Source organism: Tardiphaga sp. (assembly GCF_028290785.1).
In the GTDB taxonomy this organism is placed as follows: domain Bacteria; phylum Pseudomonadota; class Alphaproteobacteria; order Rhizobiales; family Xanthobacteraceae; genus Tardiphaga.
In genome coordinates, this window is record NZ_JAQGJD010000227.1 from 1 (window position 1) to 57,671 (window position 57,671).

Annotated in this window: 52 protein-coding genes (1 of these 52 running past the window's edge); 33 read left to right on the plus strand and 19 right to left on the minus strand. The window is 63.4% G+C overall.

What is annotated here, in order from left to right; all coding sequences use genetic code 11:
- The 3 genes from JWR89_RS13770 to JWR89_RS13780 all read right to left on the minus strand — a co-directional run.
- The coding region (locus JWR89_RS13770) for a nitrilase-related carbon-nitrogen hydrolase (RefSeq protein ID WP_299717176.1) at nt 1-752 on the minus strand (752 nt) is incomplete at its 3' end.
- A 43-nt stretch (nt 753-795) separates the two neighbouring features.
- Nucleotides 796-1,149 (minus strand): diacylglycerol kinase, encoded by a 354-nt coding sequence (locus JWR89_RS13775; RefSeq protein WP_299717047.1) that lies wholly within the window; start codon nt 1,147-1,149, stop codon nt 796-798.
- 1 nt (nt 1,150) lies between these two features.
- Complete coding sequence (locus tag JWR89_RS13780) at nt 1,151-2,539, minus strand: class II 3-deoxy-7-phosphoheptulonate synthase (protein WP_299717049.1); 1,389 nt, start codon at nt 2,537-2,539, stop codon at nt 1,151-1,153.
- A 146-nt stretch (nt 2,540-2,685) separates the two neighbouring features.
- Here JWR89_RS13780 and JWR89_RS13785 point away from each other — a divergent pair, with 146 nt between their 5' ends.
- Nucleotides 2,686-3,615: an alpha/beta fold hydrolase gene (locus JWR89_RS13785; protein ID WP_299717178.1), complete on the plus strand. Its 930-nt coding sequence runs from the start codon at nt 2,686-2,688 to the stop codon at nt 3,613-3,615.
- Here JWR89_RS13785 and gor read toward each other — a convergent pair whose 3' ends face one another.
- The 3 genes from gor to rpiA are packed head-to-tail and all read right to left on the minus strand — an operon-like array spanning nt 3,616 to nt 6,299.
- Nucleotides 3,616-5,001: a glutathione-disulfide reductase gene (gor, locus tag JWR89_RS13790; RefSeq protein ID WP_299717051.1), complete on the minus strand. Its 1,386-nt coding sequence runs from the start codon at nt 4,999-5,001 to the stop codon at nt 3,616-3,618. It lies immediately after the preceding gene.
- A gap of 40 nt (nt 5,002-5,041) precedes the next feature.
- Nucleotides 5,042-5,578 carry a DUF2059 domain-containing protein gene (locus tag JWR89_RS13795; RefSeq protein ID WP_299717053.1) on the minus strand — a complete coding sequence of 179 codons (537 nt, stop codon included), beginning with the start codon at nt 5,576-5,578 and terminating at the stop codon, nt 5,042-5,044.
- 22 nt (nt 5,579-5,600) lie between these two features.
- Nucleotides 5,601-6,299 carry a ribose-5-phosphate isomerase RpiA gene (gene rpiA, locus JWR89_RS13800; RefSeq protein ID WP_299717055.1) on the minus strand — a complete coding sequence of 233 codons (699 nt, stop codon included), beginning with the start codon at nt 6,297-6,299 and terminating at the stop codon, nt 5,601-5,603.
- Between the two features lie 175 nt (nt 6,300-6,474).
- Between rpiA and gph the strand changes: the two genes are divergently transcribed.
- The 5 genes from gph to JWR89_RS13825 all read left to right on the plus strand — a co-directional run bounded on the left by gph (nt 6,475) and on the right by JWR89_RS13825 (nt 11,093).
- The gene (gph, locus tag JWR89_RS13805; protein ID WP_299717057.1) at nt 6,475-7,158 is read left to right on the plus strand and encodes a phosphoglycolate phosphatase; all 684 of its coding nucleotides are present in this window, start codon (nt 6,475-6,477) and stop codon (nt 7,156-7,158) included.
- Nucleotides 7,159-7,308: 150 nt separating this feature from the next.
- The gene (locus JWR89_RS13810; RefSeq protein ID WP_299717059.1) at nt 7,309-7,752 is read left to right on the plus strand and encodes a hypothetical protein; all 444 of its coding nucleotides are present in this window, start codon (nt 7,309-7,311) and stop codon (nt 7,750-7,752) included.
- Between the two features lie 120 nt (nt 7,753-7,872).
- Entirely contained in the window at nt 7,873-8,904 is a 1,032-nt protein-coding gene (gene moaA / locus JWR89_RS13815; RefSeq protein ID WP_299717061.1) for a GTP 3',8-cyclase MoaA, read from the plus strand.
- Between the two features lie 184 nt (nt 8,905-9,088).
- Nucleotides 9,089-9,625: a TRAP transporter small permease subunit gene (locus JWR89_RS13820; RefSeq protein ID WP_299717063.1), complete on the plus strand. Its 537-nt coding sequence runs from the start codon at nt 9,089-9,091 to the stop codon at nt 9,623-9,625.
- A gap of 61 nt (nt 9,626-9,686) precedes the next feature.
- Nucleotides 9,687-11,093, plus strand: a complete 1,407-nt coding sequence (locus tag JWR89_RS13825; RefSeq protein WP_299717065.1) for a TRAP transporter large permease subunit — start codon at nt 9,687-9,689, stop codon at nt 11,091-11,093.
- Between the two features lie 14 nt (nt 11,094-11,107).
- Here JWR89_RS13825 and JWR89_RS13830 read toward each other — a convergent pair whose 3' ends face one another.
- The 3 genes from JWR89_RS13830 to JWR89_RS13840 all read right to left on the minus strand — a co-directional run bounded on the left by JWR89_RS13830 (nt 11,108) and on the right by JWR89_RS13840 (nt 14,425).
- Complete coding sequence (locus tag JWR89_RS13830; protein ID WP_299717067.1) at nt 11,108-11,857, minus strand: fumarylacetoacetate hydrolase family protein; 750 nt, start codon at nt 11,855-11,857, stop codon at nt 11,108-11,110.
- Between the two features lie 133 nt (nt 11,858-11,990).
- Entirely contained in the window at nt 11,991-13,079 is a 1,089-nt protein-coding gene (locus JWR89_RS13835; protein ID WP_299717069.1) for a TRAP transporter substrate-binding protein, read from the minus strand.
- A 206-nt stretch (nt 13,080-13,285) separates the two neighbouring features.
- Nucleotides 13,286-14,425, minus strand: a complete 1,140-nt coding sequence (locus tag JWR89_RS13840) for an Mrp/NBP35 family ATP-binding protein (protein WP_299717070.1) — start codon at nt 14,423-14,425, stop codon at nt 13,286-13,288.
- Between the two features lie 274 nt (nt 14,426-14,699).
- On the opposite strand from JWR89_RS13840, the gene JWR89_RS13845 reads away from it, so the two are divergent.
- The 4 genes from JWR89_RS13845 (at nt 14,700) to JWR89_RS13860 (ending at nt 18,142) form a co-directional block, all read left to right on the plus strand.
- Nucleotides 14,700-15,569: an NAD(P)-dependent oxidoreductase gene (locus JWR89_RS13845; protein ID WP_299717072.1), complete on the plus strand. Its 870-nt coding sequence runs from the start codon at nt 14,700-14,702 to the stop codon at nt 15,567-15,569.
- 184 nt (nt 15,570-15,753) lie between these two features.
- A complete protein-coding gene (locus tag JWR89_RS13850) occupies nt 15,754-17,355 on the plus strand; it encodes an ATP-binding protein (protein WP_299717074.1) in 1,602 nt (533 codons plus the stop codon).
- Between the two features lie 45 nt (nt 17,356-17,400).
- Nucleotides 17,401-17,619, plus strand: coding sequence for a DUF1289 domain-containing protein (locus JWR89_RS13855; RefSeq protein ID WP_299717076.1), 219 nt, complete (start codon nt 17,401-17,403; stop codon nt 17,617-17,619).
- A gap of 10 nt (nt 17,620-17,629) precedes the next feature.
- Nucleotides 17,630-18,142, plus strand: a complete 513-nt coding sequence (locus JWR89_RS13860; RefSeq protein WP_299717078.1) for a TIGR02281 family clan AA aspartic protease — start codon at nt 17,630-17,632, stop codon at nt 18,140-18,142.
- Nucleotides 18,143-18,237: 95 nt separating this feature from the next.
- Here JWR89_RS13860 and dusA read toward each other — a convergent pair whose 3' ends face one another.
- Together dusA and JWR89_RS13870 are read right to left on the minus strand one after the other, a co-directional pair.
- Nucleotides 18,238-19,236 carry a tRNA dihydrouridine(20/20a) synthase DusA gene (gene dusA, locus JWR89_RS13865; protein ID WP_299717080.1) on the minus strand — a complete coding sequence of 333 codons (999 nt, stop codon included), beginning with the start codon at nt 19,234-19,236 and terminating at the stop codon, nt 18,238-18,240.
- Between the two features lie 375 nt (nt 19,237-19,611).
- Nucleotides 19,612-20,865 carry a D-amino acid dehydrogenase gene (locus tag JWR89_RS13870; RefSeq protein WP_299717082.1) on the minus strand — a complete coding sequence of 418 codons (1,254 nt, stop codon included), beginning with the start codon at nt 20,863-20,865 and terminating at the stop codon, nt 19,612-19,614.
- Between JWR89_RS13870 and JWR89_RS13875 the strand changes: the two genes are divergently transcribed.
- Nucleotides 20,864-21,118, plus strand: a complete 255-nt coding sequence (locus tag JWR89_RS13875; RefSeq protein WP_299717084.1) for a hypothetical protein — start codon at nt 20,864-20,866, stop codon at nt 21,116-21,118. The two genes, JWR89_RS13870 and JWR89_RS13875, sit on opposite strands and share 2 nt — an antisense overlap.
- Complete coding sequence (locus JWR89_RS13880) at nt 21,115-21,591, plus strand: Lrp/AsnC family transcriptional regulator (protein ID WP_299717086.1); 477 nt, start codon at nt 21,115-21,117, stop codon at nt 21,589-21,591. The genes JWR89_RS13875 and JWR89_RS13880 overlap by 4 nt, the downstream gene beginning before the upstream one ends.
- 132 nt (nt 21,592-21,723) lie before the next feature.
- Here the strand turns inward: JWR89_RS13880 and JWR89_RS13885 are convergent, their stop codons facing one another.
- Genes JWR89_RS13885 through JWR89_RS13895 form a run of 3 tightly spaced genes read right to left on the minus strand, consistent with a single transcriptional unit; the run spans nt 21,724 to nt 27,154 of the window.
- Nucleotides 21,724-24,876: an efflux RND transporter permease subunit gene (locus JWR89_RS13885; RefSeq protein WP_299717180.1), complete on the minus strand. Its 3,153-nt coding sequence runs from the start codon at nt 24,874-24,876 to the stop codon at nt 21,724-21,726.
- Nucleotides 24,873-25,946 (minus strand): efflux RND transporter periplasmic adaptor subunit, encoded by a 1,074-nt coding sequence (locus tag JWR89_RS13890; RefSeq protein WP_299717088.1) that lies wholly within the window; start codon nt 25,944-25,946, stop codon nt 24,873-24,875. The genes JWR89_RS13885 and JWR89_RS13890 overlap by 4 nt, the downstream gene beginning before the upstream one ends.
- Entirely contained in the window at nt 25,943-27,154 is a 1,212-nt protein-coding gene (locus JWR89_RS13895; RefSeq protein WP_366142989.1) for an efflux RND transporter periplasmic adaptor subunit, read from the minus strand. The genes JWR89_RS13890 and JWR89_RS13895 overlap by 4 nt, the downstream gene beginning before the upstream one ends.
- Before the next feature lie 219 nt (nt 27,155-27,373).
- Between JWR89_RS13895 and JWR89_RS13900 the strand changes: the two genes are divergently transcribed.
- Nucleotides 27,374-28,036, plus strand: coding sequence for a TetR/AcrR family transcriptional regulator (locus JWR89_RS13900; protein WP_299717111.1), 663 nt, complete (start codon nt 27,374-27,376; stop codon nt 28,034-28,036).
- Between the two features lie 20 nt (nt 28,037-28,056).
- Here the strand turns inward: JWR89_RS13900 and JWR89_RS13905 are convergent, their stop codons facing one another.
- From JWR89_RS13905 to JWR89_RS13915, 3 genes are read right to left on the minus strand one after another with little or no spacing between them, the layout of a single operon-like run.
- Complete coding sequence (locus tag JWR89_RS13905; RefSeq protein ID WP_299717113.1) at nt 28,057-28,710, minus strand: TetR/AcrR family transcriptional regulator; 654 nt, start codon at nt 28,708-28,710, stop codon at nt 28,057-28,059.
- Nucleotides 28,711-28,720: 10 nt separating this feature from the next.
- Nucleotides 28,721-29,158 (minus strand): hypothetical protein, encoded by a 438-nt coding sequence (locus JWR89_RS13910; RefSeq protein ID WP_299717115.1) that lies wholly within the window; start codon nt 29,156-29,158, stop codon nt 28,721-28,723.
- A 4-nt stretch (nt 29,159-29,162) separates the two neighbouring features.
- Nucleotides 29,163-29,453, minus strand: a complete 291-nt coding sequence (locus JWR89_RS13915) for a hypothetical protein (RefSeq protein ID WP_299717117.1) — start codon at nt 29,451-29,453, stop codon at nt 29,163-29,165.
- 176 nt (nt 29,454-29,629) lie between these two features.
- On the opposite strand from JWR89_RS13915, the gene JWR89_RS13920 reads away from it, so the two are divergent.
- The 3 genes from JWR89_RS13920 (at nt 29,630) to JWR89_RS13930 (ending at nt 30,707) form a co-directional block, all read left to right on the plus strand.
- Nucleotides 29,630-29,836: a hypothetical protein gene (locus JWR89_RS13920; RefSeq protein ID WP_299717119.1), complete on the plus strand. Its 207-nt coding sequence runs from the start codon at nt 29,630-29,632 to the stop codon at nt 29,834-29,836.
- Entirely contained in the window at nt 29,833-29,991 is a 159-nt protein-coding gene (locus JWR89_RS13925) for a hypothetical protein (RefSeq protein ID WP_299717121.1), read from the plus strand. Before JWR89_RS13920 ends, JWR89_RS13925 begins: the two co-directional genes overlap by 4 nt.
- 122 nt (nt 29,992-30,113) lie before the next feature.
- Complete coding sequence (locus JWR89_RS13930; RefSeq protein WP_299717123.1) at nt 30,114-30,707, plus strand: PepSY domain-containing protein; 594 nt, start codon at nt 30,114-30,116, stop codon at nt 30,705-30,707.
- Between the two features lie 85 nt (nt 30,708-30,792).
- Here the strand turns inward: JWR89_RS13930 and JWR89_RS13935 are convergent, their stop codons facing one another.
- A complete protein-coding gene (locus tag JWR89_RS13935; RefSeq protein WP_299717125.1) occupies nt 30,793-31,668 on the minus strand; it encodes a fatty acid desaturase in 876 nt (291 codons plus the stop codon).
- Between the two features lie 212 nt (nt 31,669-31,880).
- Between JWR89_RS13935 and JWR89_RS13940 the strand changes: the two genes are divergently transcribed.
- The 9 genes from JWR89_RS13940 (at nt 31,881) to JWR89_RS13980 (ending at nt 48,566) form a co-directional block, all read left to right on the plus strand.
- Entirely contained in the window at nt 31,881-39,575 is a 7,695-nt protein-coding gene (locus tag JWR89_RS13940) for a type I polyketide synthase (RefSeq protein WP_299717127.1), read from the plus strand.
- A 24-nt stretch (nt 39,576-39,599) separates the two neighbouring features.
- Entirely contained in the window at nt 39,600-40,625 is a 1,026-nt protein-coding gene (locus JWR89_RS13945) for an SDR family oxidoreductase (protein ID WP_299717129.1), read from the plus strand.
- A 12-nt stretch (nt 40,626-40,637) separates the two neighbouring features.
- On the plus strand, nt 40,638-41,945 hold the full coding sequence (locus JWR89_RS13950) for an aminotransferase class III-fold pyridoxal phosphate-dependent enzyme (RefSeq protein ID WP_299717131.1): 1,308 nt from the start codon (nt 40,638-40,640) through the stop codon (nt 41,943-41,945).
- Nucleotides 41,946-41,960: 15 nt separating this feature from the next.
- Nucleotides 41,961-42,422, plus strand: coding sequence for an SRPBCC family protein (locus tag JWR89_RS13955; RefSeq protein ID WP_299717133.1), 462 nt, complete (start codon nt 41,961-41,963; stop codon nt 42,420-42,422).
- Between the two features lie 12 nt (nt 42,423-42,434).
- On the plus strand, nt 42,435-43,568 hold the full coding sequence (locus tag JWR89_RS13960) for an acyl-CoA dehydrogenase family protein (protein ID WP_299717135.1): 1,134 nt from the start codon (nt 42,435-42,437) through the stop codon (nt 43,566-43,568).
- 43 nt (nt 43,569-43,611) lie between these two features.
- On the plus strand, nt 43,612-44,436 hold the full coding sequence (locus JWR89_RS13965; protein WP_299717137.1) for an SDR family oxidoreductase: 825 nt from the start codon (nt 43,612-43,614) through the stop codon (nt 44,434-44,436).
- A gap of 130 nt (nt 44,437-44,566) precedes the next feature.
- Nucleotides 44,567-45,214: a hypothetical protein gene (locus JWR89_RS13970; RefSeq protein ID WP_299717139.1), complete on the plus strand. Its 648-nt coding sequence runs from the start codon at nt 44,567-44,569 to the stop codon at nt 45,212-45,214.
- A gap of 131 nt (nt 45,215-45,345) precedes the next feature.
- Nucleotides 45,346-46,977: an AarF/UbiB family protein gene (locus JWR89_RS13975; RefSeq protein WP_299717141.1), complete on the plus strand. Its 1,632-nt coding sequence runs from the start codon at nt 45,346-45,348 to the stop codon at nt 46,975-46,977.
- Between the two features lie 92 nt (nt 46,978-47,069).
- Nucleotides 47,070-48,566 carry an AarF/ABC1/UbiB kinase family protein gene (locus tag JWR89_RS13980; RefSeq protein ID WP_299717143.1) on the plus strand — a complete coding sequence of 499 codons (1,497 nt, stop codon included), beginning with the start codon at nt 47,070-47,072 and terminating at the stop codon, nt 48,564-48,566.
- A gap of 13 nt (nt 48,567-48,579) precedes the next feature.
- Here the strand turns inward: JWR89_RS13980 and JWR89_RS13985 are convergent, their stop codons facing one another.
- Nucleotides 48,580-49,557 carry a hypothetical protein gene (locus tag JWR89_RS13985; RefSeq protein WP_299717145.1) on the minus strand — a complete coding sequence of 326 codons (978 nt, stop codon included), beginning with the start codon at nt 49,555-49,557 and terminating at the stop codon, nt 48,580-48,582.
- A gap of 243 nt (nt 49,558-49,800) precedes the next feature.
- Between JWR89_RS13985 and JWR89_RS13990 the strand changes: the two genes are divergently transcribed.
- The 8 genes from JWR89_RS13990 to JWR89_RS14020 all read left to right on the plus strand — a co-directional run.
- The gene (locus tag JWR89_RS13990) at nt 49,801-50,742 is read left to right on the plus strand and encodes a UbiA family prenyltransferase (RefSeq protein WP_299717147.1); all 942 of its coding nucleotides are present in this window, start codon (nt 49,801-49,803) and stop codon (nt 50,740-50,742) included.
- A gap of 110 nt (nt 50,743-50,852) precedes the next feature.
- A complete protein-coding gene (locus tag JWR89_RS13995; protein ID WP_299717149.1) occupies nt 50,853-52,859 on the plus strand; it encodes a hypothetical protein in 2,007 nt (668 codons plus the stop codon).
- Between the two features lie 11 nt (nt 52,860-52,870).
- On the plus strand, nt 52,871-53,140 hold the full coding sequence (locus tag JWR89_RS14000) for a hypothetical protein (protein ID WP_299717151.1): 270 nt from the start codon (nt 52,871-52,873) through the stop codon (nt 53,138-53,140).
- 87 nt (nt 53,141-53,227) lie between these two features.
- Nucleotides 53,228-54,019, plus strand: a complete 792-nt coding sequence (locus tag JWR89_RS14005) for a DUF3050 domain-containing protein (protein ID WP_299717153.1) — start codon at nt 53,228-53,230, stop codon at nt 54,017-54,019.
- 113 nt (nt 54,020-54,132) lie between these two features.
- The gene (locus JWR89_RS26305) at nt 54,133-54,678 is read left to right on the plus strand and encodes an FAD-dependent oxidoreductase (protein ID WP_366142988.1); all 546 of its coding nucleotides are present in this window, start codon (nt 54,133-54,135) and stop codon (nt 54,676-54,678) included.
- Nucleotides 54,563-55,390, plus strand: a complete 828-nt coding sequence (locus JWR89_RS14010) for an FAD-dependent oxidoreductase (RefSeq protein WP_366142990.1) — start codon at nt 54,563-54,565, stop codon at nt 55,388-55,390. Before JWR89_RS26305 ends, JWR89_RS14010 begins: the two co-directional genes overlap by 116 nt.
- A 243-nt stretch (nt 55,391-55,633) precedes the next feature.
- Nucleotides 55,634-56,491: an FAD binding domain-containing protein gene (locus tag JWR89_RS14015; RefSeq protein WP_299717155.1), complete on the plus strand. Its 858-nt coding sequence runs from the start codon at nt 55,634-55,636 to the stop codon at nt 56,489-56,491.
- Nucleotides 56,488-57,671: the 5' portion of a xanthine dehydrogenase family protein molybdopterin-binding subunit gene (locus JWR89_RS14020; protein ID WP_299717157.1), read on the plus strand. Its footprint extends 1,171 nt past the window's final position; 1,184 of the gene's 2,355 nt are visible here — the first part of the coding sequence; its start codon is at nt 56,488-56,490; its stop codon lies beyond the right edge, outside the window. Before JWR89_RS14015 ends, JWR89_RS14020 begins: the two co-directional genes overlap by 4 nt.

The window sequence follows — 57,671 nt, forward strand, 5'->3', positions numbered from 1 at the left end:
GTCAGCGTGGTCACGCTCTCGGCGAAGCCGGGCAGTTGCGCCCCGAGCGTACGATCGGCATTGAGCACGAAGGATGCGCCGTCGAACACCAACTCGTCCTGGCCGCCTACCTGGTTGAGATAGACCAGCGGCAGGTTGCTCTCCATCACGCGGGCGACCTGCACCGACAGGCGAAGGTCGTTCTTGTCGCGAGCATAGGGCGAGCCGTTCGGCACGATCAGGATTTCCGCGCCGGTCTCAGCGAGGCATTCGACCACGTTCTCGTAGTCCTCGGATTCTTCCATCCAGGTGTCTTCGCAAATCGGCACGCCGATCCGCAGCCCGCGGATGGTCATCGGCCCGGATACCGGACCGCGGGCGAACACCCGCTTTTCGTCGAATACGCCGTAATTCGGCAGGTTGACCTTGAAGCGGATCGCCGCGATGCGGCCTTCGTCGAGCAGCGCGCAGGCATTGTAGAGCTTGCCGCCATCGACCCAGGGCGAGCCGATCAACATGGCCGGACCGCCGTCGGACGTCTCCCGCGCCAGTTCTTCGATAGCGGCGCGGCAGGCGGCCTGAAACGACGGTTTCAACACCAGGTCTTCCGGCGGATAGCCGGCGATGAACAGTTCGGGCAGCACCACGAGCGATGCACCATCGGCTTTCGCCTGCGCGCGCGCGGCACGCGCCATGGTGGCGTTGCCGGCGATGTCGCCGACGGTTGGGTTGAGCTGGGCAAGCGTAAGGATGAAGCGCGCGGAATCTGTCATGGCCATAGTTAAGCCCGCGGGCTCGCCTTTCGCAATTGCAGGATCAGATCAGACCTATGCGTTCGCCGAGCGCAAACAGCCAGGTCAGCCCCGCGATCAGCAGCGCGACGCCGACGGCGGCCGACCCCATGTCCTTGACGGCGCCGATCTGCGGATCGTGATCGGTGGTGAGCCGGTCGGCGAGCTTCTCGATGGCAGTGTTGAGCAGTTCCACCGCAAGCAGCAACAGCACCACCGCCACCAGTTCGAGGCGGCGGGCGGCCGTCGTACCGATCAGGAAGCTGAGCGGCAGCGCGAGGAGCAGCGCGAACAGCTCCTCTCGAATGGCCTGTTCGGAACGGGTGGCGAAAGTCAGCCCGTTCCAGGTGTTGATCAGGGCCCGCCAGAGGCGCGTCAACTCAAAGGCCCGACGCGACCGGCATCGGCTCGGCTTTACCCGCACGCGACGTCTTCAGCAGCTCGGCGACCAGGAACGCCATGTCGATCGACTGCTCGGCGTTCAGGCGGGGATCGCAGACCGTGTGGTAACGGTCGTTGAGATCCTCGTCTGATATCGCACGTGCGCCGCCGGTGCATTCGGTGACGTTCTGTCCGGTCATCTCCAGATGCACGCCGCCGGCATGGGTGCCTTCGGCCTGATGGATGGTGAAGAACGACTTCACCTCGGACAGGATGCGATCGAACGGCCGGGTCTTGTAGCCGGAGTTCGAGGTGATGGTGTTGCCGTGCATTGGATCGCACGACCAAACCACCGAACGACCTTCCCGCTGTACGGCGCGGATCAGGCCCGGCAGATGATCGCCGACCTTGTCGGCACCGAAGCGGTTGATCAGCGTCAGGCGGCCAGGCTCGTTATCGGGATTGAGCACGTCGATCAGCTTGATCAACTCGTCCGGCTTCAGCGACGGGCCGCACTTCAGGCCGATCGGGTTCTTGATCCCGCGGAAGTATTCGATATGGGCATGATCGAGCTGGCGGGTGCGGTCGCCGATCCAGATCATGTGGCCGGAGGTCGCGTACCAGTCGCCGGTCATCGAATCGACGCGGGTGAAGGCCTGCTCGTAGCCGAGCAGCAGCGCTTCGTGGCTGGTGTAGAAATCGGTCGAACGCAGCTCCGGATGGCTTTCCAGGTTGAGGCCGCAGGCGCGCATGAAGTTCAGCGCATCCGAAATGCGGTCGGCCAGTTCCTTGTAACGGCGCGACTGCTGCGAATCCTTCAGGAATCCGAGCATCCACTGGTGCACGCTGCCGAGATTGGCGAAGCCGCCGGTCGCGAACGCGCGCAGCAGATTCAGTGTCGCTGCGGACTGCCGGTAGGCGTCGAGCTGACGCTGCGGATCGGGCGTGCGCGATTCCGCCGTGAAGGCGATGTCGTTGACGATGTCGCCGCGGTAGCTCGGCAGTTCGATGCCATTGAGCTTCTCCATCGGCGAGGAGCGCGGCTTGGCGAACTGGCCGGCGATGCGGCCGACCTTCACCACCGGCACGGCGCCGGCATAGGTCAGCACCACCGACATCTGCAGGAAGGCGCGGAAGAAATCGCGGATGTTGTTGGCGCCGTGCTCGGCGAAGCTTTCGGCGCAATCACCGCCCTGCAGCAGGAAGGCCTCGCCGGCAGCGACGCGCGCCAGCGACTTCTTCAGGTTGCGGGCTTCGCCGGCGAACACCAGCGGCGGAAACGTCGCAAGCTGCGCCTCGACATCGCCGAGGGCCTTCAGGTCCGGATAGGCCGGCATCTGCTGCACAGGCTTGTTGCGCCAGCTATCGGGCGTCCACCGCTCGGACATCACAAAATCTCCTGAAAAACCGCGCCTCAAGGCAGGCTGCGGAGGCCGCGTTATACACAGGGTTGTGGCAGATCGCCAGTTGGAAATCTGCCTTTCGACACAAGCCCTTGCAGCCAAAGCCGAATTCGCATTTGCTGCATGTCATTATGACGCAGAAGAATTTCAAGGTGGCGGAGGCTACGCTGGACGACGTATTCGCCGACGACATCAGTTTCCCGGCCGCCGACGGCTTTGCGCTGGGCGCAACGCTGTATCTGCCGCGTGGGACCAGGACCCATGCGGTGCTGGTCAATTCTGCCACCGCGGCGCCGCGCAAGATCTACAGGGGCTTTGCCAGCTACCTCGCCGGCCGCGGCTGCGCGGTACTGACCTACGACTATCGCGGCACCGGCGACTCGCGGCCCAGATCGTCGATTAGCACCGGCCAGCGGAATTCCCTGATCGGCTTTAAAGCGTCGATGTCGGACTGGGCGGCGCTCGACGTCACCGCGGCGGTGGTCTGGATGCGCGAACGCTACACGGCGATGCCGCTGGCCTTTGTCGGCCACTCCTTCGGCGGCCAGGCGCTGGGGCTGATCCCGAACAATTCCGAAGTGGCGCGGGCGCTGCTGATCGCTGCCCAGGCCGGTACCTGGCGGCTAATGACCTCGCCGGAGCGCTATCGCATCTATGCACTGCTGAAATTCATCGGCGTGCCGCTGACCCGGGCCGCGGGCTACACCCCCGGCAGGATCGGGCTCGGTCTCGATCTGCCCAAGGGCGTATTCCTCGAATGGGCGCAATGGGTGCTCAGGGATCGCTACTTTTTCGACGACGCCAGTCTGAGGTCGCTGTCGAACTTTCCGCGCTATCGCGGCGCGCTGCGGGCGCTAAGTTTTTCCGACGATCCGTGGGCGACGCTTGCTGCAGTCGAGATGCTGTGCGCGGGATTCACCTCGATCCGGCCGGATATCCACGCCATCACGCCGGCTGAGGCCGGCGCGAGAAAGATCGGACACTTCGGCTTCTTCCGCCCCGAACATCGCGACACGCTGTGGCGCGGCGCCGCGGAATGGCTGCAGCGGGCGCCGGATTAGCTACTCCGCGGCCTCGCGGACGTAACGCGCGGTCGGCGTGCGCATCGTCACAAGTTCCTCGGCCGCACTTGGATGCACGGCGATGGTGGCGTCGAAATCGGACTTGGTGGCCTTCATCTTCACGCAAATGCCAAGCACCTGGATCAGTTCGGCCGCCTCATGTCCAACCACATGACAGCCCACCACGATGTCCGTGCTAGCATCGACGATCAGTTTCATCAGCACCCGGCTGTCGCTGCCGGACAATGTCGCCTTGATCGGCTTGAAATCGGTCTTGTAGACATCGACATGGCTGAACGCCGCGCGAGCTTCCGCTTCCGTCATGCCGACGGTGCCGACTTCGGGCTGCGTAAAGACGGCGGTCGGGATGTTGCTGTGATCGACCTTGACCGGCCGCTTGCCGAATACGGTATCGGCGAAGGCGTGCCCCTCGCGGATCGCCACCGGTGTCAGGTTGATGTGGTTGGTCACGTCGCCGACCGCATAGATATGCGGCACATTGGTCTGCGAGAATTCATTGACCGCGATGCCGCCATGGGCGTGCTTGACGTTGACCCCGGCCTTGTCGAGGCCGAGGTTGACGACGTTGGGATGGCGACCGATCGCGAACATCACCTGGTCCGCGGCGATGCTCGAGCCGTTCGACAGATGCGCCGTGAAATCATGACCGTGCTTGTCGATCTTGTTGACCGTGCAGCCGGTGAGGATAGTGATCCCCTGCTTCTCCATCTCTTTGCGCACATGCGCCCGCACGTCCTCGTCGAAGCCGCGCAGGATGTTGTCACCGCGATAAACCACGGTCACGTCGGAGCCGAAGCCGGCAAAGATGCAGGCGAATTCCAGCGCGATGTAGCCGCCGCCCTGGATCACGATCCGCTTCGGCAACTGCGGCAGATGGAACACCTCATTGGACGAAATGACGTGCTCGATACCCGGAAAAGCGGGCCCGTGGTTGGGCGCGCCGCCGGTAGCGATCAGCACATATTTGGCGGTCACCGTCTCGCCGGTCGATAGCCGCAGCGTATGCGGATCCTCGAATACGGCGCGGGCTTTTACAATGTTGGCGCCAGACTTCTCGACATTGGCGGTATAAATGCCCTCAAGCCGGGCGATTTCCCTGTCCTTGTTGGCAATGAAGGTCGGCCAGTCGAAGGTCGCAGATGGAATCGTCCAGCCGAAGCCGGCGGCATCCTCGATGTCGCGATGGATGTGCGAGGCATAGACCATCAGCTTCTTCGGCACGCAGCCGCGGATTACGCAGGTGCCACCGAAGCGATACTCCTCGGCGATCATCACCCTGGCGCCGTAGCCCGCGGCGATCCGCGCGGCGCGCACGCCGCCCGAACCACCTCCAATCACGAACAGATCGACGTCGAAGTCAGCCATGTCTCGCCCCGAGCACCGGAGTGCTTTCTGGAGATAACTACTAGATCTCTTTGCCGCGCTTGCGCATCTCGGCGCGGAACTGGCCGTTGACTTCTTCCGAGAACGACTGCGCCCACTGCTGCATATAGTTCATGCTCGCGGAAATCGACTGGGGCTCCTGCGCCAACAGCTTCTGGCCGAGCGGCGACTTGTAGAACGTCGCGAGGTCCTTCAATTCCGGCTCGGTGAAGTCACTGGCGTAGATCCGCGCCATCTGCTCGCCGATTTCCTTGTCGCGGCCGGCCATCGCCTGCGCCACGATCAGGGCGACCTCGTTGAGGTCCTTCTGGTAGTTCAGGTTGCTCTGCAGCAGCGAATCCTTGACGCGCCCGACCATGTTGGGAATGGCATTGGCATACATCGCGCTGGCGTTCTTCATCGCCAGGATTTCCTTGGCGTAACCGATCGCCGCCGGCGACGCGGGCTTGATCGGACGGCTCTGTGCCTGCGGGTTTTGCTGGGCCGTGGCCGGCAGCGCGGAGATGGCCACCCCGAACGCAAGTCCGGCGGCCAGCAGCAGGTTGGAACGAATGGTCATCTGATTCTCCGTGGTTGCGGCATTAGGGCCGCTCAAAAACGCGAATACCTTCAGAGCCTGCTAGCATCGCCATGCTCGCAAGACCAATGAATAGCCCGTGCTCGACCACGCCCGGGATCGGGTTGAGCAACCCGGCGAGCCGCGGCACGTCGGTGATCTGCCCTAGATGGGCGTCGAGGATCCAGTGACCGCCATCGGTGACAAAAGCATGGCCGTCGCGGTCGCTGCGTACCTTCAACTCACCCGACAGACCACATTGTTCGAAGGCCCCGACGATGGCCCGCCGCGTCGCCGAGAGGCCGAACGGGATCACTTCCACTGGCAGCGGGAAACGACCCAGGGTCGGCACCCATTTGCTATCGTCGGCGATCACGATCATGCGGTCAGAAGCGGCCGCGACAATCTTTTCGCGCAGCAGCGCGCCGCCGCCGCCCTTGATCAGGTTCAGCGCGGCGTCGATCTCGTCGGCCCCGTCAACGGTCAGATCGAGCCGATCGATCTCGTCCAGAGTGGTCAGCGGGACGCCACAGCGCACCGCGTCGGCTCGCGTCGCCTCCGACGTCGGCACCCCGATCACCTTGAGGCCGGCCTTGACCCGCTCGCCCAGCAGTTCGACGAAATGTTTGGCCGTCGATCCGGTGCCGAGTCCCAGCCTCATACCGTCTTGGACGTGCTCGAGCGCCTGCGCGGCGGCCTGCCGTTTCAGTTCGTCCATGGTCATGACGGGCGGAGTCCTTGAATTCAAGTCGGGTCCCGCGGGCGGGCTCTGTCGGCTTATCTAGCGACGTTTGGCCGGAAGGAACAGGGTCAACCGCGAGCTTTCCCCGCCAGAGCCAGCCGGTGCCAGTTCGTCCTGCCCCTTGCACCTTCGGCGCGAGGCCGGTAGCGATCGAGGCATGACCGATTTTCCCCTTGTTGTATTTGATCTCGACGGCACGCTTGTCGATACCGCGCCCGACCTGATCAGCGCGCTGAACTGGGTACTGGCCCGCGAGGGCCTGCCGCCGGTGCCGCTGGCATCCGCCCGCAAAATGATCGGCCAGGGCGCCCGGCGCCTGATCGAGCGCGGGCTGGAGCTGGAAGGCCGCGAGATGAGCATGGCGGACGTCACCCGCCTGACCACGGATTTCATCGATCACTATGCCGCCCATATCGCCGACGCGTCGGAGCCGTTCGACGGCCTAATCGCGGCACTCGATAACCTCGAAGCCAGCGGCTACCGCTTCGCGGTGTGCACCAACAAGCTGGAATGGCTGTCGCAACTGCTGCTCGACCGGCTCGGCCTGACGCCGCGCTTTCAGGCGATCTGCGGCGCCGACACCTTTGGGGTGTCCAAGCCGGATCCCGTGATTCTGCAGCAGACCGTGGCCCGCGCGGGCGGACGGATGTCGGCCGTGGTCATGGTTGGCGATGCCGGCCCGGATATCGGCGTGGCGCGGCGTGCCGGGATACCGGTGATAGGCGTCGAATTCGGCTACACCGAAGTCCCGATCGCCGACCTCAAGCCCGACCTGCTGATCGGACATTTCCGCGATCTGCCGGACGCTATCGCCCGCCTGCTGCCCAGTGCACCTCAGTAAGTGCCTGATCGAAAAGGTGATTTCAAAGCTGCTCGCGACCGAGTTAACCATCAATTAACTATGCAGGGCCCGGTGGTTGCGCGGAATTGACGACACTTCTATGGTTGTCGGTGGGGACTGCGGCCAGCCGCGAAAAGTGACGGATATACTATGCGTAGAGTAATTGTGTTGATGGCCGCCGGCCTGAGCTTGGCAGGCTGTGCCTCGTTCTCGATGGATTCCTTCAAATCGGCGCCCACGCCGGTCACTGTGCAGTTCGATTCGATTCCGCCAGGCGCGGACGTCGTGACCTCGACCGGCCCAGGCTGCAAGACGCCCTGCTCTATCCCCCTCGCAACCGAAACCGGCTTCAGCGCCACCTTCAGCCTGGCCAAGTTCCAGCCGATGACGGTTCCGGTGACCGTGACCAGGACCGGCGGCGAACTGCTCAGTGCCGCGACCATCACGGTCGAGCCCAGCCCTGTCGTGGCGGAACTGCAGCCGCTGGTGCCGTCGCGGCGCGGCGCGCGCAAGACGGCCCGAAAGCGTGCGTCCGCCGCCGCTCCGGCTGCAGAGGCTCCGGCAACCACGCCGTTCCCGGCGCCCGCTCGCTAACTCAGCGCCATCGCGACACCCCGGCACGATTGTGCCGACGGCGTTGCGTGACTACATTGGGTGCGCGGCAGGAGTGCCGCGCGAGACCACGGTGTTGTCCGTAACGACAAGGCGTCCTGAATGACCGTCTCCGAATTGAGTCCTGCCCTGATCTCGCCTGCCATGATCGATCCGTTCGGCCGGACGATCAACTATTTGCGGGTCTCGGTCACCGATCGCTGCGACCTGCGTTGCTTCTATTGCATGTCCGAGGACATGACCTTCCTGCCCAAAGCCGACCTGCTGACGCTGGAAGAACTCGACCGGCTGTGCTCGACCTTCATCGCCAAGGGCGTGACGAAACTACGCCTTACCGGCGGCGAGCCGCTGGTGCGCCGCAATGTGATGTCGCTGGTGCGCTCGCTGTCGCGCCACCTCAAGACCGGCGCGCTGCATGAGCTGACATTGACCACCAACGGTTCGTTGCTGGCGAAGTATGCCCAGGAGCTGGCCGATTGCGGCGTGCGCCGCATCAACGTCTCGATGGACACGCTGGACGCCACAAAATTCCGCGCCATCACCCGCTGGGGCGACCTCAACAAGGTGCTGGAGGGAATAGAGGCGGCACGCGCCGCAGGCCTCGCGGTGAAGATCAACGCGGTGGCGCTGAAAGGCCTGAACGAGGACGAGATCCCCGAACTGATGCAGTGGGCGCACGGCAAGGATATGGCGCTGACGCTGATCGAGGTGATGCCGATGGGCGATATCGGCGAAGGCCGCATCGACCAGTACGTCCCGCTGTCGCTGCTGCGCGCCCGCCTTGCAACCAGATACACGCTGACCGACCTGCCCGACGATACCGGCGGTCCGGCGCGCTATGTCCGGGTCGGCGAGACCGGCGGCAAGCTCGGCTTCATCACGCCGATGACCCATAATTTTTGCGAGTCCTGCAACCGCGTTCGCATCACCTGCACCGGCACGATCCACACCTGCCTCGGTCATGAGGATGCCTCCGACCTGCGCAGGCCGCTGCGCGCCTCCCCCGACAACGACCTGCTCAATGCCACCATCGATCGCGCCATCGGCCTGAAGCCGAAGGGCCACGACTTCATCATCGACCGCCGGCACAACCGACCGAGCGTCAGCCGCCACATGAGCGTCACCGGCGGATAATGCCGCGCCGGCGGTCTTCAACGGCTAGTCGTTCCCCACCCTATCCCTGCGTCAAACTGTCAAATTACCAATTGACGCCGGCTTGGCACGCTGAAATGGTGCCGCCGCATCACGTGGCGCAGCGTAAAAAGCTGCCCTTTCTCAGTGAGAAAGCGGGTGCAGGGACGGGTTCAAGGGGACAGCGGTGGACGTACTCAAAATCACGCGCGTGATCGACAGCTTGAGCGATGCCTTCGGCTTCATCGCCAAATGGCTGGTGCTGCTCGCCTGTCTCATCAGTGCCGGCAACGCCACCGTCCGTTATCTGTTCAACTACAGTTCGAACGGCTGGCTCGAGATCCAGTGGTACATGTTCGCGGGGATCGTGTTTCTCGGCGCCGCGCAAACGCTGCGGCTGAACGAGCATGTGCGCGTCGACCTGGTCTATTCAGCGGTGTCGGATCGCGCCCGGCTGTGGATCGACATCGTCGGCATCATCCTTTTCCTGACCCCCGCGATGGCTTTCCTGCTGTATTTGACCACCCCATTCTTCCTCAATTCGTGGCGGCTGCAGGAGACATCGAGCAATGCCGGCGGTCTGATTTTGTGGCCGGTCAAGATGATCTTGCCGCTCGGCTTCATGCTGCTGCTGCTGCAGGGTCTCGCCGAACTCGCCAAGCGCATCGCAGCCCTCGCCGGCGTGGTCAAACTCGACACTCATTACGAAGCGCCGCTGCAATAGCGGCGTTTTCTTTTCAGCCAGACAATTTCGACCCGGATAATTCTACAGTCAGGACCGCACGATGTTTTCCTATGGCGTGATGCCCCCGCTGATGTTCGGCACCATGATCTGTTTCATGCTGATCGGATTTCCGGTTGCGTTCTCTCTCGCCGCGGTCGGGCTGTTTTTCGGCGTCGTCGGCATCCTCACCGGGCATTTCGATCCGTCGTTCCTGCAGGCGTTGCCGTTCCGGTTCTACGGCACCATCTCCAACGACCTGCTGCTGTCGATTCCGTTCTTCACGTTCATGGGCGCTATTCTCGAGCGCTGCGGTCTTGCTGAAGACCTGCTCGAAGGCACCGGCCAGCTATTTGGCAAGGTACCGGGCGGCCTCGCTTACGCCGTCATCATCGTCGGCGCCATCCTCGGCGCCATTACCGGCACGGTTGCGGCCTCCGTGATCGCCATGGGCGTGATCTCGCTGCCGATCATGATTCGCTATGGCTACGACATGCGGCTGGCGACCGGCGTGATCGCCGCATCGGGCACCATCACGCAGTTGATCCCGCCGTCGCTGGTGCTGATCGTGCTGGCCGACCAGCTCGGCCGCTCGGTCGGCGACATGTATCTTGGCGCCATCGGCCCCTCGATCCTGCAGGTCGCGATCTTCATTCTCTACATCGTGTTCCTGTCGATCATGCGGCCCAACGCGATGCCGCCATTGCCGGCGGATGTCCGCGAGCCGTTAAACTGGAAGCTGGTCAGCCGCGTGCTGTGGGGCATGATCCCGTCCATCGTGCTGATCTTCCTGGTGCTCGGCACGATCGGCATGGGCCTCGCCACGCCAACGGAAGCAGGCGCCATGGGCGCCGTCGGTGCCATGGTGCTGGCCGCGCTTCACAAGCGCCTGACCTGGCCGCTGGTGGAACAGGCCATGACATCGACCATGCGCCTGACCTCGATGGTGGTGTTCATCCTGATCGGCTCGACCTGCTTCAGCCTGGTATTTCAGGGCATGGACGGTGCGCGCTGGATCGAGCACCTGCTGACCGGCTTGCCCGGCGGCGCGCTCGGCTTCCTGATCTTCGTCAATATCTTCGTGTTCTTCCTGGCGTTCTTCCTCGACTTCTTCGAGATCGCCTTCATCATTATCCCCCTGCTCGCCCCCGTGGCCAGCAAGCTCGGCATCGACCTGGTGTGGTTCGGTGTGCTGCTGTGCGTCAACATGCAGACCTCGTTCATGCACCCGCCATTCGGCTTCGCGCTGTTCTACCTGCGCGGCATCGCGCCGCCGGAAGTGAAGAGCTCGGACATCTACTGGGGCGCCATGCCCTGGGTGTTCATGCAGATCATCCTGGTGGTGATCGTGATCTGGTGGCCCGGTCTCGTCACCTACTGGATCGACAACAGCGTCCTCGATACCACCAACGTCAAGATCGACATCCCGCAGATCGAGATGCCGAAACTGGACTTCGGGCCGTCGAAGTAAAACGAGGCGCAAGCTCAACCGTCGAAGGTGACTTCGGCTTCGCCCAGCGTGTCGAAGCGGACCACGCATCGATCGCCGGGCTTGAGAAAGTCCATCCCGGTCCAGCTACCGGTGGTGACGATCTGGCCCGCCTTTAGCCCGCCCGCCTCGCGCAGCATGTTGGCCAGCACCACCGCGCCGCCGAGCGGATCGCCGCTGGGATGACCGCCTTGGCGCTGCAGCACGGTCTTGCCGTTGACGATAAGCGTCACGCGCAGGTTCGGCAGATCGAGATGCGACCAGTCCGACATCTCTGGTCCGGTGACCAGCCCGCCATTGATTCCGCAATCCGCGAGCTGGTCCATACGGGGCCGGCTCAGCGGCTCGCGAAACCGACTCGACACCACCTCGATCACCGGCAGCAGGGTGACCACCTCGGCGATCTCCTCGCGCGTATAGGGCTCGTCCCTCGCCGGCAGATCGCGCGTGAAGCGAAACGCGGTTTCACCCTCCACCCCGAGATGCGGAACGTCGGCTGGCGACATTCGTGCAGGGCTGGTGCGAATCGTCGTCGCCTCGATCCATCCACGCGTCGGCTCGCCGTCCGACGGCGCGCTGACTTTGAAGGCTCCGATAGGCTGCTGCAGCAAGGCGGCGACGCGGTCCTGGATTTGATGGGCTTCCGCCACGGACGACGGCGTGACGGGAAGCGCCTCGATCAGCACTCCGCTGCGGCGCGCGCTGGCGAGAAGCTCGGCAGCCGTTTCAATTTCAGCTTCGGTCATGGCCATGTGGCTCCTTCCAGGAACGTAACGCTTACCGGATTCGTGGTCTGTGCGTGGACGAAGGGAGACCCCCCTCAACAAAAAGCCCGGCCTTCTCGCGAAGGCCGGGCTTCTTTTTCGAAACAGGCTTCGATCAGCCGCGGGTGCGCGAGCGGATCATGAAGCTGTCATAGGTGTATTCGGCGACCTGCCACCACAGATATTGGTCGGAGCGATAGGCCTGCATGGCGTCGATCGACTTCTTGAAGTCGGCGTTCTTCGCGGAGATTTCGCCCCACAGCTCGTTGGTCGCCTTGAGGCAGGCATCGAGCACTTCGTTGGTGAACGGACGAAGCTGCGTACCGCCGGCCACCAGACGCTTTAGCGCACCCGGATTCTGCAGGTCGTAGCGTGCGGCCATCCAGGTATTGGCGTTGGTGCAGGCATTGGCCAGGATGGCCTGGTAGTTCTTCGGCAGCGAGTTGAACTTATCGAGATTGGTGAAGGCGTGGACTGTCGGGCCGCCTTCCCAGAAGCCGGGATAGTAGTAGTATTTGGCGACTTTCTGGAAGCCGAGCTTCTCGTCGTCATAGGGGCCGACCCACTCGGCGGCGTCGATGGTGCCTTTTTCCAGCGACGGGTAGATGTCGCCGCCGGCGAGCTGCTGCGGCACGACGCCAACCTTCTGCAGCACCTGGCCGGCAATGCCGCCGATGCGCATCTTGAGGCCGGACAGATCGGCGACGGTCTTGATCTCCTTGCGGAACCAGCCGCCCATCTGGGTGCCGGTGTTGCCGCAGGGCATACCGACCACACCGAACTTCTTGTAGAACTCGTTGGCGAGCTCCATGCCGCCGCCCTGGTACCACCAGGAGTTCTGCTGACGGGCGTTCAGGCCGAACGGCACCGAGGCATAGATCGCGAAGGTCGGATCCTTGCCGACATAGTAATACGACACGGTGTGGCACATCTCGACAGTGCCGTTGGACACCGCGTCCAGCGCCTGGAGGCCGGGCACCAATTCGCCGGCTGCAAACACCTGAATCTGGAATTTGTTGTCGGTCATCTCGGCGACCTGCTTCGCCATCATCTCGGCGCCGCCATAGATGGTGTCGAGCGACTTCGGGAAGCTGGAGGCCAGACGCCATTTTACTTCCGGCATCGACTGCGCGATCGCGGGGGAAGCAACAGCAGCCACGGCGGCCCCTGCTGTTGATACTTTCAAAAATTCACGACGCTTCATTCAGGCTCTCCTTAGTTGCGGGCGTTTCCCTAGAATCCGGGAGCATGTTCAACGGGTGAGCCGCAGCCCGAGTCAACCGAAGACGCTCTGGTGTAAGGCTCTCTAACACGGATATTCGGCCGCGGAAAACACGGCGAGCGCGATCACCCGGTCCATTAGCCGAAAGTTCTATGCGGCAAGAACGCCTTGCGTTTTCGCGCCGGTGCTCAGGCTGCTGCGACGACGCCCTTGAGTTGGTCTCGGATCCTGGCGCCGATTGCCCGGTAGATTTCGGCATGCGCGCCGTTCGGTTCGCTTTCCACCACCGGGGTGCCTGCATCCGACATGGCCCGAATCGACATGTGCAGCGGCACCTCGCCGAGGAACGGCACACCGAGCCGTTCGGCCTCGTGCCGCGCGCCGCCATGGCCGAAGATATCCGAGCGGGTGCCGCATTCCGGACACTGGAAATAGCTCATGTTCTCGACAATGCCGAGCACGGGCACGTTGACCTTGCTGAACATGGCCAGACCGCGTCGCGCATCTATCAGTGCCAGATCCTGTGGCGTGGAGACGATTACCGCGCCCTTCAGCGGCACGTTCTGCGCCAGCGTCAGTTGCGCATCGCCGGTGCCCGGCGGCATATCGACGACCAGGACGTCGAGCGTGCCCCAGGCGACGTCGCGCAGCATCTGGGTGATCGCCGACATCACCATCGGCCCGCGCCAGATCATCGCGGTCTCTTCCTCGACCAGGAAGCCGATCGACATGATCGACAACCCGAACTTCATGATCGGGATCATCTTCTTATTGTCGTCGAGAGTCGGCTTGTCGCGAATGCCCGTCAGCCGCGGGACCGAGGGCCCATAGATATCGGCATCCAGCAGACCGACACGCAGACCGAGATCGCGCAGGCCGAGCGCAATATTGAGTGCGGTGGTCGATTTGCCGACACCGCCCTTGCCGGAAGCCACGGCGATGACAGCGGCAACGCCCGGAATCTCGGCCTGCTTCGACATCGGCGATCCCGCCGGATTTTGTGGCGGACGGTGCGCGGAGACCGGCTGGACACCCTGCTTGTGCGAATGGCTGTGCGGCGCGGGGGGCGGTGCAGCGCCCGCCTTGCGCTCGGCGGTCAGCGCCACCATCGCGCCGCTAACACCGGGAACAGCGCGCACGGCCGCCTCCGCCTGCGCGCGGACGCCTTCCCAGGCGCGTGCCTCGGCGGCATCGACATTGATCGAGAACAGCACCTTGCCGTCGGTGACCGAAATCTCCGACAGCACATTGGCATGCGCCAAGGGCACGCCGCGCGGCGACATGACCTTGGCCAGGCCATCGAGAACTTGCTGTTTGGTCACGCTCACTGGATGTCTCCCGGCCGGCTGGTGTCAGACCGGAGACATAGAGCTATTTCGGCCCAAGTACATGGCGAAAGTACATGGCGGATTCCCTGCGGTTGCCGCGACGAGTGTGCAGTGCAGCATGAGCATCGGGATAGCGGGGCTTTGCTGCACCGCCATCCGCGTTTATGGTCGCTACTCAATCCTGCCAACCGCCTTCTGGGCACGCGCGGGCCCGTCACCTCACCTCACGCACCACGTTCGGCAGTCAAGCCGACAACATCCTAAGGGTATGGACATGGCTAAAGTTGCTTTCATCGGTCTCGGCGTCATGGGTTTCCCGATGGCCGGTCATTTGGTCGCCAAGGGCGGCCACGAGGTCACCGTCTACAACCGCAACGCCGCCAAATCCAAGGCCTGGGCCGAGAAGTTCGGCGGCCGTTCCGCACCGACGCCGCAGTCAGCAGCCGAAGGCCAGGAATTCGTGATGGCCTGCGTCGGCAATGACGATGACCTGCGCGCCGTGACCATCGGCAAGGACGGCGCGTTCGCGGGGATGGCGAAAGGCGCGATCTTCGTCGATCACACCACCGCTTCGGCCGAAGTGGCGCGCGAACTCGATGCTGCGGCGACCAAGGCCGGCTTCCAGTTCATCGATGCGCCGGTTTCGGGCGGTCAGGCCGGCGCCGAGAACGGCGCCCTCACCGTGATGTGCGGCGGCGCCACCGCGCCCTACGCCAAGGCCGAGCCGGTGATCGCCGCCTATGCCAAGATGTGCAAGCTGCTGGGACCGGCCGGTTCGGGGCAGCTTACCAAAATGGTCAACCAGATCTGCATCGCAGGCCTAGTCGAGGCGCTGTCCGAAGGCATCCATTTTGCCAAGAAGGCCGGCCTCGACGTCAATGCGGTGGTCGAAGTGATCTCCAAGGGCGCGGCGCAGTCCTGGCAGATGGAGAACCGCCACAAGACCATGAACGACGGCAAGTTCGATTTCGGCTTCGCCGTGGAATGGATGCGCAAGGATCTCTCGATCTGCCTCGCCGAAGCCCGCCGCAACGGCGCCAGCCTGCCGGTCACCGCGGTCGTCGATGCGTTCTATTCGGAGGTCGAGACCATGGGCGGCAAGCGCTGGGACACGTCGAGCCTGCTGGCCCGCTTGCAGCGCTGAACCGACTGTTCCGGAGCACATTTCGACGGCGCGCGGCCATCTTCCCGGCTGCGCCCGTCAAGCCGATTTTCATACGAAATTAACCCGATTATCGCGTTCTTTAAGGCACCTCTTAATGATTGTGCGGCACTGATAGACGCAGTGGAAATTCGTGCGTCTGGCGTGCAGGATTCGTGTAAGCGTGATGAGTAAGCCCGCAGATAGGCCCGAAGTCGTTCAGCTCCCGGCCGAAAAACCGATCGTTGCGCCGGCGCGAAATCGCCGGGCAGCGGCGCAGCGGGTCCGCGAGGCGCGCGACCGGTTAACCTCAACTTCCGGAACCCGCCCGGCATTCGACCGCGAATTGCTCCGGCAATACGCCCAGACACGGCTGTCCGCCTCGCTGGTGGTGACACTGCTGGTGATCGGCACCGGTCTGCTGTTCGGGTTCTGGATGCAGCCGCTGCCGGCCGCCATCTGGGCCTGCGCGATGCTGTGCATCCACGCCGCGATCGTCCGCACTTGCACGCGTTACCTGGCCGAGCCGCCCGCCCAAAACCGCACCCGCAAATGGCGGATGCGGTTCATCCTGCTCGACCTGCTCTATGGCATGTGCTGGACCGTGGTTCTGGTACATCCGACCGGCATCGATGTCGTCGCCAATTCGCTGATGATGTTCCTGATGCTGCTGGTGGTCGCGGTCTCCAGCATGCTGGCGGCGAGCCTGCCGATCGCGGCGTTTGCGGCCACCGCGCCGGTGACACTTGGCGTCGCACTGAACTTCGTCCTGCGCGGCACCTTCGACAATTACGTGCTGGCGATTCTGGCGGTAGCCGCCGAAGGCTATTTTGCCCTGCTGGCGCACCGCCTGCACTCCACCACGCTGGCGACGCTGGAAGCGCGCGCCGAAAAGGATGCGCTGATCGGCGAGTTGGAACAGGCCAAAGCGATCTCCGACGAAGCCCGCCATCGCGCGGAGGCCGCCAATGTCGCAAAATCTCGTTTTCTCGCCCAGATGAGCCACGAGCTGCGCACGCCGCTGAATGCCATTCTGGGCTTCTCCGAAGTGATGAAGAGCGAGATTTTCGGCGGTCACGCGGTGCCCGTGTACAAGGACTATTCCGCCGACATCCATAATTCCGGCGTGCACCTGCTTAACCTGATCAACGAAATCCTCGATTTGTCGCGGATCGAGGCCGGCCGCTACGAACTCAACGAGGAAGCCGTCTCGCTGGTCCACGTCGTGGCGGACTGCCATCACCTGCTCAAGCTGCGCGCATCGAGCCGCGGCATCACCATCCATGAAGTGTTCGAGAACGGCATGCCGCGAATCTGGGGCGACGAGCGCGCCTGCCGCCAGATCGTCCTCAACCTCCTGTCGAACTCGATCAAGTTCACCCCGCAAGGCGGCGAGATCTGGCTCAAGGTCGGCTGGACCGCGTCCGGTGGACAATATCTCAGTTGCCGGGACACCGGCTCCGGCATCGCCGAGGACGAGATCCCAATCGTACTGGCGTCGTTCGGCCAGGGCTCGAACTCGATCAAGTCGGCCGAACAAGGCGCCGGCCTCGGCTTGCCAATTGCCAAGAGCCTGATCGATATGCATGGCGGCACTTTTACGCTGAAATCAAAACTGCGGGTCGGCACCGAGGTGATCGTCACCTTCCCGCCGGAGCGGGTGATGTCGGCGCTGGCGCCGATGGCCGAGGAAGCCCCCTCGCTGCAGCCGGAATACGAGATCAACGTCGCCGACGAGCGCCGCCGCCCCCGCAACAAGCCGATCATGAATGCGGGGACCGGGCTGTAATCGAGAAGCTTGCGCAAGCGATCCGAACCGCTTCACTATATGGACATGAGCAAAGAAACGCCGTGCATCGCCATCTGCATCATCGATCCCAAGACCAAGCTGTGTCTCGGCTGCGGACGGACGCTGCCGGAAATTGGCGGCTGGCACAGCATGGACAGCGCAAAGCGGCTGGACATCATGGCGCTGCTGGCGGCGCGTATGGCGGAAGCCGGTCTGGCGCCGACCTCGACCTATGCGCCAAAAAAGAAGACTGCCATTTCCTGACAGGTGCACTGTGAGCCGCGTGGCGCTGCTGGTCATTCTGGTGGTCGCCACCGCCGGAGCGGCGCTGGCCTATGGCGACCCCACCCAGATTTCCAAAGCCGGCGCCGTGGTCTCGGACATGCTGCGCAGCCAGACGCCGCCGCCCTTGCGCGCCGTGGAAGTGGCGCGCGGCCAGACCGGCGAGTTCGGGCTGCAGGCCAAGATCAATGGCGTCAACGCACCCATGGTAATCGATACCGGCGCGACTTCCGTGGTGCTGACCTGGGAGACGGCAAAAGCCGCCGGGCTGCCGCTGGAACTACTCAACTACAATGTCGAAGTGGAGACGGCCGCGGGCCACACCAAGGCGGCGCGGCTGACGCTGGATCGTCTCGCCGTGGGCAAGCTGGTAGAGCGCTCGGTCCCCGCATTGGTAGTGCCACGCGGGCAGATGAAGACCAACCTGCTCGGCATGAGCTTTCTCGACCGGCTGGAAAGCTGGGAAGTCCGCGCCGACAAATTGATGCTGCGCGGCTATCCCTGAGCGCCGCGACCGTAGGATGTGTTGAGCCTTTGCAAACCCATCGACGGCTGCCGAAAGGTGATGGGTTTCGCAAAGAGCTCAACCCATCCTACACATTACGCCGCTTCTGACACGACTTCTTCCGTATCGACCAATGCGATCGCGTCGCGCAGCACTTCCACGCCTGCGCCATGCCGGGTGGCGTTCTCCGAAAGATAGCGGCGGAACGCACGGGCGCCGCGCACGCCGTGAAACGCACCGACGAAATGCCGCGTGATCGAATGCAGACGCGTGCCCTGCCGGAGCTGATCTTCGATGTATGGGATCATCGCCTCGAACGCGTCCTTCACGGTCGCATGCGGCGCAGCCTCGCCAAACAGTTCGGGATCGACGGACAGCAGCCGCCACGGCTCCTGATAAGCGGCGCGGCCGAGCATCGCACCATCGACACGGTCGAGATGCGCGGCCGCTTCGGAGATGCTGGCGATGCCGCCGTTGATGACGACGGGCACATCCGGCAGTGACGCCTTCAGCCGATAGACGCGGTCGTAATCCAGCGGCGGAATGTTGCGATTTTCCTTCGGCGACAGGCCGTTCAGCCACGCCTTGCGCGCGTGCACGACGAGGCCGTCGGCGCCGGCGGCGATCACCGCGCGCGCTAGCGTATCGAGCGCCACTTCGGGATCCTGGTCATCGATGCCGATCCGGCATTTGACGGTAACGGGCACGTTCACGGCGCGCTTCATGGCCGCGACGCCCTGGGCCACCAGATCCGGCTCCGCCATCAGGCAGGCGCCGAAGCGGCCGTCCTTCACCCGGTCGGAGGGGCAGCCGACATTGATGTTGATTTCGTCATAGCCGAAATCCGCGCCGATTTTCGCGGCTTCCGCGAGATGCTGAGGATCCGAACCGCCCAGCTGCAGCGCCACCGGGTGTTCGCTGGCATCGAAGCCGAGCAGCCGCTGGCGGTCGCCATGGATGATGGCGCCGGTGGTCAGCATCTCTGTGTAGAGAAGCGCACGCCGCGTCAGCAGCCGGTGGAACACCCGGCAGTGACGGTCGGTCCAGTCCATCATAGGCGCCACGGCAAATCTATGTGATTGATTTAACAGCATTTTTAGTACATTCAAATCGTTAGGTCGCGTCGTGTGCACCACATTGTACGCTATAACGACGTTTTTCCGACTTTCAACGCTCCGCTGCACGCGGAACGCACGCCCGTGGCAACTATAAGCCGACTGAAAAAATCAGACTCTGAAGAAAGCTAAGTTCGACGAGAGGGGAATATCGCAATGAGCCATTCTCCGCCGAAAGGACGCGGGGGCGTGGGGCACGATATGTCAAAGCTGGAGAGCATTGTGCGATATCTCCGGGATCGAGGTCGATGATTCCACTAAATAGGGCCGAGCAGATCGGGCTTTGAATCATCGACCACCGGCATCACGCCGGTGGCACCTTACGCGTCCATAGCCGTCATCGCGGAGTTCCGATCACAGATAACGCTGCATCGACAGCGCATCGGCGTCGATCTCCGGCTTGATGCCTTGCATCTGGTCGGCCACGACGCGCGCTGAACCGCACGCCATCGTCCAGCCGAGCGTTCCGTGGCCCGTATTCAGATGCAGGTTGGGCAACCGGGTCGGCCCGATGATCGGCGGACCGTCGGGCGTCATGGGCCGCAACCCGCTCCAGAACGTCGCTTGCGAGAGATCGCCGGCTTTGGGGAAAAGGTCGATCAAGGAGCGGTCCAGCGTCGCGCGGCGGTTGGGCGACAGCCGCACCTGATAGCCGCCGACCTCCGCCGTCCCGCCGACGCGAATGCGGTCGCCGAGCCGTGTGATCGCCACCTTGTAGGTCTCGTCCATCACGGTGGATTGCGGAGCGGAGGTTTCGTCGGTGATCGGCACCGTGATCGAGTATCCCTTGACCGGGTAGACGGGAATGTCGATCCCGAGCGGCCGCAGCAGCAGCGGCGAGAAGCTGCCGAGCGCCATCACGTAGCGGTCCGCCGCGAACACGCCCTTGTCCGTCGTCACCTGCGCTACCGCCCCGCTCTGGACGTCGATGGAGCGGATCGTCGTCCCGTACTCGAAGTGCACGCCCAACGCGGCGGCTGCCGCTTCCAGCCGCTGCGTGAACAGATGGCAATCGCCGGTCTCGTCGTCGGGCAACCGCAATCCGCCGACAAACGAATCCTGCACCAATGCCAGTCCGGGCTCGGCGCGGATGCAGCCGGCGCGGTCCAGCACCTCGAACGGGACGTTGTACTGCCGCAGAATGTCCACGTCGCCGCCGATCGCATCGAGCTGCGACTGCTTGCGAAACAATTGAAGGGTGCCCTGGCTGCGATCGTCGTAGCTGATGCCGATGTCCGCGCGCAGCGCGCGCAGGCAATCGCGGCTGTATTCGGCAACGCCGACCATGCGTGACTTGTTCAGCGCATAGCGACTGGCGGTGCAGTTGCGCAGCATCTGCAGTATCCAGCGCCACATCGCGGGATCGGCCTGCGGGCGCAGCACCAGCGGGCCGTGGCGGTCGAGCATCCACTGCACCGCCTTCCACGGCACGCCCGGCCCGGCCCATGGCGAGGCATAGCCCGGCGAGACTTCGCCCGCATTGGCGAAGCTGGTCTCCAGCCCAGGGCCCGGCTGACGGTCGATCACCGTGACTTCGAATCCGGCCTTTGCGAGATAATAGGCCGTCGTGACGCCGACCACGCCGGCTCCCATGACCAGGACTTTCATGACAATCGATCTCCATGAGCTTCATTGCCCGCGGTCTCTCGGCCAGGCTGCGAAGAATTCGTTGATAGCGATGACCGAGCTCGGCCAGTATTTTTGCTGCCCGGCCCTGGGCTGCATCCCGCCCACCATGTCAGATTACGCGCGGCGGTTTTTAGCGTTTTCTAGTGGAGTTTCTGATAAAATCACCGAAATTCTGTACGTTATCTCTATTTTGAGGGATATTCCTGCGATACATGGAGACCCAGCCTCGTGAGCGTTGAAATCGATTCCATCGATCGCAAGATCCTGCGGCACCTCGTACAGGATGCGAGGATCAGTCAGGTCGTTCTATCGGAGCGGGTTGGCCTGTCGGCGACCGCCTGCACCCGGCGCATGCTGCATCTGGAGAAGAGTGGCGTGATCACGGGCTATTCCGCCGACATCGACGCGGCCGAACTCGGCTTCATGATGACGGTGCTGGTGCACATCACCCTCGACAGGCAGAGCGAGGATGCGCTGTCCGCGTTCGAGCGCGAGATTGTCAAATGCCCCGACGTGGTGTCGTGCCATCTGATGTCGGGCAATGACGATTATCTCGTGCAGGTTCAGGCGCGCGACATGCTGGACTATGAACGCATTCACAAGCAGCATTTGTCGCGCATGCCCGGCGTCTCGCGGCTTCACTCCAGCTTCGCCATGCGCAGCGTCATCAAGCGGAGCATTTCGCCAGCCGCGCTCAGCGACTAGCACGCGCTCGACTGCGGTGCCGGTGCAACGATCGACGGGAGCGTGCACTACCATCGGCCAATGACACGCGATCTCAGCTCCACGCTCACGAATGGCGATCGTCATATGGACAAAGGACCACACGCCGATCTTTTAGGATTGCGTCTCAAGAACCGCCGCCGGCTCTTGCTGCGGAGGTACGTGCTCCGACAACGCAGCGTCTTGCACTAAGTCCACAGCGTCAGCCTTTGGCCGGTCATCCCCGTGATTGGGGTAAATCCGGAACCATGCGACGTACAGCGCTGGCAGAAACAAGAGTGTCAGCAACGTTCCGACAATGATGCCGCCCATCATCGCGTAGGCCATCGGGCCCCAGAAGATCTCGCGCGCGATCGGAATCAGCGCGAGACTTGCGGCGGCCGCGGTCAGCAGGATCGGCCGCATACGATGTTCGGTCGCCTCCACGACGGCTTCCCAGGCCGCGCGCCCCTGCTTCCTCAAATCCTCGATCTGCACGATCAGGATCACCGAGTTTCGGATCAGAATGCCGATCAGCGCCAGCACACCAAGGATGGCAACAAAGCCGAGAGGTGCGCCGCTTGGCAGCAGGGCCATGACGACGCCGATCACGGCGAGCGGCGCGACCGCGAATACCAGGAACAAGCGGTGGAAGCTCTGCAACTGAATCATCAGGACCGTAGCCATGACGAAAAGCATCAACGGAACGACGGCCACGATCGGCGCCTGGCTCTTAGCGCTCTCCTCGACGGAGCCGCCGATATTCACCGAATACCCTGCAGGGAGCCCCTTGGCGAACTGCGTCACCTTCGGCGCGAGCTGATCCACCACGGTCTTCGGCTGAACGTCATCGACGATCCCCGCCTTCAGCGTAATCGTGGGAACGCGCGCGCGCCGCCAGATGGTCGGCTGCTCGATCTCGTAGCGCACATTGGCCACTGCCCCGAGCGGCACCGATTGACCGCCGCCCCCCGTCAATTGCAGGTCCCGCAGCGTATCGATCGAGGCGCGCTCCGCCGTAGTAGCCCGGCCCGTGACATTCACGAGGTAGATGCTGTCACGAACCTGGGTGATCGGTGTGCCCTCAAGCACGGAGTTCAAGGTCGTCGCGATGTCTTCCGACGTCACGCCAAGCTGGCGCGCCTTGTCCTGAAGTACGTCCACCTTGACGACGCGCGCAGGCTCCATCCAGTCGAACACGACGTTGCCAAGACCGGGATTGCTCCGCACAACGCCTGCAAGTTGCTGCGAGATATCCCTGACCTTCGCGATGTCTGGCCCGCTCACGCGGTATTGCACGGGACGCCCCACCGGCGGGCCGACCTCGAGTAGCTTGACGTAGGTGTCGGTACCGGGAAACGTCTTCCTCAAATACTCCTCAAATTTCGCCTTGACGAGGTCGCGCGCTTTTACACCGCCCTTGGTCACAACTACCTGCTGGCCAAACCACGTATTGGCTGTCTGCACGTCGAACGACAGCACGAACCGCGGCGCGCCCGTGCCGACATAAGTCGACCAATGCTCGACGGAGCCATTGCCCTGTAGCTGTTCGCGCTCGAAGCGCGCCATCTGCGCGTTGGTGTCTGCAATCGAGGCGTTTTGCGGCAGATTCCAGTCGATCACCAGTTCATCGCGATCCGACGACGGAAAGAATTGCTGCTGCACGAAATTCATGCCGAACAACGCGATGAAAAACGCTGCAACCGTCACGCCGACCGTGGCCCAGCGGTAGTGCATGCAGACGAGCAGCAGGCGGGTGAACATCTGCGCCAGCCGGCCCTTCTCGTCATGGTGGCCCTTGATTTTGGCCGGTAGGATGGTGACCCCGAGCAGCGGCGTGAACAGCACCGCGACGATCCACGACACGATCAGGGAGACCCCGATCACCACGAACAGGGTGAAGGTGAACTCGCCGGCATTGCTGCTGTTCAGCCCGATCGGGATGAAGCCCGCGACGGTGACCAGCGTACCCGTCAGCATGGGAAACGCGGTCGATGTATAGACGTGGGTCGCCGCCTTCTCCAGGGGATCGCCGACCTCCAGCCGGGCCACCATCATTTCGACGGCTATCATGGCATCATCGACCAGAAGGCCCAGCGCGATGATCAATGCACCGAGCGAAATTCTCTGCAATGAAATGCCGGCATAGGCCATCACAACGAACGTAATGGCGAGAACCAGCGGGATCGCAATGGCGACGACAAGTCCGGCGCGCATGCCCAAGCTAAGAAAGCTGATGGCAAGAACGATGACTACGGCCTCGAACAGCGCTTCGGTGAATCCCGACACGGCATGCTCGACGACGACTGGCTGATCCGCGACCAGGTGAACGCCGATGCCGATCGGCAGGTCGGCAATGACCTTTGACATTTCCTGCTTCAGCGCCTCGCCGAAGTGCAGCAGGTTTGCGCCGGACTTCATGCCGATGGCAAGCCCGATCGCAGGCTGACCGCTGTACCTGAACAAGGTCTTGGGCGGATCGGCGTAACCGCGCGTGATGGTCGCGACATCCGTCAAGGGAAAGAAGCGGTCGTTGATCCGCAGGTTAACCGCTTTCAGGCTTGCCTCCGACGTGAACTGGCCGTTCACCCGCACGGCGATGCGCTCGGGGCCTTGCTGAAAGACGCCGGACGGCGCGACCGCGTTTTGCCCCTGCAGGGAAGCCATGATCGAATGGACATCGAGGCCAAGGGCCGCGATTTTCCGCGTCGAGAATTCAAGGTAAATCACCTCGTCCTGGGCGCCCAGAATATCGACCTTGCCGACGTCCGGCACGGCCAGGACCTTGGCGCGGATGCCTTCAACCTCATCGCGCAGCTGGCGCTGGGTCAAACCATCGCTGGTGAAGGCATAGATGTTGCCGAACACGTCGCCGAAGCGATCGTTGAACCCCGGTCCGATTACGCCTTGCGGAAAGTCGCCCTTGATATCCGCAATCATATTGCGGACCCGGATCCAGGTCGGCTTGACGTCGGCCGCCTTGGTGTTGTCGCGCAAATAGACGAAGACGGTGGTCTGGCCCGCGACCGTCAGGCTCTTGGTGTAGTCGAGCGATTCCAGCTCCTCGAGCTTCTTCTCGATCCGGTCAGTGACCTGACGCGTCATCTCTTCAGGCGAGGCGCCCGGCCACTGCGCCTGGATCACCATGGTCTTGATGGTGAAGTCAGGATCTTCCTGACGACCAAGCTGAAGGTACGCAAAAAGGCCTGCCGCCATGAAGGCGATCATGAAATACCAAACAAGCGAACGATGTCCGAGCGCCCAGTCGGAAAGGTTGAACGGCTTCATGGGTTCTGATCCTTGATAAGGACATGCTGCCCCGGCGTGAGGCTGTGAATTCCGGCGGTAACGATGCGCGCGCCGGGATAAAGCCCGTCGATGATGCGGGCACCTCCGGTGTCGTCGGCGAGACCGACCTTGTGCAACGACACGGTGCTGGCAGGCTGATCGACGACCCAGACAAAATTGGCGCCATCCTTGGCCAGTACCGCCGACGCGGGCACGCGCAAAGCCGGACTTTCGGCTTTGCCGAGCTTTGCCGTAACGGTCGCGCCCAGACGGAAGCTGTCTGGCGGATTGTTCAATGCGATGCGGGCGCGCCGCAGGCGCGTGACCGGATCGGCCTGGGGTGCGATCTCGCGGACCCTGCCTTCCACCTGAACGGCAGGCAGCAACTGCAAGCAAACCGTGAATGGCAGTCCAATTTCCAGTGGTACCGGGAAGTCCTCGCCGATATCGACCACCGCTTCCCTGATGTCAGGCCTCGCAACCGTCACGACATTCTGGCCGGGGGAAACCACCTGTCCGACTTCCGCGCCCACTGCAGTGACAACTCCTGCGAAATTCGCCTTGAGCTGTGCATAGCCGCGTTGCTCAATGGCCTTGATCAAGTTTGCCTGTGCATGCGCCACCGACGCGTCGGCACCGGCCCGTGCCTGCTCGGCATTGTCCAACGTCTGTTTTGTAGTGGCTTGGGTTGTGATGAGGGTTCGCTTCCGCTTCTCCGTCGCCGCAGCGGTCGCCAACTGCGCCTCGGCCTTCGCGAGCTCGGCCCTGGCCGAGTGCACTGCAAGCTCCAGAGCCGTGGAATCGATGACACCGACGGTTTGTCCGTCGCTGACGAGATCACCGACGGAGACGGGACGTCCGGTCAGGCGTCCCAAGACGCGGAACGCGAGATTGGTCTTGAACTGCGGCTCGACAACGCCCACCGCGACGGGGCCGTCCGTGCGGCCCGGCTCAAGAACCATCGACAACACGGGTCGCACAGGCTCGGGCGCTTTCGCGTCCTGCTGACATCCAGCCAGCATCAGCGCGGATACAAGTGGGCCGGTTGCGATCATGGCGCGCCGGTTCATGACGGGTCTCCCTCATATGTCACGGGCTGGCCAACGCTCAGCAGCTTGCCGCCGTCGATGACGACGCGGTCGCCCGGCTTGAGCCCGGCCTTGATCAGTACTTCACGGGCTTCATAACCGCCGATCGTCACCGGCTTGAGCGCAGCCGTTTTGGTCGCCGGATCGACGGTCCAAACCGCCGGCTTCGATCCCGCCGCCACCAACGCACTCCAGGGCAACGCGATCTCCGGCAGGGCTTTCGCTTTGACGGTTCCTGCAACGGCGCTTCCAAGCGTCATCGCGGCCGGCGGATCCTGAATGGCTACTTTGACCCGAATGGTCGAACTCTTCGGGTCAACCGCGGGCGAGACTTCCCTGACATCTCCGTTTGCCGTCGCGGCCGCGTCAGAGACCAGTGCCAGCGACACGCGGCTGCTATCGATATCGCTAAAGAAAAGCGATTCGTAGACGTCGAAGACGGCGTCCCGCTCTCCGTCCTGCGCCAGTGAAAACACCGGTTGCGCGGCCTGTACGATCTGGCCAACTTCCAGATTGCGCCCGGTGACCACGCCGGCGGCTTCGGCGCGCAGCGCAGTATGGTTCAGGGCGTCTTTTGAGGTTCCAAGCGCAGCTCTTGCTGCTTCAAGCCCACCTTCTGCGGTTCGCAATCCCTCCTGCGCCTGATCGTATGCCGTCCGCGTCGTGAAACCGCTTGCGATCAGCGCCTTCTGCCGTTCGAAGGTAGCGCTGGCTACCCGCAACTGGGATTCTGCGGCCAGCACGGCGGCGCTGGCGGCATCGACGTCGGCCTGCTGCTCGGCGGGATCGAGCACAGCCAGGACTTCACCAGCCTGGACGCTGGCGCCGACATCGACATAGCGCGCGAGCACACGTCCGTTGACGCGGAACGAGAGATCCGCGCGAAACCGGGCCTGGATTTCGCCGGTCAGGGTGACGGAGGCCTGTCGGTCGCGCGGCTGCACGATCGCCGTGCGCACGATCGCGGCCCGAGGGACAGGAGCAGCGGCGTGATCGTTGCAGCCACTCAGTGCGGTCGCGACAAGCGTAGCCGCGAGCCCGCAAAGCGCCTTCAAGGCGCCGTTGGTTCGAACGGTATTGGTCTGGTTTGAAGAGCCGGGTTTCACAGCGCATCTGCGGTCGTCCGCTCCCTCATTTACTTCACGCTGCAGAATGGCCTGCTCCAGACTTGCAGGATCCGGGCTGAGCATTGTCACGATGATCTCCACTGGTTGCGCCGGATGATCGGGGTCGAACGCGCACGTGGCGGCTCAGCCGGTCATTCGAATGAGCTGTCACAGCCCAGCTACCGAAGCCGGCTAGTGACGCAATAATCAAACTATACCGTATATTTTCTTTTACTTGCATTTCCGGCGTGGCCATGTCAAGTGAGATTTAGGCGCGCACAGACTCGTGATTGGGAATTGGTGATGGCGAAGAACAAAAGTCCAAAACGCGGCAGACCTCCCAAGGAGCTTGCCGGCGACGTCCAAACGCGGATTCTCGATGCAGCCCAGCAGCTATTCCTCGAAAAAGGATTTCGAAGCGCCAGCATCGACGATATCTCCGCACTGGCCCCCGCGAGCAAACCGACCATCTACGCCCACTTCCCCGGCAAGGAGGCGCTGTTCGTGGCCGTGGTGGCCCGGACCATCAACGGATTAACGGATTTCGAGGGGTTCACGCCGGCAGGCCGCACGACCCAGGAAAAGCTCACCAATCTCGGCATCGAGATCGTGGAAAGATTTGTCGAGGACACACTGGACCTCACGCGCGCGACGATCGCGGAGGCGCGACGATTTCCCGAGTTAAGCCGAAATGTTCACGACGCGGCGCGAGACCGCGCGGCTGGAGCCGTTTCGCAGCTCTTGAACGAGACAACGCAGAAGGTTGCGCGTTCACCAAAAGGACCTTTCAGCGCAAAACGAAGCGTTGCGACCGCGCAGATGTTCATGGATCTCATCCTGCTTCCGATGCTGATGAGATCTTTGATGGGTGAGGAATTGAAGGATCTCAGAAAGGAGCTGCCGACGTTCCTGCACGAACGGGTCAATTTCTTTCTTGCGGCTTGCGAGGCAGACTGGAAGCCGTAAATCAGGCCGGACTCCGTTTGCTATCTTTGCCACACGGCCTTGGGACGCAATTCGGCGACGGGATCGATCGACCGAGCCCACGGAGCTTGACGCAGCGCGCCGGCGCAGAAATCCATCATCTCGTCGAACGCGGGCCGAACGGTAGCGGCGTTGATCCGCGACGGATTGAGATATCCGTCCATCGCTTCAAGCAAGCAACAGGTCATCGCCATCGGATTTCCCGGTCGCAGTTCGCCGCTCCCCTGCCCGCCAGCGACGATCGCGCGCACAATCCCGTGGATCCGGTCTGCGTAAGACAGGGCGACCGTCCAGTTCTCGCGTACCGCCGCAGCGACCAATTCGTGCTGCTTGCCATCGTGCTTCAGCCGATGTTCGTGCAGCAACGAGATTGCCTTCAGAACAAACGTTAGACGCTCCACAACACAGCCGCTCCCGCCAGCCTCAAGCGTTGCGACTGCGTAGGCCTGTTCGAACAGATCGGCCACGACCGCCTCTTCGATCGCCTGCTTTGAGGGGAAGAAGCGGTAGACATTGGCGGGAGACATTGACGCCGCGCGAGCGATATCGGCAACGGTTGTCTTCTTGAAGCCGATCTCGCGGTGCAAGTGGACGGCAGCTTCCACGATCCGCCGGCAAACATCTGACGGTCTGCTCTGGGTTGTCACCTCTCGCATCGCCCTGGCCTCAGCGCGAAGGGATCGCCTGCAGTTCGCGCCGGCAGGCCTCGCCGAAGAAACGCAATGGATCCATTTCCTCCATGAACTCGGGCAAATCAACCAATTCCCGGTTTGGCGACAGATAGGTTTCGATGATCAGGCGACCTGCCCGCTCGGCGGCTTGAACGACTTCATCGCTGGACGAGATCCGCATCCGCCCGACCAGCGCATACAGGTTGACCAATTGTGGAATTTCGGATTTGTCGCTGACCAGCGCGTCGGCGTATATCTTGGAAGCCTCCTCGATGAAGCTTCGATAGAGCCGCTCGCGTTTGGAAATGGACCGGGCAAAGTGGCGGTCGCGAAGCCTGCGACGCCGAGTCACCCATCCAGTCACGATGGTGGAGATCGCCCCGAAGGCCGAGCCGCCGAACGCGGCGAAGGCGGGAAAATAAATCGTGTTCATGCGATTATTCCTCATCTTTGGCGTCTCGGCCGATCGGGTACGATCCTATTGTTCTAACTAAAGCCGTTGATGCGCCGTGCTCGAAGACGGCTCTGCAGGCGTTGCTGAGTTCCGGCTGTCTTTGCCTGAGGCAGGTTTCCACACTGGTGGCATCAGGAACGTAGCTGGCGCACAGCCGGAAAGCGTCGGGCGCGCATGCAGCCCTTTGCTCGGCAGTGCCGCGATCTTCTTGGGCTAAGACGGCCCCATTGCCGAACAAAGCCGCCAACGTGACGACTAACGTGTACTTGAACATCCTGAATCCTTTCTCCGTTGAAGCACCCTGCATTTCGAACGGAAACGCAGCCTCACGCTCCGCCGTCCGCCATACCGACAGCTCCGAACACGCGTTTGTGAGTCTTTGGCCTTGACACATCCCGCAGCTCGGGATTTATATGAACTATACGGTGTAGTATATTTTGGAGGATGAAAATGTCAACGCTGTTGTTATTGCTGGCGAGGGAAAATCCATGGCCCGGGCTCGCGGTCGCATCGCTCAACTTGATTGTCGCTTTGTCCCTTGTCGGCATAAGCCTGCTGCTGGGCGTCACAATTTCGTTGCTCGCCTGGTTTGGCACGCTCGTCGATCGCGGGGCGGTGCCGGTCCGGCGTCGCTCAGAGCGGAGGGCCGCTCCATGACGCCAGCCCTTCTCCTCGCCCGCGACTGCATCATCTATTGGGTCAACGTGTGGCTTGCGCCGGTTGAGGGTGCCTTCGACTTGATCGAGTCGGAGCTCGTGCGCAGAGGCGTCGAGCTTGAGGTAGCCAAACGCCCTTCCCTGCCGGCCGCCTGACCCGGTTTCAACCGGTCGCGGCGACGGCACTTCGCTGCGCCGCGAGCACAGTCCCGGCCAGTACAGCCTCGTGCCAAACCAGGTCGCCGGTCATGTTTAACCAGAACCACAGGATCTACCCCATGCCCAGGAAACGGTTGTTTGCCCTCATCGTTTGGTCCGCTGCCCTCGCCAGCACGGGAGCGATGGCCGACGTCCCGCCGGCCCCTGTCGATGCTGAACGGCCGCGCGCGGCCGCACCCGGCGATGTCGATGAAGCAGCGAAGCGCCGTGTGCTCGAGCAATTCCGCACCGTCCGGGTACCGCTCGGTCAGGCGATGGCAACTGCGGAACGTCTGCATGAAGGTTCAAGGGCGGCAGACATCAGCTTCGAGGTATCGAGCCAGGCCGTCTATCGCGTGCGCACGATCAAGAAAGAGCGGGTCTGGGAAAACGTCATAGATGCGAACACCGGAATCGTATCGCAGGCGGAGATCGCATCATCGCTGAAAGAGCTTGATCGAGAAGATCTCGCCAACATCGTCGCCCTGAAGTGGATCAAACAGGAGCTGTCGGATGCGGTGCGGGTCGCTGAGAAAGCCGCGGAGGGAAACGCGCTCGCCGGTGGGCTCGTGAAGCAGAATGGCAAACTTAACTTCGTGGTCATCGTGGCCAGTGGCGGTCACTTGAAGGAAGTGATGCTCGAGCCGCCCAAGGTCGGAGCACTGCAGCGATGAAGAAGGCCTTCCGCCCAGCATCCAACGTCGGCCTTCATCGCACCTGGTAGGCGCCAATCGAAACGCGATGAGGAGATCTTGATGGCTACCGATGTCGTCGTGTGCCGCTAACAACAGGCGACGCCATCGAATCTTCAGCTTTCGCGGCAGCAGCTTCCCGATGCAGCGCTACGGCCTGCTCCGCAGCCGCCACCGCTCGGCCGTAACGGAACCAGGGAATCCGCGGCCAGAGATGATGCACCAGATGATAGTTTTGGTTCAGCATCAGGACCTGGGGCAGCCTGCCGCGAAACATCCGCGTACTTTCTAGCGGGTGCGTGGATGTGTGCGGATAATGCACCGCCCATGCGCCCGACAATTCAAGCAGCGCGCCGGAAATCAGCGCGGGTCCGATCCAGCCCCACAGCAGGAATTCGATGCGTCCCGTCGAGACGCATGCAGCGATCACCGATATCTGTAGCGCGACCGTCGCCAGATGTTCCAATAGTTGTCGGCGCCTGCCCGCCCACAACCCCCTGCGCAACATGAAGTGATTGTCGTGCAGAAGCCGTACCACCGTCCACGGCGGCAGCAGCCAACGCGGCCGGCGTCCGATGACGAAGTCGGGATCGCGCTCGGCGTCGTTGGTGAAGGCGTGATGCTGCAGGTGGATGACGCGGAAAAGCGGAAACGACAGGCCTTCGATCGCCACCGAAATGCGCCCCATCCAGGCATTGATACGGCGGTCCGGATGCGCGTTGCCGTGCACGGCCTCGTGGCCGACGGTGTAAAAACAATACAGACATAGGAACGCCACGGCGCCGGCGGCATAGCGCGAGATCGCGCCGTTCCAGAACAGCAGCGCGGACGCTGTAAGGACCGTCAGGTCGATGGCGAACACCCATACGGTGGGATTGCCGACCAGTCGTTCCGGTAGCTGGATCAGCGAGCGATCGATCTGAACATTCGAGATGCGCGCCATCTGGCGCCTCCGCGTGGTCCGCGTGTGTGTATCCTGCGCGTATCGACACATCGAAAAAAGCAAAATGCACTTATTGGTTGTATTATCTTTACATTGCCCTTTTTCCATGTGTAAAGTGCACTGTGTCGAATTGAACAGCCCACTGAAATCGGCGGCAGGCACGTGCCTGCCGCAGCAGCCTTCCGTTGTCGCCCGCGTAAAGGGAGCAGCTTGTGGTCGAAGCACTTGCAACCGAGGCATCCGCAACCCGGCCATCCGCCGCGCCGGAACCGATCGCCATTATCGGCATCGGCTGCCGGTTTCCCGGTGGCGCAGACAGCCCGGAGACGTTCTGGGCGCTACTGCGCGAAGGGATCGATGCCGTCGGGGAAATTCCCGGTGACCGCTGGGATGTTCGTACCTATTACGATCCCGATCCGCGCAAGCCCGGCAAGATGAACACGCGCTGGGGCGGTTTCCTTGAGCAGATCGACAAGTTCGACGCGCTGTTCTTCGGAATTTCGCCGCGCGAGGCGGCCCTGATGGACCCACAGCAGCGCCTGTTGATGGAGCTGGCATGGGAAGCGCTCGAACACGCCGGGCAACCTGCGGCGCGGCTTGCCGGCAGCGGCACTGGCGTGTTCGTCGGGATATCCAGCCATGACTACGGCGATATCCAGATGGGTGACCGCGCCAACGGCGACTACGACCATTACCTGATGACGGGCAGCGCGTTGAGTATCGCCGCCAACCGGTTGTCCTACTTCTTCGATTTTCAGGGGCCGAGCCTGGCGGTCGATACGGCCTGCTCGTCGGCGTTGACTGCCACCCACCTCGCCTGCCGAAGCCTGTGGAGCGGGGAATCGTCGCTGGCGCTGGCGGGGGGCGTCAACATCATCCTTGAGCCGGTCACCAGCATCGGCTTCAGCAAGGCTTCCATGCTGTCGCCGGACGGCCGCTGCAAGGCTTTCGATGCACGCGCCAACGGTTACGTGCGCAGCGAGGGCGGCGGCGTCGTAGTGCTTAAGCCGCTGTCCAAGGCGATGGCCGACGGCGATACCGTCATCGCCACGATCGTCGGCACGGCCGCCAACCAGGACGGCCACTCCCAGGGCATGACCGTCCCCAGCTACGCCGCGCAATCGGCGCTGCTCGCGGCCGCCTACAGGCAGGCGGGGATCGCGCCGCATCTGGTGCCCTATGTGGAAGCCCACGGTACCGGCACGCCGGTCGGCGATCCGATCGAGGCGAGCGCTCTCGGCTCTGTTTTGTCGGAGGGACGCGCGGCGGATCGGTTTTGCCGGATCGGCTCGGTCAAGACCAACATCGGCCACCTCGAGGCGGCGTCCGGCATCGCCGGCCTGATCAAGGCCGCGCTGGCACTGCAGCACCGGGAGATCCCGCGCAACTTGCACTTCGAGCAACCGAATCCAAAAATCCCTTTCAAGGACCTGAAGCTGCGCGTACAGCAAATTCACGAACCGTGGCCGGCCGGAGAAGCGACCATCGCGGGCGTCAATTCATTCGGCTTTGGCGGCGCCAATGCGCACGTGGTGTTGCGGGCCGCGGAGCCATCGATGGCGTCATCGCTGCCCGCTTCGCAACTCGAGGCCGATCGCGCCTGCCTGTTTCCGCTTTCCGGCCGCAGTCCTGAGGCGCTGAACGCTTGCCTCTCTGGTCTGCGGAAATTTATCGATCCTGTAAACTCGCCGCACTCGGCCGCATCGCTGCACGACCTCTGCTACACCGCAAGCACCTGCCGGCAGCACCACGATATCCGCCATGCGCTCACGGTGCAATCCAAAGACGAACTGCTGCAGCAGCTCGATGCGCTGCTGTCACGGCAGGCGCTGCCAGCCGTCGCGGCACGCAGCGCAGCCAGCCGGCCGAAGATCGCCTTTGTCTTTTCCGGAATGGGCTCGCAATGGTGGGGCATGGGCCGGCAACTCCTCGCCGAGGAGCCGATCTTCCGCGCGGCCATCGCCCGATGCGACGAACTGTTCGAACCGCTGAGCGGATGGTCGCTGCTGTCGGAATTTCAAGCGCCGGAGGCGGCGTCACGGATGGCCGACGCCGATGTCGCGCAGCCCGCAGGGTTCGCGCTACAGGTCGGGCTGGCGCTTCTGTGGCGTTCGCGCGGGATCGAGCCGGACTTCATCGTCGGACATAGCGCCGGCGAAATAGCAGCAGCCCATGTCGCCGGCGCACTCGGTCTCGACGATGCGATCCGCGTGGTGTTTCACCGCAGCCGGCTGCAGCACCGCATGACCGGCCAGGGACGGATGCTGGCGGTCGCGCTGCCATATGATGAGGCGGCGCAGATGCTGCATGCCGTGGAGGACCGGGTTTCGATCGCCGCGATCAACAGCGGCCGTTCGATCACCCTGGCCGGCGATGCGGCTACGTTGGCGCGGATCGAGCAATCGCTGACGGCACGACGGGTGTTCTGCCGATTCCTCAATGTCGGCGTCCCCTATCACAGCCACTTCATGGATGCTCTCCGCGACGAGTTGCTCGAGTCGCTGCACTCCATCCGGCCGGCGGTCGCCTCGTTGCCGATCGTCTTGACGGTGACCGGAGAGCTTGCGGGGAACAGCGCATTCGACGCGGACTATTGGTGGCACAACGTCCGCGATCCCGTGCTATTCGCATCGGCGATCGACGGGCTGATCGCGCAAGGCTGCGAGACGTTCGTCGAACTCAGCGCCCATCCGGTGCTGACGGGCGCCATCGCGGAGAACCTTGTCGCACGTGGCGTCCGCGCCGGCACGGTGCTGCCATCGCTTCGACGCGATGACGACGACCGCGCCACCATGCTGGCTTCGCTGGGCGCGCTGTACACGCAAGGCGCAGCGGTGCACTGGCACGCGCTCTATCCAGACGGTGGCAGGCGGGTGCCGCTTCCCGCCACACCGTGGCTGCGTGAACGGCACTGGACTGAATCCCGAGACGCCCAGCAACAGCGGCTGGGCCGCTATCAGCACCCGCTGCTGGGGCGCCGCCTGAACACCGCCAACCCCACCTGGCAGGCTACCCTCGACCGCAGGCGACTGCCCTTTCTCGAGGATCACCGCATTCACGGCAGCGTACTCGTGCCCGGCGCTGCCTATGTGGAAATGGCGCTGGCGGCCGGCAGCGAAATCTTCGGGCACGATGTGATCTGCGAAGATATCCAGTTCGAACGCGCGCTGTTCGTGCCCGACCAAAGTATGCCGGAACTGCAGTTCGTGTTCGACGCACGCGATGCCAGCTTCAATATCTGTAGCAGCGCCACGCGGGCATCCGAGGAATGGACGCACCACGCCAGCGGCAAGCTGCGCCCTAGCATGAACGGCCGCCCGGCAAAGGTCATCGCCATCGACGAGGTCCGTGCGGCGGCGATCCGGCAGCTCGCCAAGCCCGAAATCTATCGGAAGCTCGCGGCCATGGGGCTCAACTACGGCCCCCGCCACCAAGGTGTCGAACGGATATGGCTGGGAGATGGCGAGGCGTTCGGGGAAATCGTTGCGCCGGACTGCATCACAGGCACCGGCGAAGATTATCAGGATTACTATATCCACCCGGCCATGCTCGACGCCGCCTTCCAGGTGTTGATCGGCGCGGTGCTTGGGCGCGATGAGGCCAGCGCCAAATCGGGCGTCTACGTCCCTATCAGCATCGAACGGCTCCGGATCAAAGGCCGGCTCGGCCGCCGCTTCATGAGCCATGCGCGGATTTCCGCGTGGGGTCCGAACGACCTCGAAGGCGAAATCACCTTGCTCGACGACGACGGCATCGCACTGATCGAGATTCGCGGGCTGCGCTGCCGTCGGCTAGCGGGCACGCGAACCGATGTGATCGGCGACCACTTCTACGAATTCCAGTGGCACCTCAAATCGCTGGCCGGGTCGGCGGCCTGGCAACCAGCCAATGCCGGCGCGCCTGCCCTGCATGTCGAGCAGCTACGCAACCGCGCGACGCAGCTTAGCGAAGCGCACGATCGCGAGAAATACTACGCGTCCATCGCCCCGCAACTGAACGGTCTGGCACGCGATTATATCGTCGCCGCATTCACGCAACTCGGTTTCAATTTCGAGCCCGGCTTGCGTATCGCGCTTGCCGAGTTCAAATCGAAGTTCGGCGTGGCTGTACAGTACCATGCACTAGCGGCCCGGCTCATCGATATGCTCGTGGAACATGGCGTGCTGCGGACGGACGCTAAGGAAATCGTGGTGAGTGCCCGGCCCGAACCCATCGACGGCGACCTGCGCCGGCTCGAACTGCTGCAACGATATCCCGACTACAGCACCGAGCTGGAACTGATGGCGCGCTGCGGCGCGCGGCTGGCCGACGTGCTGCGCGGCGAGTGCGATCCGCTACAACTGGTCTATCCGCAGGGCGACAGCACGGTTGTCGAACGACTGTATCGCGACGCGCCCTCCTGCGTGATCTACAACGAAATTCTTCGCGATGTCGTTGCCGCGGCGATTGCGCGGCTGCCCTCCGACCGGCCGATCCGGATTCTGGAAATCGGCGCCGGCACCGGCGGCCTGACCTCGCATATTTTGCCGATCCTACCGGCGAGCCGCGTCGAGTACTTCTTCACCGACGTGTCGCAGCTGTTTGCCGCGGACGCGACGAGGACATTCTCCAACTATCCTTATGTCCAGTACCGCCACCTTGACATCGAGTCCGATCCGATTGCGCAGGGCTGGAACGGCCATTCGTTCGATCTCATTCTGGCATCGGACGTGCTGCACGCGACCGCAGACCTCGACAGCACGCTCGCCCGTGTCAAATCGCTGCTAGCGTCGAACGGCTTACTCGCACTGATCGAACTGGCCCACACGCCGCACTGGGCGGAGTTGATCTTCGGGTTGCTGAAAGGCTGGTGGCTGTTTTCCGACACTGACGTCCGGCCGAAACATCCTTGGCTGCCTTATGGCGGTTGGCACTCCCTGCTGGAGCGCCAGGAATTTTCCGGTATTGCCGGTCTGTCGGATATCGATGAAGCCGCCGGCCCCGTCCACAGCGTTATTTTCGCGAGCGGACCGGCGGTCGATCACCCCATGCAAGTTCCGAAACCCTCGCCCGTCATAAGCGGCGATTCCGGTTGCTGGCTGGTGTTCGCTGACAAGAGCGGTGTGGCGCACGATCTCGGCGCACTGCTGCAGGCGCGCGGCGATACTGCGATCATGGTTTACCCCGGCGAGGTCAATTACCAGATCGACGGAATTGAATTTGACGTCGCGCTGAACGACGCGCCGGCACTGGCGCACGTCATCGACAGCGTCGCCGCAGCCAAAACCCCGTGCAAGGGGATCGTGCACCTGTGGTCGCTCGACACACCGGCCTCGAATGGCGACTCCACCGCGGATATCGAAGCGGCGCAGATACTCGGCTGCGAGAGCGTCGTCCATCTCGCGCAGGCGCTCGATCGGCAAGCGCGCTGGGACGCGCCGCCGCGGCTATGGCTGGCGACACGCGGGACGCAGACCGTCGGAGGGCTGACCGCAAGCTGCCCCGCCCACGCGCCGATGTGGGGCGTCGGTCGGGTAATCTCGAACGAACTGCATGGCCTGAACTGCGCTCTCATCGACCTCGATCCCATCGACCGCGGCGACGATGCCGCAGCCATTTTGGCAGAGCTGCTCGCCAACGATGGCGGCGCCGAGGTCGCGATCCGCAGCCAAGGGCGCTACGTCAACCGCTTGGTCAGGCTACCACCCCGGGCACTCGAACCACCGGCCGTCACCACCGAGGAAGCACAGCAACCAGGCGCGTTTCAATTGGAGGTCGTCAAGCCCGGCTCGCTCGACAGCCTGGAGGCGCGCCGGATCGAGCGCCCGATTCCAGGCCCCGGCGAAGCACTGATCCGCGTCGAAGCGATCGGCCTCAATTTCAGGGACGTCATGAAGGCGCTCGGGATCTATCCCGCCGAGAGCGATGATCCGCTGTGGCTCGGCGACGAATGTTCGGGAACCATCGTCGCGCTCGGCGAAGGCGTCAACGACTTCCGGGTTGGCGACGATGTGCTGTGTATCGCGCCGGGATGCTTCGGCGCTTTCGTGACGACGCCCTCCGCGTTTGCCGTACACAAGCCAACGGCAATGAGCTTCGAAGATGCGGCGACGATCCCTATCACCTTCCTAACGGGTAGCTTTGCCTTGAATCACCTCGCGGTCATGGCCCCGGGCGAACGCATCCTGATCCATGCCGCAGCCGGGGGCGTCGGGCTGGCCGCGATCCAGTTGGCGCAACAGGCAGGCGCCGAGATATTCGCCACCGCCGGCAGTCCGGAGAAGCGTGACTACGTCAAGTCACTCGGCGTCCAACACGTGATGGACTCGCGCAGCCTGGATTTCGGCGACGAAGTGATGGAGCTGACCGGCGGAGCGGGTGTCGATATCGTGCTCAATTCATTGGCCGGCGAAGCCATCGCCAAGGGGCTGTCGGTGCTGGGCGATCATGGTCGTTTCATCGAGATCGGCAAGCGCGACATCTACCAGAACAGAAAGCTCGGCCTGCGACCGTTTAAGCGCAACATTTCGTTCTTCGCGGTGGATCTGGCGAAGGCATTCCGGACCCGCCCGGCTTTCATCGGCGCGATGTTCCGCGACCTGATGCGGCACTTCAAATCCGGCGCGCTGCGGCCGCTGCCGAGGAGGGTCTACCCGATGCACGGCGTGATCGATGCCTTCCGCCGCATGCAGCAGGCCCGGCATATCGGAAAGATCGTGGTGTCGGCAACCGGCGCGCCGGTCACCGTGGCCCCGGTACCGCGCCGAGACAACCTCGTCAGCGCCAACGCAACTTACCTGATCACCGGCGGCTATGGCGGCTTCGGCCTGACCATCGCGCAATGGCTGGTCGAGCAAGGCGCGCGGCATCTCGTCCTGACGGGGCGGACAGGAAATCCATCGCCCGACGCGCAAGCGAGGATAGATCAGCTACGCCTGACGTGCCCGGTCGATATCGTCGCCGCCGACGTCGCAGATGAAGCAGGCATGACAGCATTGTTTGCCGATATAGCGGCGTCGAGGCCGCCGCTCAAAGGCATTGTCCACGCCGCGATGGTGCTCGACGATGGCGCGATCCCGCAGCAAACCACCTCGCGCATGCGGGCGGTGATGGGCCCGAAGGTGAGCGGCGCGTGGAATTTGCATCACCTCACGGTTGAGATGCCACTGGATTTCTTCGTGCTGTTCTCCTCAGTGACATCGCTGGTGGGAAATCCCGGCCAAGCCAACTACGTCGCCGCCAACAGCTTCCTCGATGCGCTGGCGCACCACCGCCACGGCCTCGGGCTGCCGGCCCTGGCTATCAACTGGGGCGCAATCGGCGAGGTCGGCTATGTCGCGCAGCACGACGACATCGGCCGCCACCTCGATCGCATGGGCATCACGGCCTTTGCGCCATCGGAAGCGCTCGCGATTTTCGAAGCCGCGCTGCGGAGCAATCGCGCCCAGCTCGGCGCCGCGCGCCTCGACTGGCAAAGGATCGCCGCGGCCCTGCCGCAGTTTGCCGCGTCGGGCCGATTCACGCATCTGGTGCAGCACGCCACCGCGCCTGAAGCGCCGGACAAGGCCGGCGACTTCGCGGGCCGGATGCAATCGACAGTCGCAACCGAGCGCCCCGCCCTGCTCGACGGTTTCCTGCGCGAGCGGGTCGCCACGGTGTCCGGCGCCTCGGTGTCCAAGCTGAATTTCGATCTTCCGATCGCCGAACTCGGGATCGACTCGCTGATGGCCGTCGAATTGGAGACCGTGATCCGGGCGGAAATCGGGATCGACCCGCCAGCCGGCCTGCTGCTCGATCCGGATGTCACGGTCGCCGAACTCGGCCGCCGGCTGCTGGAGATACTGGCGGCCAGAGCCGGGGCGAACTCCAATGACGGACCGAAGCCGGACACGGATCATGCACCACCGCGCGATGTCGTCGCCGCATAGGCCCACCAAAGGGAAGAACGATCGGTGACAGCTATCTTCGTCACGGGCGCCACGGGCGTCGTCGGCCAGGCTCTGATTGCGCGCCTTCCGTGGGCGCAATTGTATTGCCTGGTTCGGCGAACCCCAGTGAGCGGACGGAACATCCAGCCGATCGCCGGCGACATCTCGCTTCCGCGTCTGGGTCTGACGCGCAGCGAATATGTCGAACTGGCGGGTCGGATCAATCTGGTCGTCCATGCCGCGGCGATCACCGACTTCGAACAGCCGCAGGACACGATCAATCAGACTAATGTCGAGGGCACCCAAAACATCATCGAACTAGCCTGCACCGCGAGCGTGCCGCTGTATTACATCGGCACCGCCTTCAGTGAGACCAGGACCAGCATCGGCGGCTTTGACGCCAACAGCTATGAAATTTCAAAACGTGCGGCGGAACAGGTTGTTCGATCGAGCGGCGTGCCGCACGTGATCCTGCGCCCGTCCGTCGTGGTGGGAGATTCTCGCACGGGCGCGATCAGCCGCTTTCAGGGCTTTCATCTGGTGATGGGCCTGCTGCTGCGAGGACTGCTGCCGATGGCCCCGGCAGCGCCGTCGTCCTATATCGACTTCGTGCCGCAGGATCTGGTCGCCCGCATCATCGCCGGATTGATCGAGCGCGGCGACACTCATGGCGAGCACTGGCTGACGCTCGGTGATAGCGCCATCACACTGCAACAGCTCGTGGAGTGGTGCCTCGAACACGCGACGCGCCTGACAGGGCGAACAGTCGCCAGGCCGCGGGCGTTCAGTCCCGACGCCTTCGAACGTTTGATCCGCCCGGTGTTCCTGCCGGCTCTGCCTCCGCATCTGCGGCAGCTATTCGACCGGGCCCTGCACATGGCGCGATACTTCAACATCGACCAGGCATTTCCCAGTTCGGTGCCGCGCCTCTGTGCCGAGCTGAACATCGAGAAGCTGCCGCAGCCCCAACCGACCCTGGCGCGCAACATCGAGTATTGGGCGAGACGGAACGATTTCGGTGGCGAAGTCGCGCAAGCCCTGCCCGCCTGACGGATGCAAATCATGATCGACAGCGGCGACGTCGTGAAACTTTACAGGCAGCACGTCAACAGCGGGATGGCCAGACTCGCCGGGCTGGTCGGCATGGCCACGGAAACGCGAGCGTCGGGAAGCCTGGTCTACGACGAGAACGATCGCGCCTATCTCGATTGCGGCGGCTATGGCGTATTCATTGCCGGCCATTGCCACCCGACAATCGTCAGCGCGGTTCGCGCCCAGCTCGAGCGCCACCCGCTCGGCACCCGCAGCATGCTGAGCCGCGAACTGGCTTCCGCCGCGTCCACCCTGGCAGCGGTGGCGCCGGGCGAGTTGCGCTACGTCTGCTTCGCCAATTCCGGCGCCGAGGCCAGCGAGATCGGCGTCAAGATCGCCCGGCTCAACGGCAAGTCCACATTGATCTCGATGCATGGTGGCTTCCATGGCAAGACTCTCGGCGCACTGAGCATCAGCGGCCGGCCGCGATACCGGATACCATTCGAGCCGCTGTTGCCCGGCGTCGAACACGTCGCATTCGGCAGCGCCGAACTCGTCGATGCCGCGGTCGCACGTCATGGCGACGCTTGCTGTGTGATCGTCGAGCCGGTGCAGGGCGAGGCCGGCGTCATCATCCCGCCGCACGGCTACCTGCGCGATGTGCAAGCGATCTGCCGGCGCCATGGTGCCATGCTCATGCTCGATGAAATCCAGACCGGGCTGGGGCGGCTGGGCACGTGGTGGGGCGCCGATCGCGAAGGGATCACGCCAGACGTGATGCTGGTCGGCAAAGGCTTGAGCGGCGGCTGCGTGCCGGTCGCGGCAGCAGTCGTCACGCCACGGGCGTTCGAGGCGCTGAACCGCGATCCGTTGCTGCACACCTCGACCTTTGCCGGAAGTCCGCTGGCAACCAGCGCCGCGCGGGCTGCCATCGAAGTTATCCGCGACGAAGATTTGGTCGGGCGCGCGGAATCCATCGGCGCGCGCCTGCTGGGTTCGATCCGTACGATCATCCAGGAGAGTTGCCCCGATCTGGTCGTGGGCGTTCGCGGCATGGGATTGCTGATCGGCATCGAATTCGCCGCAGATCATATCGCCGGCGATTTTATCCTCGAACTCATTCAGCTTCGAATTGTCGTATCGACTTCTCTCAACGCGCCGCGGGTGGTCCGTTTCACACCGCCGGCGGTGCTCAGCGAGAAGGAGATCGATTGGTTGCTCGGCGCGATCCGCGAGGCCGCCGTCACCATCCGCAGCCGCCATGCCCCGGCTTCCAGGACGGGCATCGAACGTTTCCGCCACAGCATGCTTTGCGTCCACAACGGGCGCCCGGCCTGAACGAGGGAGAGCGACGTGCGACAGGTCGATGTGCTCGGCAAGGTGGCAGGTCTTACCTGCGCGGAGATCTACGCCAGGTTGGCCGATTTTGCGATCTATCCAAAATACAGTCCGGCGGTGCGCTCGGTTGTTGTCAGTGCGGGTGATGACGGCCGCTTCTACAGCGAATGGGAAGTCAGCTTTCGCGAGGGCATCCTGCGCTGGAAGGAAGAGGACATCTTCATGCCCGCCGCTTACCGCTTACGGTTTTCGCAGATCGAGGGCGACATCGAATCCTTCGATGGCGAATGGTCGGTCGTGGCCGACGGCCCCGGCGGATGTCTGGTCCGCTTCTCGTGCGCCTTCGACATGGGCATCCCCGGCCTCAACGACATCCTCGAGCCGATTGCCGAGCAGGCGCTGCGCGACAATGCCCGATCGATCATCAAGGGATTGGTTCCGCCGGTCGAATTCATTTCGGCCGAAGACGCGGCCTGAGGGAGAATCGAAGTGGAGTTCCTGACGCCAGAGCGCGCGACCTGCAACGAGTTCATTCCCGGCCTGGATCGGTCGCTTCAGGCGATCCCGTTCATGGAGCTCGAGAGTCCGCGCAGCGAAGCGATCCGGCTGTTTCGCGAGGCCGGCGGACCCGGCCTGCTGATCCCTCGGCAATATGCTGGCGGCGGCGCAACGCCGCTGCAGGCGGCGCGCATTCAGCGCGCCATCGGTAGCCGGTCGCCCTCGCTCGCGGTCGCCACCACCATGCACCAGTTTTCAGTGGTGACATTTGTCGAACTGGCCCGCCAGCGCAGCGGCCCCGAGACATTTCTGCTGGAAGCCATTGCCCGACAGCACCTGCTGATGGCCTCGGGCTTTGCGGAGGGCCGCAGCGGAACGGGCATTCTTGACGCCACCATGCAGGCGAAGCGGACGCCGGCCGGCTTCGTCGTCAATGGTCGCAAGAAGCCGTGCAGCCTGTCGCGTTCGATGGACCTGCTGACCGCCAGCGTGATGGTCGAGCCCGACCCTGCCGCCAACACAGACGCTGCCTTCGCAGTGCTGTTGATACCAGCGAAGTCGGACGGCATCGAACGGCAGCCATTCTGGAAAAATCACATCCTGGGCGGCGCCGAAAGCGACGAAGTGATCCTGACCAACGTCACCGTGCCCGAGCAACTAGCCTGGGTTACCGAGCGATCCGGCGAAATGGATCCGATCCAGATCTGCGGCTTCATCTGGTTCGAACTGCTGATCACGGCATCCTATCTCGGCATCGCCAGCGCGCTGGCCGAGCGTGCCATCGCCGCCCAGCGCGGCCATCATGCCGACCGATCATTGCTCGGCATCGAGCTCGATGGGGCGATGACGGCGCTGGAAGGCGTCGCCTGCCACATGATGGCGGGACAGATCGGCGCCGACCTGCTCGGCCGCATGCTGCTGGTGCGCTACGCGGCCGAGCGCGCCATCGAGCGCGCCACCGACCTCGCTGTGGCGCTGCTTGGCGGCATCGCCTTCATCCAGTCGGCCGAAGTCAGCTATCTGCTCGCGGCGTCCCGGGGGCTTTCATTTCATCCGCCCTCGCGCGGCAGCATGTCGGAGGCGCTGGCGGCACACCTCGCCGGCGAGGCACTGCGGCTGCCGTAGTGGGCGATCGATCATTCGGAGCGTCTTATCGCAGGAGGTTGCAATGGGTCTTCACGGAAAGCGTGTCCTGATCACCGGGGCCGCGGGCGGATTGGGATCGGCCACCATGGCCGCGCTGACGGCTAGCGGCTGCAGCGTCATCGGCATCGACAGGACACCCGGCGTCGGCGCCGCTGCAGACCGCGTCATCGTCGCCGATCTCAGGAACCCGTCGGAAGTCAGCGACGCCGTCGCGGAGGCGGTCGGACGGCTCGGCGGCCTGGATATTCTCATCAACAACGCCGCGGTGCTCGACTTGCAGGATCCCGGCGCGGCACCGGTGAACGACAGCATCGAGCACTTCGACGTCAACCTGTTCGGTGCCTGGCGGACGACCGCCGCGGCCCTGCCCGCTTTGCTCGAAGCACGCGGCCGCGTCATCAACGTGTCGTCGCTATTTGCGGTGGTCAACGCGGTCTTCATCCCCGCCTATTCGGCTAGCAAGCGCGCGATGGTCGCCTATTCCGACGTGCTTCGCATGCAGTATGGAGATCGTATCGGCGTCACCACGGTCTATCCCGGCTACATGGGAACACCGATCCACGACAAGATCGCGCGGCAGGGGCTGTCGGTGGCCCGGCTGGTCACTTTCAAGATCGGCGGCCGGACGCTGCTCAGCCTCGAAGAACCGCTCGACGCGGCTGCCCGCACCATGGTTCGCCTCTGCCGCGGCCGGGTGCGCCGCGATTGCGGGCTGACATTCTTCGGCTCGTTGTCGCTGCTTACGGCTCGCCATGCGCCGCGGTTCGTCGATGGGTTCATCCGCTGGCGCGTCGGCCGGCTGGTCCGCCACGGCATCCTCAGCATTTCACTGGAGTCGAAGACCTGACAACGCGGCCAGAATCTACGAGCTAAAATACACTTTATGAGTGCATTTAAGCACGTTATATCTTGACGCGAGCATTACTGCATTGGCAGAATGCGTACGTCCAAAACCCTTGGCCAGATGGGAGGACTTCATGGTGACCAACGAAGAACGCGAACAGGATCAGCAGCGCGACCGCGATGACGCACGCGCCCGAGACAGAGCCCGCCAACGCGACCGCGACCGTTCCTCGCGGCACACCCGCCGCGACTCTTCCCCGCGCAACTCCGCTCCTTCGAATTTGGGGGCGGTCGTTCGCGACGTTGATCGACTGGCGTATTCGCTGACTCGCGCCGGCGCTCGCGCCTATTTCGGCACTGTCGGCGCGCTTGGCGATCTGGTCGTCAACCTCGCCGACTCCCTCTATTCATCGCCCCACGGTATCGACGACCGGGATCGCTCCCGGAGTCACGACAGGGATCGGGACAGCGACGCCGACGATCACCGCGCCGATTCACGCGAGCGTAACGAGCATCGCCGTCCCCGATCATCGCGCTCCGAGCGGTCGCGCTCCCTCTCCTCCGACGTCTACGGCGATCTCAGTCAGGCGCTTCGGGATACGGCTGATGTGTTTTCGGATTCGGCGCGCGAGTTTTCGCAAACCTACGACGACGAACAGGAACGCGACGACGACTACGAAGATCGCGTCAGCAGGGCCGAGGAAGATGCGCCGAAGCAGGAGCGGCCGCGACCGCCGCGGACCCGGCCATCGGCACCGCCCGAGCCAAAAGAAACGACCTAGCTCGGGCGCGAGACTGGTCTGTCATGGTAGGCATCGCCCGGTCATCCGGGCGACGAATGTCTTTTGCACTTTCGCTCAGGCCGCCGGTGCCGGACGCCTGAGGCCCAGCGCAGAAATAGCCGATGTGGCGCATGAGCACCTTCCTGGCAGACGCGGTCCGAAGCTGGGTGGTGCTGTGGGTGCTGCTCACCTTCAATATCGCGCCGCTGTTGCGCACCACGCTTGGCCTGGCGGCGCGTGGCCTGCCGGTGCCGGTCCGGATTCGTCTTGCGATCGAACGGCTGGGTACGACCTATCTCAAGCTCGGTCAGTTCATGGCGATGCGCTTCGACCTGCTGCCGCGCGAGATCTGCGACGAGTTGCAGCGCCTGTTCGAAAACGTGCCGCCGTTACCTTTCGACACGGTACGCGCAGTCGTGGAGGCAGAGCTTGGCGCTCCGCTCGCGGACCTGTTCTCCGGGTTCGATCCGCAACCGATCGGCGCCGCTTCGATCGCGCAGGTCCACAGCGCGCGCAACCATCGCGGCGAACGACTGGCTGTCAAGATCCAGCGGCCAGATATCGATCGCGTGTTTGAGGCCGACATGCGGATCCTCGGGCGGCTGGCGAGGGCGGTCGATTGGTTCGGCTGGTTTCCCAGCCTGGTGCTGAACGACATGGTCGCCGAGTTCGCTACCTTCACCCGGCGGGAACTGGATTTCGTGCTCGAAGGCCGTACCGCCGAGCGGCTGCGCAGCTACGCAACTACGGCAGAGACCGTGCCGAGAATCTACTGGACGATGACGACGCGCAAGGTGCTAACCATGGAGTTCATCGAGGGCCTCAGCATCGCCGAGGCCGGCCGCAGGCTGCAGCGCGGCGAGGCCGCGACCATCCACACCGCTCTCCCCCATTTTTTCCTCGACGAGGCGCTGCACAATCTCGCTTTCGCCTCGCTGCACCAGTTCTTCGGCACCGGCTTCTTCCACGCGGATCCGCATCCCGGCAACATCCTGCTGCTGGCCGACAGCCGGGTCGCCTTTATCGACTTCGGCATCTTCGGCATGCTGAGCCGCGAGAAACGCGAATGGCTGGCCGGTTACACCGAAAACCTCGCGGTGGGCAATATCGACACCGCCTATCGCTACTACGCTAAGCTCTCGACGCCCACCGGGCGGACCGATCTCGAAGCTTTCAGGCGCGAGACCAAGGCCGTTCTCAGCGAATGGTACCAGTCATCGTTGCGCGCGAATACGGCTTTAAGCGAGCGTCATATCGGCAAGGTGATTGGCGACATCACCGATATCCTGAGGCGGCACAGCGTCCGCGTCGATCTCGATACGCTGTTGTTCTGGCGCGCCGCCATCGCGCTGGATTCCAGCGCGCTGAGCCTGTCGGCGGATTTCGACCTGATGCGCGAGATGCGATACTATTTCCGGCAGCAGCACCCCTCACCGGTCGATCGGCTCATGGCGGTGGCCACGAGCGCCGCTCGAACGGCCGACGTCCGACAAGCAGTGACGAACGTTCCGGACGCGTGTGACAAGGCCGTCAGCATGCTTGTCGCAGGACAAGATGCAGGCGCCGTCGCGATCCAGGAGAGCACGCCGCATCGCCGCACCGTCAACAACTACGCGCGCGCAACCATACTGGCAGCCCTGTCGATCACCACCTGCCCGCTGGCGCTTCAATTCCAGAATGAAACGATGCGTGCGGCGGCATGGGTGGTGCTGATGCTGGTTCCGTTTTCGGCAGTATTGATTGCCAAGCCATGGCAGAGCTAGCCGCTGGGATCGAACGCAGGCGCCCCGCCCGGCTGGCGCGGCAATGGGGAGGTCCGGTCGGCCTCCGGCGATTCCTCGAACGACGAGGGCCGGTGTTCGTCAAGATCGGCCAGTTCCTGGCGCTGCGGCCCGACCTGATCGCGTCGGAGTACTGCGTCGAACTAATGCGGCTGTTCGAGCGCGTACCGCCATTTCCGTGGTCCGAGGTCCGCCGCATCATCCGCGCCGATCTCGGCGCCGAACCGGCCGAACTGTTCGGCTATCTCGACCCCCAACCGCTCGCCGCCGGGTCGCTGGCACAGACTCACTATGCGCGGCTGCGCAGCGGCCGCGAGGTCGTGATCAAGATCCTGCGGCCCGACGTGCACCGACAGGTCGCGCGCGATCTGCGCCATGCGCGCCGCCTCGCCCGATTGCTGGAGCTGAGCGGCGGCAGCTTCATCCTCGATCCGCGCGCCACGATCGAGGAGCTGGCCGGCTGGCTGATGCAGGAACTGGATTTCGTGCGCGAGCTGCGCAATATCCAGCGGCTGCGCCGGTTGGCCTTTGACAGTCCACTTCAGGTGATCCCGAAACCCTATCCGCAGCTCAGCGGCGACCGCGTCCTGACGATGGACTATGTTCGCGGCGTCCATGTGATTGATCTGCTCGCAGCGCCCTCCCGAGATACCAGCGATATCGAACAACACGACGACATCGACCGCGGTCTGCTGGCCCGAGACCTGATCGAGGCGTGCCTGACGCAGATATTCCGCTACCGCTTTTTCCACGCCGATCTGCATCCCGGCAATCTGATCGCAAAACCCGACGGCGGAATCGCCTTCATCGATTTCGGCCTGTGCACCGAACTCGACGACACCGTACGTCAACGTCAGATGCACTATCTGGCGGCGCTGTATCGCGGCGACAACGAACGCGTATTGCGCGCGCTGCTCGACATCCTGGTCGCCACCGAGGCGGCCGATCCGGAGGGGCTGCGCCGCGACTTCCTCGCCGCGGCCCGCGCCAGGATCGATCATGACGGTCGCTCCACGCGCGAGGGCCGCGGCCAGGCCTTCTCGTCCGCCATTGCGAATTACCTCATCGACGTGATCCGCGCGGCGCGGAACAATGGATATCAGATTCCGACCCAGGTACTCGCGATGTACCGCGCTTTGCTGACCGTCGAACTGGTCGCGCATCAGCTCGGAAGCCGCGCCGACCTGCGCTCCGTGGGCCGTCGCTTCATCGAGAAGCTGCAGCGCGACGAAGCGTTTCGCATCATCGATGCCGAGAATCTGGTGCCAACCCTGCTAAGCTACTTCGCGCTGTGGCGTGACTATCCCGGTCAGGCAAGCCAGTTGCTGACCGACCTTGCCGATAACCGCTTTGTCCTGAAGGTCAATGTCGGTGAAAGCCATGAGACGGAACAGGACCGCAACCGCCGCGCCCGCGGCTTGATCAGCGCGATCCTGGCCGTCAGCGTCGCGGTACTGCTGGCGTTTCCGGGATCGCCGGCCGCAGGCGGCGGCTGGATCACCGGCCTGCTGGTGACGCTGCTGCTGTTGCTATACCTCGTGACCTATCTGCACTACCGCCGCCTGAAGTGATGCCGCGCCAGCGTCACTGCAGCGTGAGATTGGGGCCGGGATCGAGCAGAAGCCCGTTCTGCGCCAGCACCCAGGTGGAATGCTGCACCACCGCGCGCAGCAGATAGTCGCCGATCGGACTATCGACGAAGATCAGAACCAGTTCGTCGTTGGCATAGGCCTCCAGCAACAGCCCGCGCAGCATCAGGAAGATCGCTTCGGTGCGCTCGGCTACATTCATGTCGATAAATTCCTCGCCGAGCCGCAACACCTGTTCGACCAGCCCGACATAGGGCGCTGTCACTTGTCCGAGTTGAACCACAATATTGACGAGGCGTTCGACAATGGCCGGCAACTGGTGTGGCGGCAGCGAACGAAGGACGGCGCCTGCCTCCGGCTCGATCTGCTTTAGCGCCGCCCGCAACTGGCGTTCGTATCTGGTCGGCATGAACATCCATTTGCTGAACCACATGACGATACGGGAGAAGACCAGCGCGATGCGCAACAGCCCGTCATAAGCACCGCGCGTGAAGCTCGGCAGCTTGACCTTCTGCACCGGCTGCCAGCAGGCCGGATGGATGTTCAAGATCTCTACGCTCCAGTCGATCAGGATTCCGACAAACGGCGCCAGCAAGGTCTTCTGGATGCTGAGAAACGGCAGCCCGCCGAAATTGTATTTCTCCAGCACCCGCACCACCAGGTCCGTCGCGAAGCGGCGCTTCACCGCGCCGGTGCCGTCGCCGAAACGCTCAGACTGATGCACTGCGGCTAGTACCAATGCACTCAGGCTCGACTTCAGTCCGCTATTCCAATGCGTCACATCCGGTATTGCCCCGAGCAGGGCGAACACGTCGCGGGCATCCCGGGCGATGTCTTCCCGGCGGTCGCGGAATTCCTCGATCAGATCTTCCGCGCGACGCTGCACGCGGTCGGCCACCGCCTGCTGTTCCGGCGAGAGCGGAGCCGTGCGCGGCCCGAACAATCCGCCCAGCAGCCATCCAGAGGCCTCCACCACCGCCTCTTCCGTCGCCCGAACAAGGAAGCCGAGATACGAAATGGTCCCCTCCGCGAGGTACCGGGAGGACTTCGCCCGCCCACATTATACACTTATAACTTGCATACACGTAAAAGTAGAAATACTTTCTGCAGCACGCATTTGCATGCGTCCTGCAAATATCGTTCGTGTACAAACTTTTTCATGACGCGGACTTGGCTTGTGCGCAGTTCCTGTGCTTGGCACGCAAAGGATGCCTCGATGCTGGAGATCGAAGTGGCCCAAGCATCCGGCGACCCGCCAACGCTCGTCCGAAGCCTGGCGTCGTACTTTCGGGAATGGCGGTATCAGGCCAATGCAATCATCGCCTGCGTCCTGTCGATGTATGTGGGATGGATCGCGCTCGCTGGAAGCTTTTCGCTTCCGCGACCGGTGATATCCATCGCGCTCGCTGCCGCGACGACCGTATGCATGGTGCTGGCGATCTTCCTCATCAACGACGCCGCGGACCGCGATATCGACAAGCTCGTGCATCCCGAGCGGCCGATCCCCCGCGGCCTGTCGCAGTGGCAGCACATCTATGGTGCCGGCGTTGGCTTGATCCTCATCGCGCTTGCCTGCGCGACGTTCCTGAGCAGCCGATTCCTCGCCGCAGTCGCGCTGCAGGCGACGCTGGTTATCTTTTATTATAGCTATTTGAAGCGGTTTTTTCCGCTGCCCTGCTCGTCTGAACTGATCGCGCCGCTGATCAGCGCGCTGTTTCCCGTCACCGCCTTCGCCGTCGTCCCGGAATTTCACGGCGGGTTGCTGATCGCGGTCGCCTGCTTCATCTACTCCTCCGACATGGCACAGGATCTGCTGGGCGGCATCCATGACGAGACTGGTGATCGCCGCTACCATGTGCGCACTTTCGCAGTAGCCCTGGGTTCGGACATCACGCGGTGGATTTCGGCGACGGCCTTCATCGTCTCGGTTGGTGCCGGCGTCGCGGTGTTTGTTTTCGGCGCGCTCGGCTGGATCTACCTGGTGACCTTCTCAGCATTCAGTCTTGTGATGCTGAGGCAGTACCTGCGCGTGTTGCTTGCCGACAGAGACACGTTGCCGACAGCCGCCGGCCGCGCCAATCATTTGGGCGGCGCCTATTACTTCGTTGTCTCGGCATCGATCCTGCCGGATTTGCTGCTGCGCCAGTGGCTGGCCTAGCCGTCCGCTGGCCTGCGGGAAACGCAAAAATCCGCCCAGCGCGTTTCTCGACTTGGAAAATCTACAACTTCTGGTAGTATTACCAAGCGCGTCTCGCATCGAGGTGTCCTATGGGGTCCCGAACGAAGTCAGGCACGGTCCGCCAAGGCAGTGCCCCCGCCCCGCTTCCTCGCGACGTGCCGGCGGTGCCGCATCGCGAGACCTTGTTCGGCCCAATCGCCACGAAACTGCAGCGCCGAACCTACATGGTCTGGCTGACGCTGTGCATCCTCGGCGCGATCCCCAACATCCTGGCCGTGACGCTATATCCGGGCTTTTCGGTTGCGAGCCGGGCATTCGGCTGGGGCCTCTGGCTGCCGGGCGCCGGATTTGTGGCTGTCGGCGGCGCGGCGATATGGCTATTCCCTCTGACGCTCGTGATCTTCGTGCTGTCATGCGCGCTCTGGCTGCTGTGCGGCGCGGTGATCCTGCCCCCCATCATATGGATCGCTGCAGCGTCGGTGTCCTATGCCATGGCCGGCGACAGCGTCTCCGAATGGACCTGGCTCATCGTGCCCGGGGTTGCGCTCACGCTCTATGCGCTGCATCGCTATGTCCTGCACTGGAATTATCAGACGGCGGTCGAGCTCGGCCGGAAACGCGCCGCCGCCCTGCCCGCCGCCCTGGCGGAACTCGACGCGGTGCAGAGCCTGGCGCCGGACGCCAATGCCCACGAACTCACCTGCGACGAGATCGCTGGCGCGCGCTACATCTTCGATCGCGCGCTGCAACCGGTCGGACAATTCGAGGGCTTTACGCGAATCGATAATTTCCAACTCGCCGGGTTGCGGTATCAGCTCAACTACATCAGCTACGGTCTTGCCATGCTGCAGCGGAAGTACCTGCCGAATTTCCATGGCTATCTCAACCAGGCACAGCGCTACGCTATCGAATCCCTGACCTCGCCGGAGGTCTGCGGCTACTGGACATGGGAGAACGCGTGGGGAAACCTGTCGCTCAATCCCGATCCGGTCGGCACCAAGGACGACGTCATGCTGGCCGGGCTGTCGCTCAGCGCCCTGACCTGCTACGCGGAAAACACCGGCGACCTGCAATACCAGAAATCGGGCGCGCTGCAATTCAAGCCCTTCAAGCACCGCCGCCGGACCTATGGCCACAACGCGCAGAGTTTCGTGGACTGGATCACGTGGAACTGGGATCACGCAATCTATTATTTGTATGCCTGCGAGCCGCACTGGGTGTTTCCGATCTGCAACTCCTACGCGCTGTGCGGCGTAAAGCCATTCGACCGCACCAACGGTACCTCGATTGCGGCAGCGGTCTATCCGCCATTCATGCGGGGACTCGAAGGCGAATTCATCGCGCCTGGCGGCGGTTTGCAGCCGGAGCTGTCGTCGCTGGTCGGGATCAGCCCGTTCTGGAACGTGACGCAGATGCAGATGGACAACCTGCTGTCGGTAAGCCAGGTCATCAACGCCATCCACCCCGGCTACGCGAAGCTCTGGTATGTACTGGCGCGCCATGAATATCTTGAACTGACGGCGACCGGCCTTGAGCTCAAACAGGGCTCGTGGAGCGACTGCACCGACTTCGGCAACTATCAGCAGAATCCAGGCATGGCGCTCGGCACCATCGCGCTGGCCGCGCGCGAACATGGCGATGACATCATCGCCGAAGCGGCGTTGCGCAAGGCTGCGGAACTGCTGACCCCGGTCACCACGCCAGGCGTGCTCGCCTATCAGGACATTTCCAATACCGCGAATATCAACCTGGCCGTGGCGCGCTGGGCGCGGCGCGATCACTGGCTCGACGTCATCAACTTCGCGCCGCGCCCGGGCGCCATCACCGGGCCGATCCTGTCCGATTGCGCATACCCGGACGTGCTCGTCGCCCGCGCCATCAGCAACGGCACCGACCTGAACCTCGTGCTGTATGACGGCAAGCAGCCCGGACGCTTCCCCATCCGCATCGCACGGCTGTCGCCGGGCCGCAGCTATGCCGTCGAAGGCGCTCAGCCCGCTTCGCTGCTCGCGTCGCCGGACGGCGCCGCCACGCTCCATGTCGAACTGAACGGCCGGACGGTTGTCCGGCTGCGTTTGCAAGACACCGTACACTGACGGGAGACGTCATGGGCTGCTGTATCCTTGGGGCACTGATCATCAGCCGATGCATCTATGCGTGGCGGCGCGTACGAGTTCTATTCCGGCGGATCGGCCCGCTATTCGCGACGCTGGTGGCCGCAGAAGTGGCCCTCCTCGTCGCCGCTGCTGTTCACGAAGCGCCGCGGCACCGCGACCACCTGCTGTCGCTGCTGCCGGCGATGGCTTTCGCCGCAGGCGCCGAGCCAGCCATCTGCACGAACGGAGACGGAAAGCCGCCGCACCCCGTTATACAATAGGCCAGTCTATACACTTTTAAGTTGTATAAATTTACATGTTCTCTTATTAATAGCAGGTGTAACGCCCAGATGGACGGGAGCCAAGCCATGCTGCAGGACGCCACGCCGCCCCAAGCTGAAACGGAGCTGGATCGCCTCGACGAATTGCGCCAGTCGCTGCTACGGCACCCTATCTACGCCGAAGTGAATTCGATCGCGCGGCTCAAACTATTCATGGAAGACCATGTCTTCGCGGTGTGGGATTTCATGTCGCTGCTGAAACGGCTGCAGCGCGACGTCACCTGCCTCGACGTGCCGTGGTTTCCCGCCGCCGATCCGCACGCCGCGCGGCTCATCAATGAAATCGTGATCGGTGAGGAAAGCGACCTCGGCCCGGACGGCACTTCTCCGATCAGCCATCTCGAACTCTATGTCGGCGCGATGCAGGAGATCGGCGCTCGCACCGACAAGTTTCGACAGTTCTGCAAGCTGGCTCAAGATGGCATTCCAATCCCGCACTGCCTGCAACAGGTTGATGCGCCGCCCCACGTCCGGGTCTTCGTCGAACATACGATGGCGCTGGCGTCGCGGGGAACCACCGAACAGGTGCTGGGCGGATTCCTGTATGGCCGCGAAGACGTGATACCGGACATGTTTCAAAGTATCCGCAACGGGTTCTGGGCGAGCCAGGCCGAAATTCCAAAACACTTCGACTATTATGTGCTTCGCCATATCGAACTCGACGGCGACAGCCATGGCCCGCTCGGCAAGGAACTGCTGGCGCGGGTCATCGGCGGTTCGCCCGACAAGGCGCGGCGGGCCTACCAGTCCGCCGCCGACAGCATCGAGCACCGCATCGGCCTGTGGAGTGGCACGTTGCGCGGGATCCGTTCGGCCTGATTTTCATCTGGCCGAGCACCGGGAACCTTACGCGCCTCCAGAAATTGACATGCGAATTTTGACAGGCCATTCGCCTGCCAATCTGTCGCGTTCGCCTGGTGTTGCGGCGATTTATGTTTCTTGCCTTTGGTGCTGTCATTCAAGATTTCAATCCAGATACCACCGAGCAAGCGGATTTGCGCGGCGGGCGTTCGCCGTGGTTCGCCGGCGTAGATCGCGCCAAGCGCCGGCCACTCACCCAGGACATTCGTTGCGACGTACTGATCGTCGGCTGCGGCATCACCGGATCGCTGATGGCGGAAGAACTGACGCGCCAGGGACTCGACGTCGTGATGGTTGATCGCGAACTGCCGGGCCGTGGCAGCACCGCGGGGAGCACCTCGATGTTGCTGTGGGAGATCGACCGCTCGCTGCAGGAATTGACCCACCTCTATGGCTATGAGCGCGCGGCGCGAGCCTATCGCGCCAGCTTCGAAGCCGTGCATGGGCTGATGGCGCTGGTTCCGGCTCAACCTGCCTTGCGAAATGCGCGACAAGGATTCGCTGTATCTCGCCGCCGGCGATTCCGCGAAGGACCTGATCGAGGAACACGCGCTGCGGCAGCGCGCCGGCCTGCCCGGCGCCTTTCTGGATCACCGGATGCTGCTGTCCGAGTATGAGATCAGCCGCGCCGGCGCGCTGCTCTCGCCGGGATCGGCCGACGCCGATCCGATGCAACTGGCGAGCGGTTTGCTGAAAGTCGCCGTGGGGCGCGGTGCGCGACTGTTCGAGGGCGAAGCTACCGCATTCGATTCCGCCGCCCATTCGGTCGGCGTGCAAATGAAAGATGGCTATACCATAGAGGCGCGCCACGTCGTGCTGGCCACCGGCTATGTGATGCCGGAGATCGTCAAGGCGACGGTGCAGAAACCATCTTCGAGCTGGGCGATCGCTACCCGTCCGCAACCGGACAACATCTGGCGCGACGCCGCGCTGATCTGGGAAGACAGCAAGGACTATCTCTACGCCCGTAGCACCAAGGCCGGCCGAATCATCATCGGCGGCGAGGACAGCGACGAGATCATCGAACCCGAAGCGCGCGACGCACTGATAGCCGACAAGGCCGACGCGCTGACGAAGAGACTGGCCGCGCTGTGGCCGCGCGCGAAACTCGATATCGAGTTCCGCTGGGCCGGCACATTCGACACCACCAGCGACGGCCTGCCGCTGATCGGTCCAGTGCCCGACCACTCCGGCGTCTATGCGGCCTATGGCTATGGCGGCAACGGCATCACCTTTAGCTACATGGCAGCACAGCTGATCTGCGGAGCGATTGCCGGACAACATTCGCCGCTGCTGGAAGATTTCGCGCTGGACCGCGACGGGACCTAAGATCGCCAAGCCTCGTGACACCTGCGCGATGACGCCACCGAGACGGCTGCCCCTCCTGAACGGGCCGCCGGGTTAGGCTTGCGGACCACCGTCAAATTTTAGGGCAGACTTGCCGGGCGACCGCGCGAATCGCGCCGACGGAGGCAGCAGACGCATGGTTTTGCGCCAACGGTGTTGATTGACATCGCCCGGCCGATTGTTAGCATACAAGTGAATTTTCGCCCGCTTGACTGGGGTTTTCGCATGAAACCGGCGCCGTTCACCCGCCACGTCCCTAAGACGATCGACGAAGTCGTCAGCGCGCTGGCCGAGTTCGCGCCGCAGGACGGGCGGATCCTGGCGGGCGGTCAGAGCCTGGTGCCGATCATGGCGTTCCGGATGGCGCGGCCGACGCATCTCATCGACATCAACGAGGTCGAGGGCCTCGACCGCATCGCCATCGACGGCGATTACCTCTCGATCGGCGCGCGCGCCCGCCATGGCGCATTCCACAAGCCGGTGATCGATGGTGTGCTCGGAAAATTGCTGGCCTTCGTGGTCAGCCATATCGCGCATTACCCGATCCGGATGCGCGGCACGTTCTGCGGCAGCCTCGCCCATGCCGATCCGTCCTCGGAGTGGTGCCTCGTGGCGGCGACGCTCGGCGCCCAACTGGTAGTGAAGAGCGTACGCGGTGAGCGTATCGTCGCGGTCGAGGATTTTCTCGAAGGCATCATGTCGACCTCGCTGGCGGAAGATGAGTTTCTGGCCGAGGCACGGCTGCCGCTACTGCCCGCGGACACCCAGTTCGGCTTCTACGAATTCAGCCGCCGCGCCGGCGACTTTGCGATGGCCGCAGCCCTGGTCACCTATCGCCTGGTGGATGGCGTGATCGTCGATGCCCATGTCGGCATCGGCGGCGCCGAGGATCGCCCACGACGGATTGCGGAAGCCGAGGCGGTATTGAACGGCCAGGCGCCCTCGCCCGACCTGTTCGTCGCCGCCGGCGAAGCCGCGGCCGATGCCGTCGAGCCGCTGGAAGATATCCTGACCACGGCGGAATATCGCTGCGATCTGGTGCGCGCCGTGACGCGCCGCGCGCTGGAGCGCTCATTGCCATGACTGCCCACACCAAGGGCTCCGGCACGACCTGGGTCGGGCGGTCGCTGCGGCGTGTCGAAGACCCCGCTTTGGTCACCGGCCAGGGCCGCTTCACCGCGGATCTGCCGGCCGTACACTGGGTCCGCTTCGTGCGCAGCAGCGTCGCCGCCGGCACGATCGGAAGCATCACCGCACCCGACGGCGCCGGCATCGTCACCGCGGCCGATCTGAAATCGCTGAAGCCGATCCGGCCCATGCTGAGCAAGTTCAACTACGTCGCCGTGGGTCAGCCGATCCTCGCCGATGGCGTGGTGCGTTTCACCGGCGAAGCCATTGCCGCAGTCTATGCACGGGGCAAGGACGAAGCCGAAGATATCGCCGAACTGATCGAGGTGGAAATTGCCGAGACGTCGCCGCTGATCGATGCCATCGACGCGCTCGCCGACGGCGCGCCGCTGGTGCATGCGGAGGCCACGGGCAATGTGATCGTCGAAGGTCGCATCGTCACGCCGGGTTTCGACGAGGTCTGGAAGACGGCGCACACGATCATCCGCGTCGATGGCCGCTCGCGCCGGCAGAATGCGACGCCGATGGAAGCCCGCGCAGGCCATGCGGCGTTTGACGCCTCCACCGGCCGGGTCACCCTGACCTGCACCACCCAGATGCCGCACCTGACGCGCACTGCCGTGTGCGACATCATCGGCATGCCGGAATCGGATCTGCGCGTGGTGGCACCGGATGTCGGCGGCGGCTTCGGCCAGAAGATGTCGCTGGCGCCGGAATACGTGCTGCTGGTGTGGCTGGCGCGAAAACTGCGCAGCTCGGTGGCGTGGACCGAGGACCGCCGCGAAAACCTGATCGCCAGCTTCCACAGCCGCGACCAGCACGTCGAACTGGAAGGCGCATTCGACAAGGGCGGCAAGCTGCTGGCGCTGCGCGGCGACATCGTCGCCAATGTCGGCGCCTATTCCTGCTTCCCCACCACGTCCGGCGTCGAGCCGCTGATGGCGCTGGCGGAGCTGCCCGGCCCCTACGACGTCCGCGCCTATCACTGCCGGTCGCGCGGCGTGCTGACCCACACCTGTCCGATGGCGCCGTATCGCGGCGTGTCGCGACCGGTCATTACTTTCGTGCTGGAACGGCTGATGGACAAGGCCGCGGCCTTCTTCGCCATCGAGCCCACCGAACTGCGCCGCCGCAA

Excerpts from the sequence above, each read along its gene's own strand:
- JWR89_RS13925 (WP_299717121.1), top strand. The coding sequence starts at position 29,833 with ATGACGCCAGCCCTTCTCCTCGCCCGCGACTGCATCATCTATTGGGTC.
- JWR89_RS13855 (WP_299717076.1), top strand. The coding sequence starts at position 17,401 with ATGAGCAAAGAAACGCCGTGCATCGCCATCTGCATCATCGATCCCAAG.
- JWR89_RS13990 (WP_299717147.1), top strand. The coding sequence starts at position 49,801 with ATGCTGGAGATCGAAGTGGCCCAAGCATCCGGCGACCCGCCAACGCTC.
- JWR89_RS13995 (WP_299717149.1), top strand. The coding sequence starts at position 50,853 with ATGGGGTCCCGAACGAAGTCAGGCACGGTCCGCCAAGGCAGTGCCCCC.
- JWR89_RS13835 (WP_299717069.1), bottom strand. The coding sequence starts at position 13,079 with ATGAAGCGTCGTGAATTTTTGAAAGTATCAACAGCAGGGGCCGCCGTG.
- JWR89_RS13910 (WP_299717115.1), bottom strand. The coding sequence starts at position 29,158 with ATGAACACGATTTATTTTCCCGCCTTCGCCGCGTTCGGCGGCTCGGCC.
- JWR89_RS13930 (WP_299717123.1), top strand. The coding sequence starts at position 30,114 with ATGCCCAGGAAACGGTTGTTTGCCCTCATCGTTTGGTCCGCTGCCCTC.
- gph (WP_299717057.1), top strand. The coding sequence starts at position 6,475 with ATGACCGATTTTCCCCTTGTTGTATTTGATCTCGACGGCACGCTTGTC.
- JWR89_RS13845 (WP_299717072.1), top strand. The coding sequence starts at position 14,700 with ATGGCTAAAGTTGCTTTCATCGGTCTCGGCGTCATGGGTTTCCCGATG.
- gor (WP_299717051.1), bottom strand. The coding sequence starts at position 5,001 with ATGGCTGACTTCGACGTCGATCTGTTCGTGATTGGAGGTGGTTCGGGC.
- dusA (WP_299717080.1), bottom strand. The coding sequence starts at position 19,236 with ATGCTGTTAAATCAATCACATAGATTTGCCGTGGCGCCTATGATGGAC.
- JWR89_RS13830 (WP_299717067.1), bottom strand. The coding sequence starts at position 11,857 with ATGACCGAAGCTGAAATTGAAACGGCTGCCGAGCTTCTCGCCAGCGCG.
- JWR89_RS14015 (WP_299717155.1), top strand. The coding sequence starts at position 55,634 with ATGAAACCGGCGCCGTTCACCCGCCACGTCCCTAAGACGATCGACGAA.
- JWR89_RS13795 (WP_299717053.1), bottom strand. The coding sequence starts at position 5,578 with ATGACCATTCGTTCCAACCTGCTGCTGGCCGCCGGACTTGCGTTCGGG.
- JWR89_RS13780 (WP_299717049.1), bottom strand. The coding sequence starts at position 2,539 with ATGTCCGAGCGGTGGACGCCCGATAGCTGGCGCAACAAGCCTGTGCAG.
- JWR89_RS13890 (WP_299717088.1), bottom strand. The coding sequence starts at position 25,946 with ATGAACCGGCGCGCCATGATCGCAACCGGCCCACTTGTATCCGCGCTG.
- JWR89_RS14005 (WP_299717153.1), top strand. The coding sequence starts at position 53,228 with ATGCTGCAGGACGCCACGCCGCCCCAAGCTGAAACGGAGCTGGATCGC.
- JWR89_RS13810 (WP_299717059.1), top strand. The coding sequence starts at position 7,309 with ATGCGTAGAGTAATTGTGTTGATGGCCGCCGGCCTGAGCTTGGCAGGC.
- JWR89_RS26305 (WP_366142988.1), top strand. The coding sequence starts at position 54,133 with ATGTTTCTTGCCTTTGGTGCTGTCATTCAAGATTTCAATCCAGATACC.
- JWR89_RS13885 (WP_299717180.1), bottom strand. The coding sequence starts at position 24,876 with ATGAAGCCGTTCAACCTTTCCGACTGGGCGCTCGGACATCGTTCGCTT.
- moaA (WP_299717061.1), top strand. The coding sequence starts at position 7,873 with ATGACCGTCTCCGAATTGAGTCCTGCCCTGATCTCGCCTGCCATGATC.
- JWR89_RS13785 (WP_299717178.1), top strand. The coding sequence starts at position 2,686 with ATGACGCAGAAGAATTTCAAGGTGGCGGAGGCTACGCTGGACGACGTA.
- JWR89_RS13875 (WP_299717084.1), top strand. The coding sequence starts at position 20,864 with ATGACAATCGATCTCCATGAGCTTCATTGCCCGCGGTCTCTCGGCCAG.
- JWR89_RS13970 (WP_299717139.1), top strand. The coding sequence starts at position 44,567 with ATGGTGACCAACGAAGAACGCGAACAGGATCAGCAGCGCGACCGCGAT.
- JWR89_RS13905 (WP_299717113.1), bottom strand. The coding sequence starts at position 28,710 with ATGCGAGAGGTGACAACCCAGAGCAGACCGTCAGATGTTTGCCGGCGG.
- JWR89_RS13900 (WP_299717111.1), top strand. The coding sequence starts at position 27,374 with ATGGCGAAGAACAAAAGTCCAAAACGCGGCAGACCTCCCAAGGAGCTT.
- rpiA (WP_299717055.1), bottom strand. The coding sequence starts at position 6,299 with ATGACCATGGACGAACTGAAACGGCAGGCCGCCGCGCAGGCGCTCGAG.
- JWR89_RS14000 (WP_299717151.1), top strand. The coding sequence starts at position 52,871 with ATGGGCTGCTGTATCCTTGGGGCACTGATCATCAGCCGATGCATCTAT.
- JWR89_RS13950 (WP_299717131.1), top strand. The coding sequence starts at position 40,638 with ATGATCGACAGCGGCGACGTCGTGAAACTTTACAGGCAGCACGTCAAC.
- JWR89_RS13850 (WP_299717074.1), top strand. The coding sequence starts at position 15,754 with ATGAGTAAGCCCGCAGATAGGCCCGAAGTCGTTCAGCTCCCGGCCGAA.
- JWR89_RS13975 (WP_299717141.1), top strand. The coding sequence starts at position 45,346 with ATGAGCACCTTCCTGGCAGACGCGGTCCGAAGCTGGGTGGTGCTGTGG.
- JWR89_RS13870 (WP_299717082.1), bottom strand. The coding sequence starts at position 20,865 with ATGAAAGTCCTGGTCATGGGAGCCGGCGTGGTCGGCGTCACGACGGCC.
- JWR89_RS13915 (WP_299717117.1), bottom strand. The coding sequence starts at position 29,453 with ATGTTCAAGTACACGTTAGTCGTCACGTTGGCGGCTTTGTTCGGCAAT.
- JWR89_RS13965 (WP_299717137.1), top strand. The coding sequence starts at position 43,612 with ATGGGTCTTCACGGAAAGCGTGTCCTGATCACCGGGGCCGCGGGCGGA.
- JWR89_RS13825 (WP_299717065.1), top strand. The coding sequence starts at position 9,687 with ATGTTTTCCTATGGCGTGATGCCCCCGCTGATGTTCGGCACCATGATC.
- JWR89_RS13920 (WP_299717119.1), top strand. The coding sequence starts at position 29,630 with ATGTCAACGCTGTTGTTATTGCTGGCGAGGGAAAATCCATGGCCCGGG.
- JWR89_RS13935 (WP_299717125.1), bottom strand. The coding sequence starts at position 31,668 with ATGGCGCGCATCTCGAATGTTCAGATCGATCGCTCGCTGATCCAGCTA.
- JWR89_RS13895 (WP_366142989.1), bottom strand. The coding sequence starts at position 27,154 with ATGCTCAGCCCGGATCCTGCAAGTCTGGAGCAGGCCATTCTGCAGCGT.